Origin of the sequence: Paludibacter sp., from assembly GCF_009712605.1 — a bacterium.
Lineage (GTDB): Bacteria > Bacteroidota > Bacteroidia > Bacteroidales > Paludibacteraceae > Microbacter.
In genome coordinates this window covers 1-57,671 of the sequence record NZ_WASO01000014.1, presented here as the reverse complement: position 1 = coordinate 57,671, position 57,671 = coordinate 1, and the positions used below count along the sequence as shown (strand labels likewise).

Below are 57,671 nucleotides of genomic sequence, written 5' to 3'. Positions count from 1 at the left end.
ATGCCAGATTATTAATGAACGTAGGACTGATTGCTGTTGCTACTTCATTGTATGTAAGACCTTCGATTTTAGCGATTGGATAGTGATTGCTATATCCCCAAAGGTATGTAGTACTAACTCCGGCTCTGTCTTTTATCTCGCAAATATTTCCATATAGGCCATAATTTACAAATTCTAAGTTAGGAGTACCATAATGACTATCCATAGATGATCCGTTATAACTGGAAAAAGAACCAATAGGAGAAGCCGTCTCTACAGAATATTCTTTTTCAGGTAAATAAAGGGTGTCTGGAGCAATAACGACTTGCTTGTGGGTCATTAGTTTGCTTTTAACAAGATTATTATCGTAGTATTGTGTTGTTTCAACAGGATAGTTCAACATATTCTTTTTTGTCATTCCAATAGAAATTGGAGAAGAAAGTTCAAAGGGATAAGAATAATGAGTTGAGATAGCTTTATTGGTACTGGAATAGGTTGTTTCCGAACTTGGCAATAGGAACTGATTGTATGTATGAGAGGTGTTTAATGTTGAAATAATCTTATTCCCGGTAGGATCAAATACTGTTTCATTTTTTGAAACTAAATAGGAAGTCCCAAAATAATTTTTATACCAGCAGTAGTTCCAAGCCCCCTTATAACCGCTATAAGGGGATAAATTATAAATAAGTTGGATTGGCATTACTGCGGAATATAAATTAAATATGGTTGTCGAGTAGTAATTTTCAATAGTTTTGACAATATTGCCATTTGAATTATATGTAGTGGATTTTATCAAGTTTCCTCTTTCATAATCCTTATTACTCCATGGTCCTAAAGCGACATCAACAAAAACGGTACATCCATCAACTTTAGCTACAGCCTCATCTGGGTTAGAATCAAAATTTGAATATTTATTGATTGAATAACCAAGAATATTGCCATTCGCATCTTTGATAATATCTGCGACTTCTGAATAACCAATAGGATTCCCTAATGTAAGTGAAAGTGGATTCTGAGGATTAGAAAAACATTTGCCAGGAGTCCATGTTTTTATATTATAACTTGCAGCATCTAAGACAACCATTATAGGCTTACGACCTAAGATCCCACTTGATACATTAGGACTCTGGTTGGAAAGCGAATAATTGCGTGCATAAATATATTCATGTATATACTCATCACTATTATTATGATAATGAATCCTTTTCACTCTCAAACCAGGCCCTATTGCTTTAGGACTAGGGGCTAACAACCGGTAGTTGATATTGGCAGCGACATTGCTACCTGTTGCCACGTTTGTAAGGGTGGCTATTTGATCAACAGTATAAGAACCTGGAGCAATAAGCATTGACTTGCGAACCCCAGAAGGGCTCATATATATATTTGCATCAGCGTAACTAGTTAACAACAAAGGTTGTGATCCATTGTATAATCCACAATTACGCCAATATGAAGCATTCCATGACCAACGGATCGAATCATATTGAATATTAGTTGCTCCAAAAGTTTGTATACCTGATAGAGAATAATCATTTGGTTCATATTCTAATGAGATTGTTCCTCCGGTAGGATATTTAATTTGTTGCAGTGTTCCAAAAGATATGAATGTTGGATTAGGTTCCCGATTAGGTGAATAATAAAAAACATTACTGTTGTCTGGGAAAATCAAAGAGGCATAACCATCTGAATAAGAGGTACCATTAAAATAGCCCCAATAGTCAGTTTGTGCAGAATTATACGGAGGTAATTGATTTTGATCATAAGTAAATTCGTAAGGAGGTATTGCGTGACCCATATTGTCTTTTTGAGTAATGGAAAGTAAAGATAACCGCTTTGTCGCATCATTGGTGTAAGTAAAACCATATGATCTGTTTTTTGTCCCGGTTAACTTATCTGTTACAACTATTGAATCTAATTTTTGCCAATGATCTAGATCACACCCTCCGCATTTCAATTGATTTGTTGGCGAAATATTAAATGCAACCTTATATGTTGCACTTTCTATTGATTTTAAGTACGCATGATTACTTATGCAAATGTTGATGGCATTTTGACTGGAATATCCATTGGTTACCGTAGTAGAAATATTTCCCGATACAAATTGACTAAGATTCAAATCTGCACCAGATGCCACTTGATCTTGAAATTTATCTGTATAGTAATAGTTTATAACTTCATGGTTTGGATAAATAATTTGAGATAAATACCACGCTGTAGCATATCCATCTGTTTCAGAGGAAGTTCCGCTAAGATATGACGAAGATGTCTCAATAAGTGCTGGAGAATATCCGAATCTGTATTTTGTCCCGTTGTCTGACGTGAGTGTGAACCCTTTAAATGGCTGAAATGCACGATCAACCATCGACATGTTTGGATCATAAGGAGAGGAACCCTCAATTTCTATTTTATAATTAGGATTTGACTGTACTTGAAATTTGCCTGAGGCGTTGATGAAAAATTTACCATTCAATCCATCAACATTAAAATAAAATTCATCTGGAGCACCATCTGCTGTCGTACATAACCCGTTCCAACAGTTACTGCCAGTTCCTGGAGTGTTATCTAGATTAGTTAATGAGTTGCTGTTAGTATATCCGGACGAATAATAAGAACCCACATTTTCTAATTCATCAGGAATGAATTTTAATACACGAGTGATTACGCCCCCAACGTTTAACGTCCAATTTAAACCAACCCATCCTGGATGGGAATCAGGAATCACACCAGAGGTGTTGTAACTTAGGGAAATATTTTGCGCTTTATTATCAATTCCCATAGACAATGGAATGTCAATATTAACTTTCCCTGTATGCAGACTAACAGGGAGATTACCGACTAATCCCAGATTACTTGCTTCAGGACTCAGAAATTCTACAGGAGGATTTTGTGCTACCACTTTAATTCCCATTATGATAAATATCAGGACAAGTACTTTTTGTTTGCTTAAATTTTTGAAATAAATTGGAGTCATAGATTCTAATTTTTTATTAAAACAAATACTTCCGAAATTCATTTGAACTTAAATTCGATGAAAGCTGAGATTACATTTCTTTGATTTACAGCTTTATTTCTTCACCACATGTAGCGTCTTCACCATGCCATTCACTGTTACGTAGAGTGGATATACGCCACGGGAAAAGCCACTCATAGAGATGTTTTCAGTGTAGTGTCCCACCTGCTGTTGCTTTGGTGAGGTGGTAATTTTTGGAACTCCTATGGCATCATGTAGCGAGAAATTGATGGTGGCATTTTGCGCCAGATCGTATTCTATCCGTAATTGGCTCTCTACAGGGTTGGGCAAAAGTTTACAGTTGGTAAATATTCGGTCGATTGCCGGTAAATTACCTAATTCGCTTTCTTTTTCTGCTAATCCTGTAGTGTCCGTTTGTTGTCCCTGTTGCATGGGAGGGTAGAAGAAGGAAGTCACCTTATGTTCGGTTTCTTCCTTGCCTGTCTTGTGTGTAGCCGTTTTTACCGTTTCAAATATGGGATAACGGTTTCCCTTTACATACCACGACCAGGTTTCCAACCGCATGGTAACGCTGTCAACCCCCGTCTCGGAATATTCCCGCAGGTTTTTCACCCGCAATATTTTTTTGTATTCCTTCCCGTCGGGAGTAAAGAGTGTGCCGCTGCCATCTGCCAGTGTGGTGGTGATCCCAGCCACATGTAGTGGTAAACGGTGGCAATACTCACCAGTTCCGGCAAAACGCGAAGAAATAGTATCTCCGTAATGGAATGGAAACTTCATTTTTATTTCGGGTTGCGAGTATTCCATCAGGGTGGTTGCGTTTTCGAAGCCTGTATGCAACAAGATGTCACCTTTTACTTGATACCTGTAAATAGTGCGGTGTTCGATTCCCATCAACTGTAACGTGTCGGATGTGATGGCTTTGTAACGGAGGTTGTACGCGTCGTCAACCGGACGTACGGTGCGGAAGTCCCAGGTAATGTCGCGGCCGGCGGCTCCGGGATCCACATATTCCATCTGTTGTTTGATAATGGAATCGCCTGCATGGGGTAGGTTACGGTACTTGCACAAGAAGACTGTATTGGGAATTTGAGTAAAAGCACTGGCACTTATAGCACAAAAGAATAGCGCGAGTAGATATTTCTTCATAGTATTTAAGATTAAAGTTTTTGTTCCGCGAAAATGGTAATGAAACCTAGACTAATATTAGCCTGAAAAGTTTCAGTTTTATTCTTGCTTAAGGTAAATGGTGGTATTACAAGAGGCACAAATATCCCTTTGTAAATGTCATAAATTCTCTGTCGTTGGTTCCTGAAAGAAACAAAGTGAGATTTTGGTAGGTAACAAGATTGGATTAGAGAGTAGTTAAATCCCAATCCAAGTAAAAATATTTATTTCAATATTTTATTTATAATATTCAATTGTAAAGTAAAACATTAAACAAATTATATCCAAATAAATTAAGTTAATAATATTCATTTATTTGTGTAATAGACCAATAAATTGATGATCTAATCTTGAATCATTAGTGTGCATATGAGATGAATACACTGCATTATATTTATTATTGCTATAAATCAAGAATAAATATAATGTTGTAAAACTGTGATGAATATTGATAAATTAATTAATATATGATAATAATGTAATATGTAAATCATCATTTCAATAATCAAAAGAATATCTACATAAATAAATTCAGATTGAGGATATTTTTAATCTTACATAATCCGAATAAAATCAAAAATATTTCATACAAGAAATTTATAAAAACAGCAACTTATCCCTATCCAAATAAACCTGCAAAAGCCTGATGGGATAAAGGTCTTGAAAACAGCAATAGCATTGCTTACTTAGCCAGTTTTGAGCGAGAAAAGAACGCCTTATTACTTACCTGCTTTGATTAAGCGGGTAAGTGTTTTTCCTCCGGTTTCCTTATAATATTTGTTTTTCAAGGATATAGTATGTATCAAAAAACACATTAAACTATATCGTTATGAAAGGAATGGTTGAACACTTGCTTGCATCAATTGATGAGGTGGAGAAAGAAATTGAAAAGGATGTATTCATGGCTTTAGTGCCTCTTCAAGATGCTGTGAAAAATAGAAAATGTTTACATGTTGATTTGCAGTGATTTATATGTATCGTGTAAAAGTGAGTATAATGAATGAAATGAAAAAAAAATCTATATAATATCTTTTTTATTCTATTATAATAGTCATTTATATAAATGTTTATAAGAATTTTTTTTTCATTTCATTCATTTGTTCATTTTTGATATTAATAGCAGTATAAATATATTCTTCTCAAACAATAAACAAGTTGAAATTTAAACTTCACATCTAATGAAGACGATATTGATCTGTTTGTCTTAATCATAAAAAATTGGTAATAAATGGGTTGTGTTTTATAAAGTTGATGGAAATTTATCATTTGAGTAAATGATTTCTTCTGATTTTAAATTTATCTGTTGTTTATTTTGTGATTTTTGTGGATCTTAGTGGATTGGATTGTTTTTAAAATCAAGGAAGTTAAAACCGGAATGGTTTTTATGATATATACTTTAGTGTTTTCGTTCAAACGTGATATTGTTAAGTTTAAATTGAAGCTACCATGTTCGTTTAGCTAACAAACTAAAAGTTGCAGTTAACTATTCTAAATTTATAAGAGGCATATAAATAATACTTTACACCATGATTAAGGTTGTTGAAATTGAAAATGCTTTAGCACAGATTAATGGGGACATCTTCCAAGAATTCTGTAACCACTTTTTGTATTTAAAACTCAATCCTAACACCATTACTCCAATTGGGAGTGTTATTGGTAAAGAAAAATCAAGAAAAGGAATTCCAGATTCATATTTTACTGTCAATAAGGAATTAATATTCGCTGAATACACGACTCGTGAAAGGACCCAAAAAGGTCAGAGTTTCTATGCCAAATTAAAGTCGGATATTGAAAACTGCTTTGATATGTCCAAAACAGGACTAAAGAAAGAGGAAATAGATAAAGTTATTTTATGCTTTACGGGACGGATTAAGCCGGAGGAAAAGAAAACACTTGAAGAGTTATGCAAACAACACAATCCAAAATGCATTCTTGATTTAAAGGGGATAAGAGATTTGGCATTTGCGGTCCTCGATTATCCTATTTTAGGAACTTACGTTGGAATTAAAGTTGGCACTGGTCAGATACAAGAACCGTCAGCCTTTATTGTTAACTATGAAAAGAGTAAGATTTCAACACCTTTAAGTAATACTTTTTATGGTAGAGAGACGGAAATCGAAGATGGATTAAATTCTTTAAATAACAATGACCTATTATTAATTCATGGAGCTCCGGGTACAGGTAAATCAAAATTTGCAATTGAATTAGCAAAACTATATGCTGATAAAAACGGCTTTTCTTTTTTATGTATAGGCAACCGAGACCTTCCAATTTGGGATGATATTAAAGAGATTATAAGAATAGACAAGAATTATGTATTGTTGGTTGATGATGCAAATAGATTAGCCAAAAACTTTCAATGGATATTAAGTCTGTATGAAGATAGAAAACCTAATAGTTTTAAAGTAGTAGTAACAGTAAGAGATTATGCTTTCAATTTTGTAAAATCTATTGCTTTAAATTATAGCTTCTCAACCATTGAGATAAAGACGTTTTCTGATGATGAATTAAAAAAGATTATTCAATCGGATGATTTTGAAATTACAGAACCCTCATACATAGAGAGAATCCTTAAAATTGCAAAAGGGAATGCACGATTGGCAATTATGAGCGCTAAAGTTGCTCGTACAGCAGCTAATTTATTGGAGCTTTATGATGCATCTCAGATCTATGATGAGTATTTTGAATCGTTGTTTAATGAGATTGAGCTTTTAAAAGAACCTATAACACAAAAGGTTTTGGCCTTGATCTCTTTTTTCTCTCGTATTGATAGGGAAAATCGGAAACTTTGTGATTACATTTTTGAAAGGCTAAACATTGAAGAGGCTAAATTTTGGGAAATATGCTATTCCCTTCATGAAACAGAATTAGTTGACTTGTTCGAGCAGCAGATCGTTAAAATATCAGACCAAATATTTTCAACATATATTTTCTATAAGGCTGTCATTGAAAACAAAGTATTAAGCTTCAGTTTCTTTCTTAACAACTATTTAGATTACAAAAACCGAATTAATGATACTATCATCCCGGTAATAAATACTTTTAATTATAAACACATAGAGACTATCTTGAAACCAGAGATATTAAAGCATTGGTTGGTCATTGAAAAAGAAAGTAATGATCAAGACTTACTCAAATATTTTGATTTGTTCTGGTTTTATTTGGCTCCACAGGTATTTGTTTTTATAAAGAGACAAATTGACAAACAAGATACGACAGAGGTCTCTGAATATAGATTTCGTTACGAACTAAATGAATTCTCATACGGAACAGGGATTGATCTTGAGATTTTATCTCGGTTTAAGAATCACAGCGATGAGTTTTTCAAAGATTCATTGGAGTTGATGTTTTATTACGCAATAAAAGACCCTTCTAAAATGCCTGCCGTTATCTATATTTGTAAAGAACGATTTAATTTTTCCAGATTGGGTTATGAATATGGTGATCGTATTCAGCATCTACTGTTTGATTTTCTAATAACGAATGCTCAAACGAGCCAAAATAAAATCATATACGAGAATGTCTTAGCTGAAATACTCCCTGATTTTCTAAAAATAGAACATCGAGAAGATGAAAGTAATGGTAGAACGTTTACTTTTTACACTTTCCATTTATGGCTTTCAGAATCAGTTAAGGCATTTAGAATTAAATGCTTTGATTATTTATTGCAATGTGGTAACAAATCAATAGTATTACAAACATTGTATCGACTGTCATATTATGAATACCAATATTCTAAAGAAATTTTGGAACATGATTTGAGTTTTATTTACCAGATAATAAGTAAATACTTCGATCCCAACGAATTTAAGGATTGTTTTGTTCTTCAAAATATTATGGAAGGATTGGACTGGCTGAATGTCGATTATAAAAAAGGGATTCAAGATAAGTATAATAGCAAGCTATTTCTACTTGCCGAAATATTAAAAACGGACAAACAAAGGAGAAAAGAGATTGGATGGGAAGAGGAGGATCGGTTACACCAAGTAGAGCTTAAAAAATATTGTGATAAATTTAAAATAGATGATTATCGTTCGCTATTTTATCACGTATCTACAATTTTAGAGCATGTGAAGGAGATTGGTGTTGCTAATAATGTAACACATCAATATGAGAGTTCTCTGAATACAATAATAGGACATCTGGCTCAGTCCGACGTCTGGCTTTTTCTGAAAGTACTAGAATTAAATTTCACCAAATTCAATTTCAATCTTCATTTTGGTTATATTTTTGCTCGTTTTTTTCAAGCAAATCCAGAATCCTATTTAGCTCTCTTTGAGTTAATACAAGATTTAGATGAAAATAAGAAGTTCTACTTTCATCAGGCATTAATTATTGATGAGGTGAAAAGTGAACATCTATCTTTGCTATATGCAGATTTATTAGACACAATTAATTCTTTGAAATCACAATATATATTTTGGGATTTGACTTTCGCAAGTAAATATAAAGAGCTTAAAGAAGAGAGAGATATTTATTCTGAAATTTTAGGTCTCGTTCTTTGGAAAAGGCAAAATGAGCAAATTAACATTGGCGTGGGGCAACTTTTTTTTGAGAAATGTCTTTCATTTAGCGATTTTTCATTTGAGAACCTTATTGAAGTTTATTTATATTCAAATGATATTGAACAACATTTTGATTATGAGAAGAAAATTCTCAGGGCTTTATTAGAGCATGATTCATTGATTATTACGCGCATTCTAAAATTCAATTCTCCAGATAAATATTCTCGATATGATTTTGAACACTATGATTTTGTTTGGGATTTGGATAATTATCTGGAAATTATGAATTCTATCTTTGAATATTTTACGACTAACAACATATATTATTTTTCAGGCGGGATTATTACTGCTTTTTTCCCAAATGTGAAGAATAAATATGCTGGAAGACCAATAGAGTATTTAGAAAGTCTAATTGATAAAAACAATATGAATGAAAGCTATATGTGTATTGTGTTTCGTATTACGTGCTATAAATATCCGGAATTAAAAATGTTGTTTTTGAAGAAATTTCTAACCTTAAATGATAATTTTGAGATATTTAAAAGTCTAGAGGTTGTCAAAAGGAGTAAAAGTTGGTCAGGAAGCTATATTCCAATATTAGAAGGGGAAAAAGATACTTGGAAAAATGTGATTTCAGTGCTTGATAGATTACCAAATAGGCTAAATTATCATGAACACAAAGAATATGTAAGTCGTCAAATTGGATATTGTGATTTGAGAATAAAGGATGAGCTGAAAAGGGAATTCTATGAGGATTTTAATTGATTCGCTCCTTTTTTTCTGATCTCCTTATAATTTCTGTTATTCAAGGATATAGTAAGAGTAATACACTAACACTATATCGTTGTTATGAAAGTAGATTATTTCAAGATACCGGAAATCAAGGTCTCTTATAAAGATAATGTCAGGACTTCGGATCGTTTTCAAATCAAATGCTCCGATGATACAGTTAAACTTCTAAAGATAGCTTTTGAAGATTGTATGCAGCACCATGAGGAAACCTACGTGATTTATATGAACCGGGCCAACCGGGTATTAGGCATATCAAATATCTCAAAATGCGGCATTTCAAGTACATTCGTTGATATTAAAATCATAATGCAAACAGCCTTGAAAGTGCACGCATCATCAATAATTTTTTCTCATAACCATCCATCTTCCTCTATTGGTCCGAGTCCTGAAGACATAAGGCTGACCAAGAAATTGAAAGAGTCTTGCGAATTATTAGACATTACATTCCTGGATCATATCATTATGACCGAAGAAGATCATTATAGCTTTGCAAATGAAGGAATGTTATGAATTTACACAATTTTTGGACTGTGTCGTTAACTCAAACTGGTATTACATATCACTTCCTTTTAAGCTATCTTTAATAGCCACAACTCTCAAATAAACTGAATTATGCATAATCAGTAATACCCTTTGAAGATTTCAACGACATCCTTTATTTCATCTGTGTCTGTTATGTTAATCATGCAATTTTTATTTGGACACAGCGGACCAGCATTATAGTGTAATTCTAATTTGTTGGTGTAGTGGTTTTTATATAACAATAAATTCACCTCTTTTGAAAATGTAATAGTTTCCGGGTCTTTATATCTATCTTCATATTTATATCGAGCAACGTATTGCAGAGTGGTGTCATTTATAAATGTAAGTTTGGCTCCTTGAGGCATAACACCGTTATAATTTTCATAGATAGATTTAATCTTGCCGTTTTCAGCTTTTACTGCAAGATGACCTGTTTCTAAATATTCTCCCGTAAAGAGCTCCAGACTATAATCGGGTTTTGCTTGTTTAACTCCATTTACTTCTACAAGTGTGCCATTGTTATATTTCTCAATATTTTCCGTGTACCCTCCAGTGTCTAACAAAGTTCGATCAATCACATAACCGTCTTTCGCTCCTGTCGCCGTAAAGCTTCTAATGTATTTTGGTGTGCTTGAATTAGGAAAGAAATCGATCATATAAACAATCTCTCCTTTGTATGTATAGGATGCACTTTCTGGATGAATCCCATCGGATTGCATATCAAGTAGAAGCCCATCTCTCTGTCCATATTTATTGAATTCTTCATATCTTTCGAGCCTACCTGTATATCGGTTTCTCCAGAAATTTGTTTTTGCAGGGATAACTGAGAAGTGCAATGGAAATCTTTCCAATTTCCACTGCTTTATAATTTTTGTTCCAAACTTCTTTGTCTGGGGAAGGTGATTTTGTTGCGGTTGAACTGCATAAGCACTAAGTGCAATCATCAAGCCAAGCAGGAGATAAATTTGCTTCATGGTAAGTGTTATTTAAGTCGATCTATTTTATGATTGATTCTATTTTCTCAAAAATCTTTCCTTTGCTTTCATGTTCTGATTGTTCATTGTGCGCCATGATTCCTACAATTGAAAAAAGCACAATGCAGAAAATAGAAATTAATGCAACTTCCGTGTATTTCTTCTTTTTCCTTGTCTTCTGAAAATCAAGGAATTGTTTTTCAAAATAAGCATTTTCAACTTCATTGGGGAATTTAGTCTTTAGTGCGAACAATGCTTGTTCATACTTTACCAATATGGCATCAGAATATTTATTGGTTATCCTAAGTTCATCTTTGACAATAGACCCCCAAGGATTAGCAATTAGCATTGTGGTCAATTCTTCAAGCATTTCTATTATGTGCTCTTTGTCCTGAGGAACTTTCATTGCGATCACCTTCTCGATGCCGCTATCAACAACCGCTTGAGCTTTTTCAATTTTCTGTTCTTGTACTAATTTTTCAAATGCGGCTTCTTCTCTTTCATTGAATTTCTTTGACGAATATCGACTTTGTGCTCTTCTGTATACAGATGCATGCTTATCACCCCAAACATAGTTAGATACTACTTTTCCGGTATCCCTACCAATCTGGCTCTTGAAAGAATTAATAAATCCCATAGCTTAATAAAAATAAATAGAGGTGGTAAAACCACTTCTGATTGGTTATTGTTGTTTATTTGTTTGCCTTTATTCTGGCATCACCATGTAAGATGACTTGCACGAAGATAACCGTTTCTTTTCTCTGTTGAATTCTCAAGACCTTTATTTCAGCATTTATCAGAGATATTTAGCTTTTGCTTGTGTTTTTCTGGTGTAATTTTGAGGCAAAATTACGAAACAGTGTAACACGGCATAAGTTCAATTTGGTTCATTAAAGTTCATATCGGTTCATAACAATGGACATTGTTAAATGGGGATGATTTTTTTACGACTTTTGAAGTAAAAAGCAGAATATGGAGTCTGAATATATCGAGGTATTAAAGGTAGAAGTGGAAAAAAGAGTCGGAAGACCCTTGAAATGCCCGGTTGATTTTGACTTGCTCTCATACAAACTCAATAAAAGTATCCACGAACAGATCAGCATCTCAACCATCAAGCGCCTCTGGGGGTATATTCCTACTTCCCATGCACCTCGTTTTTCAACTCTTTCAGTTTTGGCCAGGTATATCGGATTTACAGACTGGGACAACTTTTGTTTATCGCTTCAACAAGAGAAGGGAAATAATGAATCTGAATTTTTCACAGGTAAATGTATTCTTACCTCAGAATTGACAGTTGGTGATGTCTTAGAGATTGGATGGAATCCGAACCGTTATTGCCAGATAAAGTATATGGGTAATAACCAGTTTGAAGTGATACAGGCAAGGAATGCCAAGATTAAAATCGGAGATACCTTTTGTGCGGATCAGTTTCATCTAAACAGACCCCTTATTATTACCGAATTAAAACAAGCCGCATCATTAAATAAAGATTGCGAACCAATGAACTATATTGCCGGCTATCAAACCGGATTGTCGTTGTTATCTCTGATTGAAACAGATTAATCTTCAATAACGACAAATAGTGCAACCAATCAATCTGAATTCAAATTCGGGGATCATTGATCCTTCCCGAATACATATTTCTAATGAATTTAAGGATATAACCTGTATTCACACCTCAACCGTAGGATACAATTGTTTGTATAAGGCAAAACGGCTTGGCAAGTGGCATGTTCTGAAAACCCTGAAAGAAGAATATCGGGATAATCCTGTTTATTTAGGATTGCTACAAAAAGAATTTGATATAGCCTATCCGTTATCACATCCGAATATTGTACAGACGATTGGAATAGAATATGTCTCAGAATTGGGATTGTGTATTGTAATGGAATTTGTGGAGGGTGTAAGTTGGGGCGAATTTTTCAAAGATGATTCAATAACTACCCCTGCTACAATCAAGATACTGACTGAACTTTGCAACGCTTTGGATTATATTCATGCACGGCAAATTATTCATCGCGACTTAAAACCAGAGAATATTCTTATTACACGCAATGGCAATAACGTAAAGTTGATTGATTTCGGATTGTCCGATACGGATTCCTTTGCCATATTAAAGCAACCTGCGGGCACCTTAAGATATGCCTCACCGGAACAACAGGTAAACAATGAAGGGATAGATAAACGATCGGATATTTATTCCCTTGGTATCATTTTATCGGACTTGAAAACAACCGGCATCAAGTTTCCTCAAAGTAAACGTATTGTTTCAGGTTGTATTGCATCGGAAAGGGAAGATCGATTTTCCTCAGCTTCGGGAATAATTCAACTACTCAGCAGAAAGAGTAGGGCAAATTATTTCCTAATATACGGTTCCTTTGTGGTTATGGTACTAATGTCTTTCTTGATTCATAAGCAGTCAGAAAAACAAAATGAGATGAATCCAGTAAATAAGATCGTCAAAGAGGTTGTCATAAAAAGTTCACCTTTTGAAAAGGTAAATCTTCATCCGGTGATGCAAGCCCCGAATGAACCATTAAGCAAAATTCCAGAATTCATTAATATCTACAATCAACTTGCACAAAAGGCAAAGACGCTGACAACCGAAAGATGCCAGCGCCTTTATGCTGAATTGGATACGTTATCAAGTAGTGCATCCGTTATGAAATGGACTACAAAGTATAACGCTCTGGTCAATGATGTTACCAACCAAATGGAACAATTATTGCAAGAGAGAATTTCCAACACCTCCCCGGAATTTGGCTTATACCAAACATCCCTTCATAGCCTCATCGAGAAAACCTGGTCTGATTATTATTATCAGCATCAGGAGAAGTTTGAGCAACTGACTTATACCTTTAAGTGATTATAACAGATATTCCATTGGAAATATCCCCATTTTTATTAATTCCCAATCGGGATCATCATCCAATAAGGGTTCGATGACAATGTCAGGAGGGGCTACTTTATTTTTATTGTTAGAACTGGCCAATTGAAAGCCGGTTGTCTCGAACCGTCGGGCAATCTTGCTTTTCAATCCGCAATTTTCAATTACCTCAAATTCATATTCGCCAAGATATTTGAGGATGCAATACTTTCGGGGATACCATCCAATAGTAATCAATTGTTCGGTAATTAGGCTGCTAAAAAAATGGCTATCTATAGTTTGGAATCCAGCTTCGTAATTTTCGAGAGCTTTCTTGCAAAAATCATCCCATCCTTTGTAACCTATTGCCCTTGCAATAACGGAACGTGTGGTGGCATTGGGAGGATATGTGCGGGAAATAAAGCCAAATGCCCTCTTTATGGTATCATCACTTAGTTTATCCTCATGCGGATCATCCTTCTGTTTGTCCTTCTGTTTGTTGTCTCTGCTTTGCTTTTTTTGGAAAAGACGTTCTTCCTCCTGTTCTACAGTTTCCTTGTTTATGATCCATTTTATTTTGTCAAAGTCCTTGAAAGTCGAACAATCAACGTATTTGGATTTGAATTCATCTATCATCAGGTTATATAACTCCTTGTTGTATTTGATCTCGCTTTTTTCTATACTCATCAGAGGTAAGATTAATATTTTGTGCAACAAAAGTACAAAGTATTTCATAATTTTTTCTCTGCTACTAGCCTGCCTTCCAACATAGCTGTACCTTTGCATCATATTTAATTGAATATCAGTAATATAAACACTAGTTATTATGCCATCAACATTTGAAAATTTACCTCAACAAGTGGATCACCTGCTTACAGAGGTTTTATTAATCAAGAAAATTCTTCTTGATAAAATTGATGAACCGGAGGAAGTCCCGAAAAAATATCTTTCCTCAAAAGAAGCATTAGCAGAACTAAAAGCTATGGGGTATTCAATTAGCTGGTCAAAATTTACAAAAATGGCAGCATCAAGAACGATTCCATGCCATAAATTGGAAAACAAACTGCTTTTTAATAAGGGGGAACTGATAAAATGGTTTGATGCACAAATTATCAACCCTTCGGAAAACCTCAATTTATCAAATTATTCTATTGTTAAATCATCTCAAAATAAAAAACTCTATGGAAACAAATAATGTTACTAAAGCCAATTGTAATCTATCAAAATCGCCAGAAACCACTAACCCCGTTGAAACTATGAAAAAAGAAGATGAAAACGAGTCGAATACCACAAATACAATGGTGAAAAATTACGTTCCTCTTGTTCAACGTAAATTCATGAACAATAAATCTTTGAAAATCTTAATTGATGCAATTTTACCACTTGATTTTAGGGAAATCAAACATAGTGAAAGCCCCGAAAGAATAGCGCAAATTAGACGTCTTCGAGAAGAATTAGAAACGGTTAAAGATGGAGACTCTTATGGTGCGATTATTAAAGAGCTACAAAGTTATAATCCTTCGATTGAGGATCAAATCCTATTTACAATTGAAAATCTATTGCAGGTTGCTGAAAATTTAGGAATTGGAATTGGAATTGATACGATTACTGGCAGTACGTTTTATTATAGTAAAGACGGATATTGGAAAAAAATTGAAGACAAAGAAATTGATACATTTTTGTCAATCATATCCCAAAAAAGCGGGTTTTCCAGAGAAGCATCAAAACATCCCAAACATTTGAAAGCTATAAGAGAACAATATAATCATCTGGCATTAATACCTCGTCCAGTAAATGACCCAACCACTATAAAAATTAACCTTAAAAACGGAACATTCCACATTAGTAGAGAATGCCAGAAATTGAAAGCTTTTGATAGTGCAGATTTCTTCACCTACGTTTTACCTTTTGAGTATGATGAAACAGCTAAAGCTCCAAAATTCCAAAAATATTTAGATGAGGTGATTCCAGAAATACAAGCGCAAATGGTAATGGCTGAATTTTTGGGCTACGTATTTACTATAGATTTAAAACTTGAACGTTGTTTAGTCCTTGTAGGAGATGGCTGCAATGGGAAAAGTGTTTATTATGATGTTGTTAGAGCTTTGTTGGGTAGTGACAATATTTGTTCTTATCCCCTTGGTTCATTGACAGACGAAACAGGATATTCACGTGCAAAATTAGTAGATAAATTGTTAAATTATTCATCAGAATTAGGAGGTAAATATGTAGACTACGATAAGGCAAAGAAGTTGATTAGTAATGAACCAATTGATGCACGCTTACCTTATAAAGATCCATTTGAGATATACAATTACTCAAAATTTATGTTTAATACCAACCTGTTGCCTAGAAATCAGGAACAAACAAATGGGTATTTTAGGCGATTTATGTTTCTTGAATTTAATGTAACGATACCTGAAGAAAAAAGAGATCCCGACTTGGCGAAAAAAATTGTTGCGGATGAGTTAAGTGGAGTTTTTAATTGGGTCATTGATGGATTGAAACGGTTATTAGCTCAAGGCAACTTTACTAAGTCTCCCAAAATTGAAGCTGTAGGTAAAAGAATTCAGCAAGAGAGTGATAGTGTGATGTCCTTTATGGATTCTGAAGGTTACATACCATCAGTTGAGGATTATGAAACATCTAAGTTCTTATATGAGGAGTATCAGACGTACTGCTTAAATAATGGAAATAATAAAGTTTCGAGTACAGAATTCCTTAGGAGGCTTGACATGCATCATTTTTACATTAAACGTAAATGTACAAATAATGAGACAAGAGTCTTTTGTATTAAAGAGACAGTCTCTAATATTGATCCTAAAACGCAATCTGTAATTGAGATGATGCTTGCAAAAAACGCTACCTGTAACAATTAATTTTAACCAGAGATCAGAATTGTGAAATGTCAATTCTGATCTTCCAAAATTTTACATACATGAAAAAAATTACTGTATCTGTTTTCCAGTCTTATAAAACTACAGTCCCAAGTCGCTCAATTAACATCTGGGAGTGGTTGTTTTTGTCGAATAATAACAATAGTATTGTTGATATGATTCGTTCAACAACTGATGAAAATGAACGAAAACGTCTGAAATCATCATTGCCAGCTATCACGCCAAGCGGCATCTTTTCGGAAAGGAGAGCGAATAAATTGATTGCTCATTCAGGTCTTATTTGCATTGATATTGATGGAAAAGATAATCCAAATATCATGGATATGGGAGCACTCAAGAAAGAGCTTTCCAGTAACGACCATATCTTATATTGTGGGCTTTCTGTGAGTGGCAACGGTCTGTTCTGTCTTGTCCCGATAGCATACCCAGAGCAGCACAAAGGACACTTCTATGCCCTCCAAAAGGATTTTAAGGATATGGGTATAGTAATTGATGGCGGATGTAGTGATGTGAGTCGGTTAAGAGGCTATTCTTATGACGAAAATCCACATGTAAATCCAGAAGCTCTTTTGTATGAAAAAACGATGGAAGGAAGTATTAAAGTCAGCCACATCAATAATTCAGAAAGAACAACTCAAAAACAACAAGCAATGCAACAATCTCAACCAATCCAACCAATCGTACCAAACGATCCTCGTTCACTCAAAATGGCTTTATTTAAGCCGACGAATTTGGATACTATCAAGGTCAAGACAGAAACAATAAGTAAAATCCAGAAAGTAAGGTTACTAATAAATCATGTCATTGAAGGAAAAATTGATATAACAGAGAAATATGGTGATTGGGTCAAGATATGTTGCTATCTAAAGAATCATTTTGAAAAGGAAGAAGGAAGAGCTCTTTTTCATAAGGTCAGCAGCTTTTATTCCCGATATACTTATGAAGAAACTGATGAAAAATTCAGATCAATTCAAAAGGGAACTTATAGGCCAAACTCGGAAACTTTGCTTGAAATTGCCTCAAGATATGGTGTAGAAATAGAATTTGAATGACCCATGGTTTCATCCCTTTTCATCGCGTTGCACGGGCTAAGTGCAATTTTGGTGTTCCATAATAAAAAAGCGCTTGCAGAAAATCTCTGTAAGCGCTTGGTTTTAAGGGGTGGGCCCAACAGGGCTTGAACCTGTGACCCCCTGATTATGAGTCAGGTGCTACTAACCAACTGAGCTATAGGCCCATGTTTTGCGAAAGTTTTGTTACCTTTGCAAAGCGGATGCAAAGATATTCTTTTTCGTGGATTTCCGCAATAGGTTATAGTAAAAATTTTAAGAAATGATCGACTTTTCAAGTATCAAAGCACTCTTTTTTGATTTCGGCGGAGTGCTCATTAATCTGGATAAACAGCTTTGTCTCGACAATTTATATAAAATCACCGGATGCGATTTCTCCGAGATGGTGAGCAACTACCGGCAATCGGGCATCTTTCTGCGTTTTGAAAAAGGACTGGCGACCGAACAGGAATTTTATGAAGAGATACGCTCTGCTTCCAAATATCCGGTTACCGATGAGCAAATTCGTGACGCATGGGCTTCATTCCTGCTGAATGTTCCCGAAGAAAAAAAACATCTGTTACTTGCCTTGCGGAAGCTTTTTAAGGTATTTATGCTGAGTAACACTAATGTCGTTCATGTCAATTACAGCATGAACCGGAACTTTGATATTGACGGGCATTCCAGATATGATTATTTCGACAAGTGTTATTTTTCCAACGAGATTCACATGGCTAAGCCTGATCCTGAAATTTTTGAATATATCCTTAAGGATTCAGGGTTCAAACCGGAAGAATGCCTGTTTCTGGACGATGGAGAGAAGAACATTGAAGTTGCAGCTTCCATGGGTTTTCAAACATATCTGGTACAGCCCCGCGAAGATTTGAGACCGCTCTTCAAAAGCGTATTAAATACTGTTAAGACCATTTAATCGATACTGCATACTGTCGACTGATTACTATTTACTAACAACACCATGGCACAACACAATGAACTTGGCAAGGAAGGCGAAGAAGCTGCGGCCAATTATTTGATTAAACATGGCTATACAATCCGCCATCGCAACTGGTTTGCCGAGAAACTGGAACTGGACATTGTGGCCGAAAAGGATGGCTGGTTGGTGGTTGTTGAAGTCAAATCTCGCTCCACAGAGACATTTGAACATCCGGCTGATGCAATTACTGCCGCCAAAATTCGTCGTATCGTCATGGCTACCGATGCTTATATTCACCAGTATGCAATAGATATGCCGACTCGCTTTGATGTTATAGCCGCACTACCCTCTCCTAACGGCTATCGCATCGAACATATTGAAGATGCTTTTATCGCTCCGGTCAATTAAGAGACTTCGTTTTCTCCTTATCCCATTCGGCAGCAATTTTATCAAACTTATCACTGCATCCGTAGTGTCCCGTCAGAAGCAGTTCCACCCTGCGCAGCAATGTTACGTTGGAGATCGACTTGACGGCCTGATCTGTGTTCATATTGAAGAAGTCGTTGAACGGAACTATTTTCCCATGTTTGAGACCTAAAGCATCGCCGGTAAACAACCATCGGTTATTTACAAGGTAACACATCGAACCGGGGGTATGTCCGGGTGTGAGGATTCCTCTGATGCTGGTTGTGCCAATCATAAATGTTTCGCCGTCATTAATCAGCGTGTACTGGTTTCGGTCAATGCTATTGTGCATTCCTGCCGCTCTGGCAGTCTTACCGTTAATCATCTGTTCTTCCTCTTTCGAAAAACGCAGTTCGGCATTCTTGAAGAGTTTCAACGCGGCTGTATGATCTGCATCCGAGTGAGTAAGCAAAACAGACGTAACCCTGGCCGGATCTATCTTTAGTTGCTTCAGACCTTTTGCGATAGCCATCGCATCATTTCCGGCATCAATGGCAATATAATTGTCTCCATCTTTCACCAGATACATATTGACAAAAGAGTCGTTTATGGAATACAGTCCGTTTGCCAGTTCCTGCGTGGGACAAGGGCTCATCTTTTGGGTTTCCGATCTGAACTTAAAGAAATATATCAACCCAAGTACTATAACAATGAGCAAAACCGCCCCTGTGATGTATGCTAATTTTTTTACCAGTCTGTTCATACTAAATCCTTTCTCCATTTAGTGATAGTTGTACTGTCATTCCACCGACAACAATACAAAGTTCATAAAAATATCGGCAGATTGAACCACAAAAAAACTAAAACCGCGCCTGTTTTTCAACATGACGCGGTTCTTATATATCGGGGCAGTTTAATTGTCAACTGTCCATTATCAATTGTCAATTGCTTTACATTCTTTCCGGCACTTCGATTCCCAACAGACTCATGCCGGTTTTAATGACCTTGGCAATGTTGCGGGAGAGAGTGAGACGGAAGGCACGAAGCTGTTCGTTCTCCTCTTTAAGGATGGAGTGATCGTGATAGAACTGGTTGTATTCCTTTGCCAGATCGTAAACGTAGTTAGCCACCACGGCAGGAGAGTATTCGTCTCCGGCTTCTTTTACGATACTTGGGAAATCGGCCAGCATCTGCACAAGGCTAATCTCTTTTTCCGAAAGGTTCAACGCAGCATCAGCATCTACAGTAGCTACAAGCTGCATGTCGGCTGCCTTGCGGAGTACCGATTTGATACGGGCGTGAGTGTATTGAATGAAAGGGCCTGTATTGCCGTTGAAGTCGATCGATTCCTTCGGATTGAAAGTCATATTTTTGCGCGGATCGACCTTCAGAATAAAGTATTTCAAAGCGCCGAGTCCCACCATGCGGGCTATGTTTTCAGCCTCCTCTTCGGTGCAACCGTCAAGTTTGCCCAACTCCTGCGAAGTTTCGCGGGCGGTACCCACCATCTCTTCAATCAGGTCGTCGGCATCTACCACCGTACCTTCGCGGCTCTTCATCTTACCTTCGGGCAATTCTACCATTCCGTAAGAGAAATGCACGAGGTCTTTTCCCCATTTGAAGCCTAATTTGTCGAGCAAAATAGAGAGCACCTGAAAGTGGTAGTTTTGTTCGTTTCCCACCACATAGACCATTTTGTCTATAGGGAAATCGTCGAAACGCAGCTTGGCGGTACCGATATCCTGTGTCATGTAAACGGAAGTCCCGTCGGCACGGAGCAGCAGCTTTTCGTCCAGACCGTCGTTGGTAAGGTCAGCCCATACGGAACCGTCCTCGCGGCGATAGAACACACCTTTAGCAAGTCCTTCTTCCACCTTCGATTTTCCTTCGAGGTAAGTCTGCGATTCGTAGTATATCTTATCGAAGTCAACGCCCATTTTCTTGTAGGTTTCATCAAAACCGGCGTAAACCCAACCGTTCATCGTTTTCCAGAGATTGCGCACTTCTTCGTCACCGGCTTCCCATTTGCGAAGCATTTCCTGCGCTTCCACAATCATAGGAGCATTGCGTTTGGCATCTTCTTCGCTCTGTCCTTGCGCCATCAGTTCTTTGATCTGCGCTTTGTATTCCTGATCGAATTTCACGTAATAGTCGCCTACCAGGTGATCGCCTTTTTTGCCCGAAGAGGCTGGTGTTTCTCCGTTACCGAATTTTTGCCATGCCAGCATCGACTTGCAGATATGGATTCCGCGGTCATTTACAATATTGGTCTTGACCAATTTTTGTCCGTTTGCCTTTACGATTTCGCCAAGGCTGAAACCGAGCAGGTTATTACGGATATGGCCGAGGTGGAGGGGTTTATTGGTATTTGGCGATGAATATTCGATCATCACCAACGGAGATTCTTCTGTAGCACTTGCCGTACCGAAAGTATCGTTGGCATTGATAGCAGCCAGTGACTGCAACCAGTAATTCTGAGCAATACTAAGATTAAGAAAGCCTTTGATTACATTGAAAGAGGTGATAAGCGGCTCATTAGCTTTGAGGTATTCGCCGATTTCGTTGGCTGCCTGCTCGGGACCTTTACGTGCCGCTTTGGCAAACGGAAACACAACTACCGTGAGGTCGCCCTCAAACTCTTTTTTTGTTTTCTGTAACTGAACCGTTTTTGCATCGGTATCGGCTCCGTACAACTCTTTTACGGCAGTGATAACCGCCTGTGTGATTTTTGCTTCAATGCTCATTTTCGGATATTTTTTCGGGTTGCAAAGGTACGAAAAACAATTAACATTGAGTAATGAATGGCGTTTTTAGAAATGGGAAACGCAATAACTCAGTACTTTTAAGTTCAATCGTTTTCTTTTGAGACAGAACTTTTGATCCCGGAGCATAAACCGTTGACCTTCGAGGTCTGACTTTTGACTACAGAACCTATATCGTTGACCTTTTTGGTCAAACACTCTACCTTTTAGGCAGGAACTTTGACCTCCGAGGTGGATATCTTGACTTCCGGGCACAAAGCATTGACCTTTCAGGTCAAAATATCTACCTCAAACGGTATCTGCCGAACCTACAAGGTAGAAGGTCGAACCTCAGAAGGGATATTTCTACTGTTTTGCCTAATTTCTCTATCTTTGCAGCATGAACAACGGATTTATTATAGCGGGAACCAACAGCGGAAGCGGTAAAACCACCGTTACCATCGGCCTGATGCGGCTGCTCTGCCGACAGGGACTGCGTGTGACACCCTTCAAAACCGGTCCCGACTATATCGATCCGGCTTTTCACACCGTGGCTACGGCTACCGCTTCACACAACTTAGACACTTACCTTCTGGGCGAAGAGACTGCCCGCTACCTTTTTGCCAAATATACCCAAAACAGCGATATTGCGGTAGTGGAAGGAGTGATGGGCATGTTCGACGGTATTGGCGAAGAGGGCGGTGGAAGCACGGCCGAACTGGCACGGGCACTCGGTCTGCCGATAGTTCTGGTGGTGAGTTGCAAGGCGCTTTACCAGAGCGTGGCTGCCATTATAAACGGTTTTGCCCGCTTCGATGAACGGGTGCAGGTGACCGGTGTAATTCTTAACCATGTTTACAGCGACGAACAGTTCTCTTTTTTGCAGCGCTATATCGAGAGTCATTGCGGCGTAGCTTGTCTGGGTTACCTGCCACCCGACGGCAGCATCGGACTCGAAAGTCGTCATCTGGGACTGATACAGGCCGGAGAGGTAGAGACGTTGATCGAGAAAACCGACCGCATTGCCGACCTGATGGCACAACATATAGACATGACCCGTTTACTTGAGGTAACCCGTATTGACAGACAAACGGTTACGGTCTGCAAGCCCGCTGGTTTCGATATTCCCTTGCAGGGGTTAAAACTGGGGGTAGCCTACGATAAAGCCTTCAGCTTTTATTATCGTGCCAACCTCGATCTGCTGGAAGAGAACGGTGCCGAATTGCACTATTTCAGTCCGTTGGCCGATGTCGAATTACCAAAGGAAATCAACGCACTCTATCTGGGCGGCGGGTATCCCGAAGTGTTTGCCCGCGAACTGAGCGAAAACCGCACGATGCTCAAAAGCATCCACGATGCCGCCGAAAGCGGGATGCCGGTCTATGGCGAATGCGGCGGACTGATGTACCTTACCGAAGGTATTAGCCCCTCGAAGGGAGAGTTTTACCCCATGTGCGGAGTGTTCGGTTGTCGTACCGAAATGACTGCCCGTTTGCAGCACTTCGGCTATTGCCGGGTCGGCTGGGGCGATGTGCAGTCGTTGGCTCATGAGTTTCACCACTCGCAACTGATTCCTGCCTCCGAAACGCCCAATTATCACTTCAGTTTCGATATCGAAAAGCCGGAAAATCACCGTCGCTGGCAGGGCGGACTCTCCTACAGGAACGTGCTGGCGGGCTATCCGCATATTCATTTCTATTCCGATGCGGCGTTCTTCAGAAAACTTGCCGGATGGTGGAAGAACTAGTACGCAGTATTCAGTCATCAGTACGCAGTAGGGAAAAATATAAATAACCCGTAGTGCATTTGGGAGCAAATAAGTTTGTTTTGCGTTATAATACTACAACACAATCAAATATGTCATTTCAAAATAAATCCACTTATCAAACCCTACCCCCGTTCCGGGTACTTCCCTTCATCTGAAGGGAAGACGAACCAACGGTCAGCGTAAGCTAATCTGCAATTTTAGCAATGGATCGTAAAACAGTGCTAAAACTTCGCAAAGAGTGTTGTCCTCTTTGGTCCCGATAGCTATCGGGAGGGGACGAGCGAAGCGGAGGGGTTAGATAAGATTAAAATATGAATTATTTAATATACAGCCTATTATGATCTTTATTCCAAATACACTACGAGTATAAATAATTTACGCCGATGAATTTACGACTACAACTTGATACAACAAATATCAACTGGGATTTGGTGGTTCACATCCTTCAGAGTGCAGGTATGGCATATCACACTCCGGAAGTGCATGAGCGGGCATTTAATCGTAGCTATACCGTAGTATTTGTGTTTGATGATGAAAACCTCGTGGGTTTTGGAAGAGCTTTGTCGGACGGCGAATATCAGGCGGCAATTTACGATGTTGCCGTGCTCCCCGATTATCAGGGAAAAGGAATTGGCAAAATGATACTTCAAACCATTTTAGAGCATACCCCCAATTGCAATGTGATTTTATACGCCGCTCCCGGCAAGGAAAAATTCTATGAGAAAGAAAATTTCAGGAGAATGAAGACGGGAATGGCCCTGTTTGTGAATGGAGAAAGCATGAAAACAAAAGGGTTTACAGAATAGAAAGAGTAACGGATTTGAGGGTAATAACTACGCCATCGCTTCTTAATGCCTTAGCTTACAATTATCCTGCTGTAGTGGTGGAATTTTAGATTTTTGAAACCTTGGAATCTTACAATCTTCACTTTCTCAAATCTCCACATTTTCCACAAACGCTTCCAGTTCGGGAAAGAAGCCAGCAAAGCGTTCTTCCAATTCTACGTGATTTTGGCGGAGGAAAGCGATAGTCTCTTCAGGACAAACAGTTTTGCAATAATTGCTAATTTGATTCATTATTAGCGACTTGCATGCAACATTTTTGATATTAAATGCATCTATTTTTCATGATTCTATTTCACAATGAGCATAAAGCAAATTAATCTATGAAAATGAAAAATATAGTGCCATTTTTGATGATTTTATGTGCAATGTTGGTTTCTTGCAGTAAAACTGACGAAGCTAAAAACTTTTATAGCAACGATTATAGAACAGGACTTTGGGTAAACTCTACGCAAGATGATACTTTGCAATTCGTAGATGCTTCGCATATGATTCGAAAAGGCAAATATTTGACTATTCCTCAATCGTATATATACAAAATAGAGGATAACCGGCTAATTTTAGGGATAACAGATTTTTCCAGCTTTTCACAGCATGTCATTCTAAAAGTGGAGGGTAATTGTCTCCAACTTGACAATATGTACCCAGGTCCCGATTATTCAACACCAGAAACTTATTATAAAATGGTTGCAAAATAATTGCATATAATCCTCAAATCTCCACATTATTTACAAACGCTTCCAGTTCGGGAAAGAAGCTGGCGAAGCGTTCTTCCAGTTCTACGTGATTTTGGCGAAGAAAAGCGATAGTTTCTTCAGGACGAAGTGCCGGAATCTTGTAATTAGACATGATCGTAAACGACTCATTCAATCCCTCATAAGTGGCATAACGCATCAGGCGATTGGTAGAGATAAAATGCCAGATAAATCCTTTCACACGCGAGGGCAGATGCGGATAATAGCGAAGCATGGCGTAGTAAAAATTGACCGACACACACCGTAATGACTTTCCGTTCGAGTAGTGACGAAAACCGGAAGCGAGCAGGTGATCAAAGAAAACATCGGCAATAATTCCGGAATAGCGTCCGAATTCGGGTCGAAGCATGGCCACCGTGTCGAGCACCAGCGGATGGCTGTCGGTAAAGCTGTCAATTTGCCGGTGAAGCAGAATTCCCTGACGTATTTTTTCCGGATAATCTTCGTAACGATTCCCTTTTACAAAATCACCAATAAAATTTCCGACCTGACACTGACGATCGTCGCCCGAAAGATAAATATGCGCTAGATAGTTCATTCAATCGTAAATAGTAACCGGCAATGAGACTGACTGCCGGAAAAACAGGTACAAAGATAACGCGCATTTTCCGTAACATGATATAGCCATAGCACTGACACACCTCCGATTTTGCAGAATTAAAGAAACGTTACAAATTAAAAGAACAAGACCTATTTCAGTATCTATTTTCCACCAAAACAACCATCAAAACAAACAAAAACAAACTTTACCGCACAATTGCTATTATTTTGAATATTAAAAACGACAATAATAATCATTTTGTCAGCAAAACACACACCATTCCACCATTATCGTTATCTTTTATTGTAATAACGATACCGCAACCATGCAATAAATATCATTATGACATTTTAAAAGCCTTTTTCTTTCATTATTTCATTATTTGTGGCTTTTTTATATCTTTTTGCTTTCTAATTCGGGAAATATCTTCTATTTTTGCAACGTCTTAGAAAATACTATTGTCTTTTACTTTTTCCCGGTCTGCTACCATACAATACATAGCAGAATTATCGCTCCGGGTAACACAAAGCTCCCTTGTGCCTTAAAAATTTACACGTCTAAGTATGAAGAAAATCGAAGCAATTGTCCGCAAATCCAAATTTGAAGACGTAAAACAAGCCTTGTACGATGCCGGAATCGAATGGTTTTCCTATTGGGATATCACCGGTTTGGGTAAATCCACAGAAGAACAGGTCGTCAGAGGTCAGGTCTTCCAGTCAAAATACATCCAGCGCCGCATGTTGTCGGTCGTTGTCCGCGATGTGAACCTCGAAAAAACAATCAACGCCATCATTAATTCGGCCCGCACCGGTGACGCCGGCGACGGTAAAATCTTCGTTTCCGATATCGAAGGAACCTATCGTATCCGAACAGGTGAAAACGGTCCCGAAGCATTATACAACAAAGAAGAATAATGCTCTCACGGGAAATCTCCCGCACTTTCATCCAATTCCGGTAACGCTGTGTCGTTATTCCCTAAAAAAGTAAATTAGTTTTTATTCAACAATGAAAAAATCAATCCTGATTGCGGTAGGACTCCTTATCGCATGCACTTTCCCTGCACTTGCACAGGCAACAGCAGCCGTTGCCAATGTTCCTGCTCCTAAAGTAGATACGGGTGATACCGCCTGGGTTATCATGTCTGCCGCGCTGATTCTTTTAATGACGATTCCCGGTCTGGCGCTGTTTTACGGAGGCCTTGTTCGTCGTAAAAATATCCTGAACGTGATGATGCAATGTTTTATCATCACCGCCATTGTCAGCATCGAATGGATCGTATGTGGCTACAGCCTTTCTTTCAGCAGTTCTAAAGGCGCATTAGCTCCGTTTATCGGAGGCCTCGACTGGTCGTTCCTCAATGGCATCGGCATTGGCGACCTGAGCCCCTACTTCATCTCACACGCCCAGGCAACCGGAAAAATAGTGAATGGAGTCCCCGAAATGACCGGCACCATTCCTCACATTGTTTACATCATGTATCAGTGCATGTTTGCCGTCATTACTCCGGCCGTTGTCATCGGAGCATTTGCAGAACGCATCAATTTCAAGGGATTTCTCGTATTCACGTTATTGTGGTCTATCTTCGTTTACAATCCTATTGCTCACTGGGCATGGTCGGCTGACGGCTGGCTTGCCAAACTGGGACTGATGGATTTTTCGGGCGGTACCGTTGTTGAAATCAACTCCGGTATCACGGCCATCGTCACCGTTTTATTACTAGGACGTCGCCGCGACTATCAGGGTCACGCCATTCCCCCGCACAACATTCCTTTCGTGGCCATCGGTGCAGCTCTGCTCTGGTTCGGATGGATCGGCTTCAATGCCGGTAGCGGACTGAGCGCCGACTTTCTGGCCGGCAATGCGTTTCTGACCACTCACATGGCTACTGCCGTTGCTGCTTTTGTATGGGCTATCCTTGACTGGATTGTAGGTAAAAAACCGACCGTGGTAGGTATCTGCACCGGCGCCGTTGCCGGTTTGGTAGCCATCACTCCTGCCAATGGCTTTGTAGATGTAAAAGGCGCTATGATCATCGGACTGGTTGCTACCGTAATCTGCTTCATGATGGTTGCGTTTGTAAAGGTGAAACTTGGCTACGACGACTCGCTCGACGTGTTCGGTATCCACGGGATTGCGGGTATTGTCGGGACTCTTTGTACCGGATTGTTTGCCACTCCGGCAGTGACTAAATATTTTGCCACCGCAGGCAGCCACCCCGGCGCCGGACTCTTTTACGACAATGCACATCAATTTCTGGTACAGCTTATGGGCGTAGGCGCCACCATCGCCTTCTCCGCTGCCGGAACCTTCATACTATTCAAGCTGGTACAGCTTACCATCGGCATCCGTGCAACCGATAAGGAAGAAGCACTCGGTCTCGACGAATCGTACCACGCAGAAACAGGGTATACCTACTTCGATTGATACCAGAACCAGTTTTGCTTTTGTTAAAAGCGCTTGTGGCACATGCTGCAGGCGCTTTTTCGTTGCCGGCAAACTTATTTCATGGTCGCTCCTTCCAATTACCAACATACCATTACATCACAGCATCTACCCTCTCCTATTCTATCTTCCGAAACAAAATCAGAATAATCCGTCCGACTCTGGAAATCATCATCCGTAAAAATAAAGATTAACCAAAAACAATGTATATTGAAAACAAATTTGTAGTTTTGAAGCGGAAATAGTTAAACTGCGTTTGCTGCGATTTGTGCAATAAAATGATAGGAATAATGCTCCCGCAACCAACGGTCACGACCAACGGGAGTAAACTACCAATGTCCATAGCCTCGGTCGTTATGGGGTATAATAAAAAAATGAACGGAGATTTTGAAAAACACATAATGCAATTAGTGATTCCTGAAGGAATGATACCTCAAGATGAAACTAAAATCGTATCTGAATTACACGAATATTGTCGTAAACAGACACCTCAAAATCTATTTAGATATAGAACCTGTTCTGACTATCATATTAAAGCATTTGAAAATGATGAGATATGGTTGACAAAACCTACGATGTTTAATGACCCTCACGATTCATATTTATATATAAACAAAAAAGAGATATTAGATTTCTTTGTCAATGGAATGAGTAAAAGCAAAAGCTATACACATATACAAAATCTATTGAACAAGATTGAATATAAAGAAGAAATGATTGAAAAGTGTGGTGCTGAATTTGTCGAACAAAATATTAGGAATGCAACTACTAATGGCAAGCCAATTGAGCTATCCGATTATGAGATTGAATTGCAAAAGAATTTTCATTCTTATAGAATTAATTTAATAACAAAGTTGTGTAAGGAAAGTATAAAAGAATCCGCTCTTGTAGGTTGCTTCAGTGAATCTGTTGAATCAACTTTAATGTGGTCCCATTATGCTGACAACCACAAAGGATTCTCATTAAATTATAATTTTCAAGAGCTCTACTCTGTAGACATTGGTGAGGGAGGGATAAAAGCTAGTTTATTTCTTGACAAAAAATTATTCCCTGTAATTTATTCTAAAAATCGTTATGATGCTACGAAATATTTAGAGTTTCATTTTATGATGGATATTTATAGATTAAGAGGAATTACTTTCAATGACCCTTTTTATGATAAACTTTTTTATTACAAATGGTTACTATTTAAATCATTAGATTGGTCATATGAACGAGAATGGAGAATAATAAAACTGATGGATAACAATATAGACCATAAAAAACCTGACTTTGCTTGCGTCACGCGCATTCCTCCTAAAGAAATATATTTTGGCGCAGAAATTTCCAAAGAAAATCAGCTTAAATTAACCTCTATTGCAAGAAAAAAAGGAATCAGAATTTTTAAAATGGAGATTGCAGATGATGAGAAAGAATTTAAATTAAATAGTATTGAGCTGTAAATAGACAAATTACACCCAATAATACACGCCTATGTCCATTGGCGGGTTGACGTGGTTTGCGGGGTGTTAGCACCAATTATAAAACCGGTATGAAAAACTGTATTGCAATCGTCTTGATATTGTTTCTTGTTTCCTGCAAAAGTGAAGCAAAGAAAAATGAAACCACCACATCTGATATCAATAGGACTATTTCAGCTGATTCATTGAAATCGACACCAGGTCAAGCCTTTGACTGGTCCATGCCTAAAAAATTATTAGATGAATTTAGAAAAGATTTAGTTGATTCTAAAAACCGAAAGGATTTGGCTTTGGTCACATTTCTAAATAGATACAAAGAGCTAACTGTACGATTTTCTGATTCTCTTTATCATCGACCAAATTATGCGGATTTGAATACATTGTCTTATTCCGAAGATGGGAAAATTTCTAAAAATGCGTTAGAATTCAAAAGGAAAGTAATAAATAGTGGCTTCAATTTAACCAGCTCTGAGGGCGATACTTACGTTATTGAGAATACAGGTTTTATAAAGAATGGTACCTTCAAATATCTTGACAAGATTTCCATTGATTTCCTGAATTTGTACTGCAATGAAATTGATACGGTCTGTTGTGATGATGCTGCCATTGTTATTCCACTAGAAATTCTCATAAACCGTGCATATAAATGGGGTGAAATGACGAATAGGGTTTCAAATACTGCATATCAAAAGATTGCTCTTGAAAATTACAAAGATTATTTATTTTTGATTTTCTTCGGAGTTGATAATACTCTTGCATTTGACGGAGAAGTAAATAAGTACAATCAGAAGCTGTTTGATTTAATGATAAGTCAGATTAAAAAACACCCTTTATCAAAGGCTTCAATTGATTTCAAACAATTCACCTCGCTTTTAATAAAGGAGAATTATCAAAAGACAAGTGCGATTGAAAAATTTATAAAATTGAAGACGAAAAAATAACTGGTGCCAACATCATCTATAAGGCAGTACCTGGAACTAAACAACGGTTAAATCTGCAACAAGAGGGGGCACTTAGCCTGCGGAACGTCCACATTAGCCTTGCTGATTTTCAATTCACTTTGTCGCAGAGCGACAGTGAATGCTCCCTCAAACTGCCAATGCCCATAGCCGCGACTGTTAGCGGGCATTATAAAAAAATAAGCAACCATTTAAGACTGAAAAACAATATATAATGAGAAATTTAATATCAATACTTCTTGTTATCTCTCTAACAACCAGCTTCGGTCAGCAACAGAAACAAATAACTTTTAAAAAGAGTGATTATCCAATTTCGAGATTTACTTTGAGGACAATCGCCTCAAACTTTGGGCAAGTGAAAATTATTACCACCACAGTATCACCAAAAGCAAGTTCTGACAGTTTTTTATGTCGCTCTTGGTTGATAATACAAAAGAACGACAAAATATTAACTAGAAAGTTCTATGATATTGATCCGGTAGGTGGTTGTTCCGGACTGTTTTTTCCACCCACTCAACTATTGGACAACTACTTTATATTGTCAAAGTTTGGCGACTATGATGGAGAAACTTTACTCGTTGATAAGACAGGAAAATTAATTGTGTTGGCCGGTGGTTCATTTTCAATCTCAGCAGACAAAAAGTATATTTTTTCAGTTTGGGATAGTGACCTTTCAGGAATTACAATTTTCGACCTTACAAGCGGAAAAACTATTTTGAGTAGAGATATAGAGGGAGACAAACGTTACGGTGACTTCTATTTTCAAGATGGGAAATATTATATAAGCTATGTTGAAGACAATACCGTAGGCGAAATTGATTTACATAACAAGAAAATTATTGCCTCAAAAAAGAAATCAGGCTTTCTAAAGCAGACAAACAAATTAAAAATTTACAATGGTGTCCAGACATTGCCAAAGTGTAACTGTGGAAGTTAGTAAAGTGTTGTTTATTTGGTCTCTTATTTTGAGTAAATTAAAGAAATGACAATGAGAAACAAAAAAAATCTGATGGAGCAAGTATTTCAGATTCTCGTTCAAGCTTAACGAAGTGTAGCTTGGATGTATAATAGAATCAGTTTACAACTGATTAGCTTCTTTGATTTTTAATTCCCTTTGTTGCTGTGCGACAGTGAACGCTCCCGCCACCAACGGTCACGACCAAAGGGAGTAAACCACCAAATGCCCATAGCCTCAGTCGTTATGGCTCATTATAAAAAAAATGAAGCTCGTTCGTGGTGAAAAATGAGCCGTATTTCATATATTTGTGAGCTAAAACATAAAATTATGCCAGAAACGAGACAAATAGAGATTTTAAATTTTATACAGAACCACGCAAACTGTTCTTCAAGCGAAATTCATAAAGAATTTGAAACTTCGATTAGCTATGCGACTGTTAAACGAATTCTATCTCAACTTCTAACCGAGAAATACATAATCTCGGAAGGAAAAGGGAAAGGAACAAGATACTTTATTTCACCGTCTTACGAATTGTTGTATTCGATTGATTTAGACAGTTATTACGAAAAAGAAATTGACGAAAGACAAATTAAGGAAGAGTTCAACTTAGACATTTTTGATTTGCTAGGCAAAACAGCGATTTTGAACGAAACAGAGCTTAAGAAACTATCGGACTTACAACAAAAATACACTGAAAATATTTCGCAACTGTCAGATTTCGAATTTAAAAAGGAACTTGAGCGTCTTGCCATTGATTTAAGTTGGAAGTCGTCTCAAATTGAGGGAAATACCTACTCTTTGCTTGAGACTGAAAGATTACTTAAAGACAAAGAAACAGCTGCCGGCAAAACGAAAGAAGAAGCAATTATGCTTCTGAATCACAAAGATGCAATTGACTTCATTGTCGAAAATCCGGATTATGTAATCCCCTTATCGATTATGAAAATCGAAGACATACACAGCTTACTTATAAAAGATCTCGCTGTTGACAAGCACTTAAGAAAACGTCGAGTTGGTATCTCTGGAACCAATTATCGACCGCTTGACAATGAATTTCAGATACGTGAAGCATTAGAATCTGCTTGTAAGCTGGTGAATATGAAAGAAAATATATTTGAAAAAGCACTCTTGATTTTAGTGTTGATTTCATACATTCAACCATTTATGGACGGAAACAAAAGGACAGCACGAATTGTAAGCAACGCTATTTTGATGAATTACAAACATTGTCCAATTTCATTTAGAACAGTTGACTCCGTAGACTACAAGAAAGCAATGTTACTCTTTTACGAACAAAACAACATATCGAGATTTAAAGAGATATTTATTAACCAGTTTGAATTTGCGGTTAAGACATATTTCTGAAACGATAAATATAAAAATAACGAAGCCATAACACACATCCATGTTAATTGGCTGGCTGCATCGCATTTAGTAATATTTGCACCCGCATTAGCCTACTGATTTTCAATTCACTTTGTCGGCAATTGTCAGTGCGATGATTGAACCGGATTTAGCTGATGACACAGATTTCAATCTGTTTTATCTGTAATTCTGGTATAATCAGTACTTAGACAATGTGAGGTGAATGCTTCCGAAAACCAATAAACACTCAGACCCTGCATCTTCATCAACTGCGCAAAAAGATTTCCTGATGTTTTTGCGCTGTTTGTTGTTAAAATGCTTTGTAGAAAAACGGGAAATTCCAATTAGAATTTGCATTCCAAACAAATGGCTTCTTGTTATTTCTATTTTTTGCATGAATACCACAAAGCTTTAGTCTTCAAACCTGTAACATTTCGGATACTGTACTTACAGAAGAAAAAAGATGTAATTGCTTTTATTTCAAGCAATAACACAGTCCAAAATTTAAACCCTTACGACATAAATGAGTCTTATTAACTAACGTCCGGTTTGCAATGTCAATCCACGTTATGATAACCTTATTTTTAATATGAAGAGACTAACACTATTATCGATTGTCGTAGTATTATTGGCGGCATTTAGCCATTCTTCGGCTCAGGAGTTGAAACTCAACGATCTTGAGTATTTCGAAAAGCAGGGCGTTAATGTTCTTGTGTACAGCAATCTTTTTACCGGAGGGTTTAACGATGAGAAGAACGCCGGTATCGAATTGATCCACCATGGTGTCAGAACTGCACAAGGCGGTGCCGTTCGGCTTTCTAATACTCCCGAGCAGTGGGATCTTGTACCTTCGGTGACCGACCGAAAAGTAGATCGTGCTACCAATACCATTGAGGTCTCTTTGCACTATAAAGATTTCGATTTCGACTCGCGCGTGGTTGCCACAGCGAAAGGCAACAGCGTTGAAATATCCGTTTACCTCGACAAACCAGTTCCGAAATTTCTCGAAGGCAAAGCCGGGTTTAATCTGGAATTTCTTCCCTCTCAATACTGGTCGAAGGCCTATCTGATGGATGGCCGCTTTAACCGTTTCCCCCGCTATGCAGTGAGCAACACCGTTGCGAAACCCAACAGCGAAAAAATCAAGCAATACAAAGGATATGTAACTGCCGACGACAGAGGTACCGGTAAATTTGTAGATCCGCTCCCTCTCGAAACCGGTCACACCCTACTGCTTGCGCCCGATGAGCCGAGTCGCCTGATGAAAATCACCTCTCCGGATGCCAATCTGATGCTCTTCGACGGACGTATGCTGGCGCAAAACGGTTGGTTTGTAGTTCGCAGCCTTCTTCCGGCAGGCAAAACAGGCAAGGTGCTGACCTGGACTGTCGAGCCTAATGCCATTAAAGGTTGGATACGCGAACCAAACATCGGGATATCTCAGGTGGGTTACACTCCTTCGCAACCGAAAGTCTCGGTGATCGAACTCGACAAGAATGACAAACCGCTTGTAAAAGCGTCGTTGTATAAAATAGACGAAACCGGTAATGCTTCCGAGGTATTTAGCGACAATGTGGTATCGTGGGGCGATTATTATAAATATCACTATGCGAAATTCGATTTCTCTTCGGTTAAAACACCCGGAATCTACTACATTCAGTACGGTAACACCAAAACCAATAATTTCTTAATAGACAACAGTGTTTACGACAAGATAACCGATGCAACCAGCGATGTGTGGATTCCGATCCATATGGATCATATGTATGTAAAAGAGGGTTACAGGGTATGGCATGGTGAACCCTTCAAAGATGGTTATCTGCAGGCTCCGCCCAATACTGATCACTTCGACCTGCACTCTCAGGGACCGACAACCGACACAAAATACAAAGCGCTGGAGCTGATTCCCGGATTAAACGTTGGCGGTTTTTTCGATGCAGGCGATTTTGATATAGAGACAGAATCGAACATTAACGTCGTGGAAAACTTTGTGCAGACATGGGACTATTTCAAACCCTCGCGCGATGAAACCTTCGTTGACGAAAAGCATCGTTATGTCGACCTTCACCGTCCGGATGGAACGCCCGACGTGTTGCAGTTTATCGAGCACGGCACACTGAACCTGGTAGCTCAGGCCGAAAAAATCGGACACATGGCACAAACGCTTTCGAATTCAGTGCTGGATAATTACCATCACCTTGGCGATGCCGCATCTATCACCGACGGCCTTCCCTATAATCCGAAACTCGGTCCTTACGAAATAGCTCCTGACGGGCGCTCAAGTGGAGTAAAGGATGATATGTGGGCCTTTACAAGCCGTAATCCGCGTCTCGACCTTCAGGCAGCCACTATGTTTGCTGCGGCAAGCCGGGCTTTGAAGGGATATAACGATGATCTTGCTGCAAGAGCATTGCAACAGTCGAAACGATTACAACAAGAGGCAACGGAACTGCTTGCCAAACAGCCCAAAGATAATATGCGCAGAGGTTTCGGAACGGCGGATGCAGCCACAAATCTCCAACTCTATATTGCTACAGGAGAAAAACAATACATCGATAAATTTCAGGAACTTTTGTGGCCGGCTCTTGATCGCAACGTAACGTTCGGTCTGCTCACGGCATTGGACGCCATTCCCCACATGGACGCATCCTACAAAGAAAAGCTCCGCCCCTATGTGGTGAAATACAACGACTATATCAAAGGACTTGAAAAGCAAAATCCTTACGGAGTGCCTATCGGTTTGGGTAACTGGGCTGGAAACGGACTCTTGTTGAATTTTGGCACCACCGTTTGCTTTGCCAACAAATATTTCCCCGACATTGTGGATGTCAGCAATATTTACAAGGTGTCCAACTGGTTATTCGGTTGCCATCCATACCACAACTATTCGTTTGTGGCCACCGTGGGTGCCACGCGACCCAAAGCCGTTTTTTATGGCAATAACCGCGCCGACTTCTCAGCTATTCCTGGCAATGTAGCTCCGGGTGTATTATTCAGAAATCCCGACCACTTTGAAAACTACGACGACTGGCCATTTTTGTGGGGAGAAAACGAGGGTACCATTGCCGGAAATACCAGTTACTTGATTTTTGGATCAGTATTTAAGAATCTGGCGAAATAAGCCGTCGCTTTTTGGTCTCGCTACAATAGACATTATCCGTTTAGTTCATTTCTTAATTTTAGCATTTGACCTCTCCCCTAACCCCTCTCCCGAAGAGAGGGGAAAAATCTGCAAAATGAATTGAATTCTATATATTTCACAGCCTTGCTCCTCCTCCCCTTGGGGGAGGAGGTTGGGAGGAGAGGTCTGCAATTGAAATTTGTCCACTATTATTTAATGATCGCGACAAAAGAGCAAAAACACATTTTCTCTGGAAAACGCGGCTGTTTTTGACGATACTTTTCAGAGGAAAAACAGCAAAACAGGAAACGAAAAAGAACATCTTATATAAAAATTCAACCAAACAGACCATGAACAGACAACTCAGATCCCCCACTCGAAGAAGCACGTCCTTGACAATTTGAAAAAATCAACAACTGTTATTCTGAAAGGGAAGATATCCGATAGGTTTGTATAATCCATGACAACGACAGGGCACAAATGCCAAACATCAAAACATTATCATACAAATTATTACAAAAATATATTTCGCTTAACTTTTTGTACAAATTAACGATAGCGAAAATTTAATATATCAAGGTATATTCCATCTGAAAACAGTGTGTCAATTTTACAATATGTCGACACACATATCGCTACTAATCAAAATTTTTACTGCTTCAAAAGAAAAAATCCATGATTTTCAAAGCAAAAATTTTTGTAGTTTTGTGATGTAAGTAAATTAATATTTTTAAGAACACCAAATGTAAAACTGTAAAGATCTACCATGAACATTAAACGAAAAACATTATTATTAGCTGTAAGCTCAGTAATTCTGGCAGGGTTAGGATTACAAGGAAGTTACGCTCAGTCAACGGCTGCAAAAAGCAATACCGCGCCAAGCGATACAGCACGAAGCATCTCAGGGTACTTCACTCCGGCTACAACCGCAAAAAAGACTCCTGATGCTAAAGGATTCATTCAACGTTGGTTACTTTTAGACCCAATCAACAAACCCAACCGCGGTAACACTGTATTTACCGACAGTTACCTCCGAAAAGCTTTCTCTACCGAGTATTTCCCCAACCAGTTTACAATGCTTCCCAAAGATGGAGAGACAGTGAAAGCTGGCGAACAGGAGTTGAAATGGCATGCTTTGGATAGCAAAAACTACAACGTCAAATTGTTCCGTTTTGCCTATGGTTTAAGAAAACAAATTTACGGAGTTCTGTTCTGGACGGTAACCGTGGTTAATTGCCCCCGCGAAATGAAAAACGTAAGAATGGCCGTGGGATCCAATTCGGCATCGATGTGGTGGCTCAACGGCAAAGAAGCCCTGTTGCTTTCGGGTGACAGACGTATGGTTGTGGACGATTGCGTTTCGACCCGCCTAACTCTGAACAAAGGAAAGAATATCATCCGCGGAGCAGTAATCAATGGCCCCGGAATGAGCGATTTCTGCGTACGCTTCCTGGATGAAAAAGGAGCACCGATCAAAGACTTAACCATTAGTTGCGAATAAAAACGACCTTAAAACAATCATATACACATGAACTTTAGAACAAAATTAATGGGCGTAGCAGCCCTGTTATCGGTAATGCTAGCCGGAACAGCGAAAGCACAAATCGGGAAACCATTTATACATGACCCCTCCACAATTGCGGAGTGCGACGGAAAATATTATACTTTTGGTACAGGTGGCGGCGGATTAATCTCCGAAGACGGCTGGACATGGAACGGTGGTGCCGTACGCCCCGGCGGCGGTGCAGCTCCCGATGTAATCAAAATCGGCGATCGTTACCTCGTTGTGTATGGCTCTACTGGTGGCGGACTGGGTGGCGGACACGATGGTAGAATTAATACCATGTGGAATAAAACGCTTGACCCAAAATCTCCTGATTTTAAGTTTACCGACCCCATCGTTGTCGCTTCGTCCGAGAACATGGAAGATTGTGACGCTATCGACCCGGGATTACTGCTTGATCCTACCGATGGTCGTTTGTGGATGTCATACGGCACCTATTTCGGGTTTATTCGCCTTGTGGAACTCGACCCGAAAACCGGGAAACGTGTAGAAGGCAACAAAGCCATCAATATCGCCATTGACTGCGAAGCTACCGATTTGATGTATCGCGATGGCTGGTATTACCTGTTGGGTACCCATGGAACCTGCTGCGACGGTGCTAACTCAACCTACAATATCGTTGTCGGCCGTTCCAGAAAAGTTACAGGTCCTTACCTCGACAATATGGGACGCGACATGCTTGAAGGTGGCGGTAAAATGGTCGTTGCTGCCGGTGGACGCGTTACTGGTCCCGGTCACTTCGGCCGTTGGATTTTGGGTGACGGTGTAGAAAAAATGTCGTGCCACTACGAAGCTGATTTGGATCAAGGCGGCCGTAGCGTATTAGGCATTCGCCCTCTGTTGTGGAAAAACGGATGGCCAGTTGCCGGAGAGAACTTCAAAGAAGGTACTTACGAAATTGAATCGGAACGCAGAGGATATGCTTTGGAACTGGTGGTTGACTTCACAAGAATGCCGGGTGGCATGCGTGGATTCGGACGTAACAACGACGAACCGATTAAACCGGTTGCTTCACAGCAATTATCTGATGTTATCAACACATGGCCGACAGGAAACATTGATGTAAGAATCGGCGATTACATGTTCCGTCCTCATCAAAAATGGACAATCACAGCAGTTCCCGATGGTGGAGGAAACCCCGGAGGCCCTTACTACAAAATCGTAATTGAAGGAACTGAACGTGCTTTGGCTGCAACTGTCGATGCTGAATTAGTAACAGTACCGACATTTACGGGAGCTCCCGAACAATTGTGGCGTATCGACCAACTGACCGATGGCACCTACAGAATCATGCCAAAAATTGTTCCTAATTCCAAAGAACAATTGGCTCTGATATCTTCTGGCGACAGCACACCCACACTTGGCAAATTTGACATGAATAGTGACAATTCCAAATGGAACTTTAAAGCTCACTAAACAGACGATTTATCAACGAACACATTTGAAAGACGCAGGTTTAATGATCTGCGTCTTTTTTTTCTATCTCTTACAGGTTTCGCACTGCATCCCTGAATTTTTCATTCTTCCAGTATTTCCGAAACAGTTCATCCTTTTTTGGGTCAGGAAACTCATTTCCCTGCGCCATATTCTTCTTATTCTGAAATGCCTGAAACAGGTAATAAATTGTTTCTGTGAGATCATCCGCCATAGCATATACACCCGCAAGATTGTAGTAAAACATCGGAAAATAAGGATCTGTCCGGATACCATAATTAAGCGTGGAGACGGCTTTACCCAATTGTTTGGAAAAACCGTATGCCAGTCCCAGATTGGAAATCAACCAATACAATTGATCTTTGCTCAATAGTTGATCGCTTTTATTTTCATCCAGAGCCTTCTGAAGAATTTTTGCGGCAAGTTGATAATTTCCATTATTGAAATAAGCAACACCATCTATAAAATTTTCGAGAGAGACATGCGTGTAAGGAGCTATCAATTTAATGCTGCGCAGAACTTTATTAAGATTCTCGACGTCAGCATCTTTATAATTTGATTTTATCACCTGAACGGTAACACAAACGTTGTTATAAAACAGATAAACAATGATATTACGCTGATTTACAACATTTCCATAGATAGAAGAAACAAAAAAATCAGAGAAAGCACAATCGCCCGACTCATACCTGACAGAATCCGGCACAACTGCCTGTTTTGCATCAAAGAGTCTCCTGAGTTGAATCCAGCTGCTATCTCTCAAAGCCTTCGAGCTATTCAGTTGCAGCACATTTTCCTCTATTCCAACCGATACATCCATGGCCAACGAATCATTGTATGCAGAAATATAACGGCCTTCTATCTTTGCATTCACATCCGAACTTTGCAGCTCGAATCCGGGAAGGTTCAACTGCAAAGCCCAATGAAGGCTGGGCAATGACACCTTCAACGTATCCAATCCGGCAGCAAAAGCAGAAACGGAAACCGACCAAACCAACACTATGAGAATCATGCACTTTTTCATACACAATGCTTAAAATGAAATTTTTCCAAATATAACCATTTTTGCGGTTATCTACAGAATGTACTCACCTTGACTTTTTATAATTACACTCCTAACGGAGCATTTTTTCTGCTGTTGAAAAAACTACCGTATCTTTGCATCCCAATTCTGAAGTCCTGTTTATGAAGAGATCTATCGAACTACTATCGCCTTCAAAAAACGCCGAAACCGGCATTGAAGCTATCAATCACGGTGCTGATGCCGTTTATATCGGTGCTCCGAAATTCGGTGCCCGTTCCGCCGCCGGTAACTCCATTGCCGATATTGAGTCGCTTACTACCTATGCCCATCGCTTCGGAGCAAAGGTATATGTGGCGCTCAACACCATTTTGCATGATGAAGAACTGGCCGAAGCAGAACAGATGGTCTGGCAGCTTTATCGGGCAGGTGCCGATGCATTGATCGTGCAGGATATGGGACTTTTGGGAATGAATCTGCCTCCGATCGAACTACATGCCAGCACACAGACTAACAACCGCTCCGTGGAGAAAGTAAAGTTTCTGGAAGAGGCTGGCTTTGCTCAAATCGTTCTGGCACGTGAACTATCACTGGATCAGATACGGAATATCACCACAAACACCAAAGCCCGCATTGAATGCTTCGTGCATGGCGCTCTTTGCGTAAGCTACAGCGGGCAGTGCTATGCAAGTCAGGCCACGCGAGGTCGTAGCGCCAACCGTGGCGAATGCGCACAGCTCTGTCGCCTGCCCTACTCCATTGTCGACGCTACAGGCAACCGGCTTTCTCCCGAAGGTCACCTGCTATCGCTCAAAGACCTCGATCTGTCGGCTCACCTCGGTGCCATGATGGATGCGGGAGTTTCTTCGTTCAAAATCGAAGGCCGCCTCAAAGAAACTGACTATGTAAAAAACATTACGGCTTACTACCGTCAACGATTGGATGCTCTGCTCGAAGGGTCGGACAAATACACCAGAGCTTCGTTGGGTAAGACGACGCATTTCTTTACGCCCGATCCGCAACGGACATTTCAACGCAGTGCCACCACCTATTTTTTGAATGAGCGCAACACAGGACTGGTACAAACTACTACCCCAAAATCAATAGGACAACCCATCGGCATTGTAAAAAGAGTGGAGAGAAATTCGTTCACCGTAAAAAGCCTTGTGCCGCTGGCAAATGGCGACGGACTCTGCTTTCTCTCTCCCGACGGACTTTTTACCGGCATTCGGGTAAACCGCGTGGAAGGCGACAAAGTAACGCCGCTCAAAATGCCGTTTTTGAAAACCGGCACCATGCTCTACCGCAATTTTGATCAGGAATTCGACAAAATGCTGGCAAAGAAATCGGCAGAACGGAAAATACAGGTCGACCTTACTCTCAGAGACACTACCAACGGCATTTCCATCGAAGCCGATGCTGAAGGAAACCGTATACTATTCTACATAGATTGCGACAAAGAACTGTCCACCAAAGGATTTTCAGAGGTAAAGGAAAATATCCGTGTTCTGTTTGCCAAGCTGGGCAATACCGACTTTGAACTGCAAAGCATCCACACCGGATTTTCATCGCCATGGTTTTTTCCGGCATCAAAAGTAAGCGAATGGCGCAGACAGATGGTCGCCAAACTGGAACAGATCATCCGCATCAATCAACGCCCCACGCTTCGTCAGGCGAGAAAGAAAACGCCTGTGTATCCCGAAAAGCAGCTCACTTATCTGGGCAATGTTGCCAATGCCAAAGCACGCTCGTTTCACCTCGACCATGGAGTAGAAAAGATAGACGCCGCACTCGAAACTGGAGGCAAATTGCAATCCGGCCAGCCGGTGATGATTACGAAGTATTGCCTGAAATACGAAATGGGCTGGTGTCCGTCGAAACAACATCCGAAGCAGGCTCCCCGCGAACCATTCTATCTGCAAGGTAAAAACGACCGCTTTTTACTAAAGTTCGATTGCAAAAATTGCGAAATGCAATTACTGATTCCGTAATGTAATTGTCCAATATTGTCATATCTATGTCGCCTGATACTTTCAATACAAGTAAAGAAATTCTCAGCTATAAGGATAAAATTATTCCTATGCTGAAGAACCTGCTGGAGACCGAGATGAAAGAATATATCCAGCTGATTTCGCTCAAGAAAAATGATTTTTTGGTCAGGGAAGGTGAAGTATGCCATTATTACTACTTCGTACTGGAAGGTATTCTGCGCAATTACTACATCAAAGACGGGACTGAGATTACTACCAATTTTGATTTTCCGAACGACATTGCTGCTAATTTTACCAGTCTGGTATTGCAGCAAAAAAGCATCGGCTACATACAGGCTATGACCCCTTGCAAAATATACAGGATGAAAGCATCCGATTTCGACGAGATAAAGGCACAAAATCCACTTATGCAGCAAATCAAAGAGATACTGGTGTCGGGTTATGTTATCCTGCTCGAAGAACGGCTCTATTCCATGCAGTTTCGTACCGCTGCCGAACGTTATCATTTCATGCTGGAAAGATACCCTCATTTTCTGCAGCAAATACCCTTAACTTACATTGCCTCCTATCTTGGTATCAGTCTTGAAACGCTTAGCCGTATTCGCGCAAAATAGCACTATTCCGTTTTTATTTGACATATGTCAAATGTGCCCTAGCAGCAACAGCCTACTTTTGCAACGAAACTAAAGGCAAAAGTAGAAATTATGAACTTAAAGATTGAAAATTCCGATTTACGACTGGCAACCCGCCGGGACAAACCTACCATCAAAAAAGTATTGACCGAATCATTCAGAAATGATCCTTGCATTCAATGGCTCACAGCACAGTCGAGGCACAAGAACAAACTGGATGTGATTATGGATTATACGATCGACGAAACTCTGGAGAACGGATATATTTACGTCACCGAGGATAATTCGGCCGTTGCCATGTGGAAGAACGAAGCAAAAGAACGGTTCACATGGAACTTTATCAAACGCAATCTGTTTTTTCTCTTCAAAATGGGCATTCCATGCGTGATCCGGAACCTGCAGAGCAAGGCCGATTCGTACCGCCAGTTTCCAAAGCGACAAAAATACTGGTATCTCTACACCATCGGCGTACTGCCCGAAGCTCAGGGCAAAGGACTGGCTAGTAAACTAATGAACCCCGTTATTGAAAAATGCAAACACCTGCATCTTCCTCTCTTTCTGGAAACTGCAAATACCCGCAATGTTGAAATATATCGTAAAAAAGGATTTGTTGTGACCGAAACATTGGCTCACGGTTCAACGACGCTTTTCTATATGAAACATCTGCTGACCTGATCCAAATCATTGCAATTCTAAACAAAGAATCATTTTTTGTCTTCTCTATTTCTCCCGCATAGGATGCTGATTTCAGTGAATATCAACTATCTGTTTCGCTCACATCTCTATCCGGGAGCTTTTTTACATTCCCGTTTCGTCGATAGAATTCCAGTTTGTATCGGTAAAAACGAGCCCTTTCTATAATATAATTGTAGCTGGCATATGTCGTGTCGTAGTTTTGTTGTCGAAAACTATAAACCACGACATTATGTTTCCAACAAAAATTATTCTGGGCTTGTTGATCGGTATCGGCTGTTCGCTACAGCTTTCTGCTCAACAAAAACCCGCTCAGTGGGATCTGAAAAGTTGCATTGACTATGCACTGAAAAACAACATTCAGATTCAGAAATCGAAAATCGGGGTTTCGGATGCCAAAGTGGATCTACTTACCGCCAAGGCAGCGCAACTTCCTTCGCTCGATGCTTCCGTTTCTCAAACGTTCACCAATAGCCGAATAGCCGGTCTCAGCGGTTCATACCACAATAACAGTAACGTTGCCGGCCGATACTCCGTCAGTTCATCCATGACACTGTGGAACGGAGGCAGAATCTCCAAAAATATCGAACAACAGGGCTTGCAGGTACAATTGCAGGAACTCTCGTCGTCATCTACTCAAAACGACATTACAACGGCCATCACACAGGCTTACCTCAACGTGTTGTATGCCAACGAAGCCGTGAAAATTGGTAAGCAAACCGTTGAATCGTCGGAAGCTCAGCTCAAACGCGCCAAACAGTTGCTGGATGCCGGCTCTACCGCCATGAACGATTATGCTCAGGTGGAAACACAGTTGAGTAGTGACAAATATTCGTTCACCTCGGCACAGAACACCCTCGATCAGGCTAAACTGACGTTGAAACAATTGTTGGAACTGGATATAAATGAGGAATTGAATATTGCCTTCCCCGACATCAAAGACGAAGACGTCTTGCAGCCTGTTGCCGACAAAAGCCAGATTTACAATACAGCCCTCTCAAGCCGTCCCGAAATTAAAAGCGGACAGATGAATATCAAAGTAGCTGAACTATCGCTCGACAAAAGCAAAGCTGCTTATTATCCCACGGTCTCTCTTTCGGGAAGTATCGGTACCGGAAACCTGTACAACAGCAATGAGAAATTCACCAGTCAACTTTACAACAGCCTTGCACAGAGTCTCGGCGTAACGGTAAGCATTCCCATTTTCACCAATCGCCAAAACAAGTCTGCTGTCGAAAAAGCCGAATATGCCATCAAGAACGCGCAGCTTGACTATACGGCAGCGCAGAAAACATTGCTAAAAAACATCGAAACCACCTATCAGGATGTCGTGTCGTCGCAAAGCCGTTATATGTCGGCCAAAGACAAGGTGAAATCGTCAGAAATCAGCTACTCGCTTATTAACGATCAGTTCAATCTGGGAATGAAAAATACGGTGGAACTATTGAATGCCAAAAACACCTATCTGTCGGCTCAAATGGAGTTGTTACAGGCAAAATATTCGGCAGTACTCAATCTTAAATTATTGAACTTCTACCAAAACATTCCTATTCAATAAACGGCAAACTAATTTCAAAAACATACTTTTATGAACAAGAGAACAAAAATATGGATTGGCATCGCAGCCATACTTGTGCTGATCCTGATCGGATTTTTTACCTGTAAGAAGGAGAAACAACAGCCGTCGGTTCCGGAGACAGCCAAAGTTGCCATGGGAACTATATCGGCATCGGTAACCGCTACCGGAACTGTTTCCCCAATCAAGACCATCACAGTAGGTACGCAGGTGTCGGGAACCATCTCCAAAATTTACGTCGACTACAACTCTGTTGTAAAACGGGGACAGGTACTGGCTGAAATTGACAAAACCGTTCTTAATTCGACTTACGAGAGTGCTCTTACCGACTTGAATGTCAACAAAACGCAGATGGATTATCAGGAAAAGAACTTCAACCGGATAAAAGATCTTTATGCCAAACAGGCAGTCAGCAAAACCGATTACGAAACGGCTGAGTACAATTACAACACGGCAAAACTGAACTTCAAAAAATCTCAATCGGATGTGATCAAGGCCAAAACAAACCTCAACTATGCCACTATCGTATCGCCGATCGACGGAATCGTGCTGTCCCGTGCTGTAGATGAAGGCCAGACGGTTGCAGCCAGCTTCAGCACTCCGACGCTGTTCACCATTACCAACAACCTGAACGAGATACAGGTATTGGCTAACGTTGACGAAGCTGATATCGGACAGGTAAAAGAGGGTCAAAAAGTATCATTTACCGTTGATGCGTTCCCCAATGATGTCTTTTCGGGTGTAGTGACTCAGGTACGTCTCGAAGCCACCACAACCTCTAATGTGGTAACCTACAAAGTAGTAATCAAAGCCGCCAATCCTGAACTGAAACTCAAACCGGGTCTGACCGCCAGTGTAAACATCTACACAATGGAGAAAAACGACGTACTTGTTATTCCGAATAAAGCGCTCAATTACAGTCCGACCGGAAAGAGAGTCAACAAAACAGGCGGTAGCGAAAAACAGGTATGGATTAAACAGCCTAACGGATCGCAAGCCGTTAAGATTATGATCGGTTCTACAGATGCCACTCACACCGAAGTCCTCAGCGGACTGAAAGCCGGTGACGAAGTAATTGTTGGCGAAAAAACAGCAATAACAATGCCCGGGGCAGGGGTAAAATCGGAAGGTGCAAGTCCGTTTATGCCCAAACGTCCGGGTAGCGATAACAGAAGACCCAAAACAGCAAATTAATCATGGCAAAAAATATCATTGAAGTAATCAACCTGAAACGCAATTTCATTGTCGGTAGCGAGACAGTACATGCCCTGCGGGGAGTCTCCTTCTCTATATCGGCGGGGGAATTCGTCACCATCATGGGGACTAGCGGTTCGGGGAAATCTACGCTACTGAATCTTATCGGATGTCTCGATACTCCGTCCGAAGGCGATTACAAGCTCGACGGAATTTCGATCAAGCAGATGAATAAAGATGAACGGGCCATGCTTCGCAACCGAAAGATCGGTTTTGTTTTTCAGTCGTACAATCTGCTACCTAAAACCACAGCTGTAGAAAACGTGGAGCTCCCGTTGATCTACAACAACGAAGTATCGGCACGAGAACGAAAACGCAAAGCCATCGAATCGCTGAAAGCGGTTGGGCTGGCCGACAGGCTCTATCACAAGTCGAACCAAATGTCGGGTGGACAGCAGCAACGTGTAGCCATTGCCCGTGCTTTGGTCAACGAACCGGTGATTGTTCTGGCCGACGAGGCAACCGGAAATCTCGATACACGCACCTCTTTTGAGATTCTTTCGCTCTTTCAGGAGTTGAACCAAAAAGAAGGACGTACTATAATTTTCGTTACGCACAATCCGGAACTGGCATCTTTCAGCAGCCGTAACATCGTGTTGCGCGACGGTCTGGTTCTCGAAGATACTGTAAACAAAAACATTGCTTCGGCTCACGAGGCATTGCAAAAACTTCCGAAACTCGATGATTAAACGATATGTCAACTTCAGCAATTTGTTCAAGATCGCATTGCGGGCTTTGAGCAATAATAAATTCAGGGGATTCCTGACCATGCTCGGCATCATCATCGGTGTTGCTTCGGTTATCACCATGCTGGCTATCGGACAAGGATCGAAACGAAGCATTCAGAGTTCGTTGTCAGAAATGGGATCGAACATGATATTCGTAGAACCGGGACAGGGCATGATGGGAGGCGTTCGTCAGGATGCCAGCAGCATGCAAACCCTGAAACAGGCCGATTATCAGGCATTACTCGACCAAAGCGAATACCTGTCGGACATCACTCCGATAGTGAGCGCTGCCGGTCAGGCTATATACGGCACCAACAACACACCGACTTCCATGTCAGGCGTGAATGCCAGTTATCTCAATATCCGTAAATACACCATTGCCGACGGCGATATGTTTACCGATCAGGACATTAAAGCGGCGGCCAAAGTGTGTGTGATAGGAAAAACCGTTGTGACCAACCTCTTTACCAACGGAGAAGATCCTGTAGGAAAAGTGATCCGTTTCAAAAACATTCCAATGCGTGTGGTGGGCGTTTTGACCGAAAAAGGAAACAACTCCATGGGACAAGATCAGGATGACGTGATACTTGCTCCTTACACCACAGTGATGAAGCGTATTTCAGCGATTAATTATTTCAACAATATCTCGGCTTCGGCGCGTAGCGAAGCGGTTTCGGACAGTGCTCAGGATGAGATGGAAACCATATTGCGGAAATCCCATAAACTGGCAGACGATGCTGACAACGACTTCCGTATCCGTTCGCAAAAAGAGCTGCTCACCATGATGACCTCTACCAGCGACATGATGACCGTGCTGCTGGCTGCGATTGCCGCCATTTCGCTTCTGGTGGGTGGTATCGGTATTATGAACATCATGTATGTTTCCGTAACCGAACGAACCCGCGAAATCGGCCTGCGCATGTCGATCGGAGCGCGAGGAATCGACATCCTGTTGCAGTTCCTTATAGAAGCTATTCTGATTAGTGTTACCGGAGGCGTGATCGGCGTCATATTTGGAGTCGGAGTTTCGTTGCTCGTAAAATTTGCTGCCGGATGGCCCATTTTCATTCAGGTGTATACCGTCTTTCTGGCATTCGCAGTATGTACGGCAACCGGTATCTTTTTCGGATGGTATCCTGCCCGGAAAGCATCTAATCTTGACCCGATAGAAGCATTAAGATATGAATAACAAAAACCGGCTTGTTTTATAATTTTTATTCAATAAATATTTTGTATTTTTATAAGCAATCGTATCTTTGCACACCAGTATGATAATCAATACACAAAGACACCGCAACAAAATTCAGGTCTGTATCCATCTCCTTGTATGGACATTACTCTTCTGCTTTCCCTTCATTTTCATGAATGACAGCCGTCATTTCAGAGTGGACATGTATTTTGGGTATTTTGTTTATATAGGCGCGTTTTTTATCGTGTTCTACCTGAATTATTTATACATGATAAACAAATTCCTGTTTGATCGGAATACCTTTCGGTTCATTATTGTAAACACGCTTTTAATCGTTGTTTGCTCTTTACTGCTGTACTGGTATCGTACCGTTGAATTTGCCCATATCTGGCATGGTCCGATGCACGATAGAATGCACATACCACGTCCTCCCGATCCGTTTTTGTTCAGAGACATTACCTCTCTGGTACTTTCTGTGGGGCTTAGCGTGGCAATTCGGGTTACCGGCAAATGGTACAAAACCGAAACAGAGCGGAAAGAGATGGAAAAAGACCGCTTCGAGACGGAACTCAAGAACCTGAAAAACCAGCTGAATCCACATTTTCTGTTCAATACGCTCAACAACATCTATTCACTCATACCGGTTCATCCGGAACAGGCACAGGATACGGTTCACCGTTTAAGCCGCTTGCTCCGTTATGTTTTGTACGAAAACAACGACAATTTCGTGCCAATCGGGAAAGAGATCGATTTTTTGAAAAGCTATATCGAACTCATGTCGTTACGCCTGTCGGATCAGGTAAAACTGACAACGGAGTTTAACATCGCATCGGACAACGACCGGATTGCGCCTATGCTCTTTATCTCGTTGGTTGAAAATGCATTCAAACATGGTGTCAGCCCTGTAAATCCGTCTTTTGTACATATAAACATTACATCCAAAGAAGGTCAGGAAGTGGTTTGCACCGTAGAAAACAGCTTCTTTCCTAAAAATACGCAGGATAAAAGCGGTTCGGGTATAGGACAGGAGAATCTCAGTAAACGACTTGAGTTGCTTTATCCTAACCATCACACTCTTTGCCTCGAGAACAGAGGCGACACATACTTTGCGCAACTACAAATTAAATTTTAATATTGTAAGTATTTTTAATTACCCTTTTTATTAACAACAAAAACTATTTTGAACTATGAAAACACTAGCTTCTGTAGCATTTATGCTGCTTTTTGCATTACAGGCTTATGCCGGTAAAGTTGACGGAACATGGAAAGCCACCTTTGGTGCACCGGATGGCGGACAAGGTATGGAAATGACCTTCAAATTCGCAACCGATGGTGACAAAGTAACCGGTTCCATTGCCACTCCTCAGGGTGACATGCCGATTTCAAACGGTAAGATCACAGAAACAGGCTTAACATTCGAAATCGACTTCAACGGCATGACAATAAAAAACACAGGTACATTCAAAGATGACGATACTATCACTTTGAAAGCAGAAGGAATGCCTGCTCCCGACGGTCAGGAAAATCCAGGATTGGTTTTGAAACGTCAAAAATAAATTCACAGAAAAAGCCGTTCATCCGAGCGGCTTTTTCTCTCTTTCTGCTATCTTTGATTTCCATAAAATCAACCTTTTTCAACCCTGTACAACAATGATTAACTGCCTGATAGTTGACGACGAACCGCTCGCGCTGGATTTGATAGAGAGCTACGTACGCAAAACGCCGTTTCTCAATCTTGTAGGTCGTTGCAACAATGCCATTGCAGCGATGGAAGCTATCCATGGCGGCGGTATTGATTTGTTGTTTTTGGACATTCAAATGCCGGAACTCAACGGACTGGAGCTCTCAAAAATGATCAGCGACAAAACCAAGGTGATTTTCACTACCGCCTTTCAGCAATATGCACTGGACGGCTATAAGGTCAATGCGCTCGATTACCTGCTAAAGCCTATCAGTTATCAGGAGTTTCTGCAAGCCGCCAACAAAGCAGCGAAATTGTTCAATCTGCTTCACAACCAATCCAACGGTGAATCGGCCAACGCTTCCATCTTCGTCAAAACGGAATACAAGCTGGTACAGATATTCCTCAACGACATTCTTTACGTTGAAGGATTGAAAGATTACGTGAAGATTTATCTCGAAAACTCGGCCGAACCTGTATTATCGTTAATGAGTATGAAATCGGTTGAAGAGCGCCTTCCGCCCGATAAATTCATGCGGGTTCACCGGTCGTTTATCGTTCAGCTCGACAAGATAAAAACCATCGAACGCAACCGCATTGTCTTCGGGAAAGTCCATATTCCCATCTCCGATTCTTACAAGGACCATTTCATGGAATTTCTCAACAAACGGTTTTTCGCTTAAAGGAACAATCGGAGGGGACACGTATAACGGGCCAACAGGACGCAGGAATTTCGCATTTAAAAAATTAATAAGGGGCTTCCGCCCCTGTGACCCCGACTTCCTTTTTGCCTTGAAGCCAAAAGGAAGCAAAAAATTCAAGGCTATGCCCGCTTCGCTAAAAAAACTAGCGCTCGCCAAGCTAAATCGCCCAAACTCACTCCTTCCTTGCGTCAGGAGTTTCAAACAGTGGCCGATTTTTCGCTTCACTCGCTTGTTTTTTTGCTCACCGGACAAGGCTGTTCCTAATCTGACTTAGCAGCATTTGAAATTAAAAAACAGTCCTGCGCTAAACTTCTATATGAAGATGCTACCGTAATACTATTCCTATCGGAGCATTTTTTAGCTTCGGAGAAGCGATATTATGGTAGAAATATTGATTAAGATGCACTAAAGAGCTCCGATAGGAGCGAAATTATAATCTAACAAAGAGTAGAGACAACTTCTATCTGCGTAATCTCTCAACACGGCATCTTATTCTTTGCGTTTCAGCAAATTTAACGTCCATCAATTATTTCTGACTATTTCAATCCCGAATATTACCTATTTTTGCCATCGTAACAATCAACCATACTATAAGATATGACTAACCTCAAAAAAGCGATCCTTCTCCTTATCGGAGCTCTGTTTGTATTCGGTGGAAAAGACGCAATGGCTCAAGCCAATAAAAGCAACACAGGCACCTCCGGCGATCAGTCAAAACAAGAAAAAGCCACTTCTTCCAAAGCTAAGGCGAAGGACAAGAAAGCTGCTGAAACCACAACAAATACAAACCGTAAAGCTAAAAGCACAACAACTGTTGACAAAGCAGGAAACAAAAGCCACACTCAGGCATGGGATTCAAAAACAAAAATCGAAAAAGATAAGCCCGAAAAAGCTTCTTCTACAAAATAATGGCGTCATCGCTGCTCTATAAAGCCCAAACACGCTGGCTGTTTCATGCTCACATAAAATTGAAACTGTCAGCATTTTGGGACGAATCGGTTTTTGATGAGTTGTTTGCAGTGATGGAAACCATCAACGAGCGCTACAACTCATATTCCAAAGGCTCATTTATAGACCAGATCAACCGGCAGGCCGGATCGTTTGTCAATACCGACGCCACCACAGCAACATTACTAAAGCGTTTGAACGATCTGTCTGATGATCTGGCAGGCGAATACGACATCACCGTGATGCCGCTGATTCGCTTGTGGGGCTTCTACAAAACATCCGCCTGGCGCATTCCTTCCGACGACGAGATTCGGACTGCACTGTTGCAGGTCGGTTACCGGCGCATCCAAATCGAAGGTACAAAGGTCGCCATTGAAAAAGATCAGGAAATCATTACCGGATCGTTTGTCAAAGCTTTTGCCGTCGACGAGGTGGCAAAACTGATGCGCGCTGCCGGAATAACCGACGCCATCATCAATGCCGGCGGAAGCAGCATCTGCGCCCTCAACAACGACTCGCATCCATACTGGCAAGTGGAAGTAAACGATACAGAAGATGAGGATCACACTCTCTTTTTGCTACAGCTTGCCAATCAATGCTACTCTACTTCTTCGAACGAAAACACTTTTCTTGAGATAGAAGGAAAACGCTACGGGCATATTATCAGTCCGAAAACCGGCTATCCTTCTGAAAACCGTCAGGTAGGTATCATCAGTCAGGATGCACTTACCGGCGACGTTCTTTCCACCGGCCTTTTCAATTGCAACAAAGCAACATTTCTCCGAAGAATGGAATTCCTTTCCAACAAATACGGTGTGGAAGGTTTTCTGATAGACAAAAGCGGTGATATTGTCTTTTCCCGTAATTTCAAAAAATATATTATCCGCTAGAGATTATTCTGACTTTCTCATTTGCTGCGCTACTCTCCTTACCGGCTTAAATCAAGCCGTACCAAAAACACGCAAACAATTCCAAAATGATTATCTGAAATGTCACCTAATTGCGTTTTATATAGTCTGAATTGGAAATCGACGTAGTCAAAGACGTCATTTGCATAAGAGGTTGTCTAAAAAGTCAATATCGCTATTGATAAACTTATAAACAGAAAGACAATCTCATTTTTATACCCCTAAATCCCCTAAAGGGGACTTTTACGCCAATAAAAATAGCAGATTTATAGCCCCTTCAGGCTTATAGTAGTGACATCGTAGATCGTCAGTGGGTTTGGGGTAAAAAATAAACAATGATCTACTTTCGGATCGTAAGTTATTTCAAAATCAATTTCTATTTTGAAACAGCCTCATTGTCAATGCCCCGCTCTTCTATGCCTGAATTGCAAATCGACGTAGTCAAAAGAATTACTTTTAGTATAGTCCGACCTTTCAGGTCATGTAGGTAGAAGCTCTGCCAACACGCAGGTAACAGACCTGCTGTTATGAAAATGGGGCTTTTCAAGCCATTAGGCAAAATATCAGATACTCATTATTCTAATTAGCACCGATCAAATACGCCTACAAAAAATCACAAAAAATTTACATTTAGCCGATTATAACCGGTTTAGATTTGTGCCATTTGCGTAGTTTGCGTTCCTCATCCAGTTTCCCAACTAGCCTGAAATTGTATAAAACATCGGTCCATCATTCCACTTTGGCAAACTACCACCTTATATTTGCAACATAAATACAATAATCGCACCATTGCCTTTGAGCAAAAAACCAACGCTATGGATACAAAAAACATTGTCAAAGAATATAGTAACGGAGAGATCACCATCGTTTGGAAACCCGGTTTGTGTATTCATTCCACTGTTTGCTGGTGTGATGAAGAGGGTTTACCCGCTGTGTTCAATCCTCAGAAACGTCCATGGATAAATCCGAACGGAGCATCTACCGGACAAATTATAGCGCAAATAGAAAAGTGCCCGAGCGGGGCATTAAGCTATTACAGAAACAACAATACCGATACTAAAACCTAACTATTATGCAACCTATTACATACAACCGACTGGCTCATGCAGCCAGTCCATACCTTCGCCAACATGCGGCCAACCCTGTCGATTGGTTCGAATGGGGAGAGGAGGCTTTAGACAAAGCAAAAGCAGAGAACAAACCCCTTTTGATCAGCATCGGTTACGCCTCGTGCCACTGGTGCCATGTGATGGCACAGGAATCTTTCTCTAACACAGCCATTGCCGGACTGATGAACAGGCACTTTGTCTGCATCAAAATAGACCGGGAGGAACGCCCCGACATTGATCAGATTTATATGGAAGCTGCCCAGCTTATCAACGGACGGGGAGGCTGGCCGCTCAATGCCTTCGCCCTACCCGACGGACGTCCGTTTTATGCGGCCACCTATTTTCAGCCTCATCAATGGAAAGAGCTGTTGCAACAACTGGCCGACTTGTATGAAACCGATTTTCCAAAAGTGGAAGAAGCCGCAAGTTCCTTAACCAAGGGATTGCAAACAAATCCGTTGTCCGTAACTTTTGACGAAGAGACGGAATCGGATATTATTCTGCAATCCGACTATCACGAAGCATTTGAAAGCCTTCTTTCTCAGGTGGATTTATTGTCCGGGGGCTTTAAGGGCACTCCTAAATTCATGCTGCCGGTGGGATGGGAAGCCCTGTTACAATATTATTCTCTTACCGGTAAAAAAAACGTTCTGTCGGCGGTTACCTATACCCTCGACTCAATGGCCCGGGGCGGCATTTACGACCAGATAGGCGGCGGTTTTGCACGTTATTCTACAGACGGGCAATGGAAAGTACCCCATTTCGAGAAAATGCTGTACGACAACGCTCAGTTGATTACGCTTTACGCGCATGCCTGGCAGGTAACACGCAAACCTGAATATCAAACCATTGCAGAACAAACCATTGCATTTGCTGAAAGAGAACTCCGGAATCCGGAAGGTGGATTCTACTCTTCTATCGATGCCGACAGTGAACACGAAGAGGGAAAGTTTTATGTGTGGACAAAAGAGGAATTTGAACATTCGCTGGAATCAACCGACACAGGATTACTTTCTCATTTTTATCACATTAGCACAAACGGCAATTGGGAGAAAGGGAAAAACATACTGCATTACACGGTGGACAAAGAGGAATTTGCTCTTAAAAACGGAGTAGATCCCGGTGATTTTGACAACATTTTGCAAGAGGCGAACAAACTTCTGTTCAACGCTCGGAGCAAACGGGTTCGTCCGTCAACCGATGAAAAGATTATTACACCATGGAACGCACTGATGATTTCGGCCTACGTTTCGGCATACAAAGCATTCGGCAATCCGGCTTACCTGCAACGCGCAACAGAACTGGTCGGTTTCGTGAAGAAATACCTGCTTCACGATGATATTCTGTACCGAACCTGCATGGATGGCAAAGTTTCCACCGAAGCGTTTCTGGACGATTATGCTTTTCTGGCTGACGCGATGCTGTCGTTATACGAAGTGACGTTTGACATCCACCACGTGCAACTCGCCGATCGGCTGACCAATTACGTGCTTCATCATTTTACGGACGAAGAACACCAGCTTTTCTATTACACGTCTGACAAATCGGAACCTCTTATTGCCCGAAAATACGATTATACTGATAACGTGATGCCTTCGTCGAACTCCAGGATGGCGCATGTGCTGTTAAAGCTGGGTCGGCTTACCGACAACCTCATTTACCAACAGCGGGCAGAAGTGATGCTGAAAACTATCGGACAGCGCTACATACAAGGTGGCGCCTATTTTGCAAACTGGACGATATTGGCCGGTAAAATCACCCATCCGTCGATTGAGATTGTAGTTACAGGCGAAAATGCGCTGTCGGAAGCTTTGCGCTTACAGCAACATTATTTGCCGCTTACTGTGATAGCAGGAGGAGATGATGCAACATTACCGCTATTGAAAGAACGTGCAAACGATAAAGATTTAAGCTTTTACATTTGTCGGAACAATACCTGCGGTTTGCCGGTTCATTCGATGGAAGAAGCCCTGCAATTGCTCAGAACCTGACCAACCGTAAAATCAGCTTTTACATCCGGAATATTAAGGTCGCCTTTTGCACATCTTATATTCCGGATTATTTTTTTCATCGTTTTAATCATCATTTACGGCTCAACTTAACATTAGGTTGCAATAAACAACTATTTTTACCTCTAGCCTTGCTTCGGGCACAAAAAATATAAATGACTTTTTGTAACTTTGAAGCCTATTTAAAGAACAAACGTTTGCACAAACGACTTAAATCTATCTAAACAAACTGTATATGAGCAAAGTAATTATCAGCAGTCATCAGGATTTCGAACCATACTTAGGAAAAGAGCTGGGTGTATCCGACTATTTACAAATTACACAGGAACAAATCAATCTTTTTGCCGACGCCACACTCGACCATCAGTGGATTCATGTGGACGAGAAAAGAGCGCAAACAGAAAGCCCTTATAAAGCAACTATTGCTCACGGTTATCTTACCGTATCGCTGCTTCCTGTTTTATGGGCACAAATCGTTGAAGTGCAAAACACGAAACTGCTGGTGAACTACGGTATTGAAAAACTCAAATTCAATCAGGCCGTTACCGTAAACAGCGAAGTAAGAGTAAGAGCCACACTGGTATCGGCCGTCAACCTGCGCGGTATTACCAAAGCCGAAATCGGCGTTACAATGGAAATTAAAGACAGCAACAAACCAGCCTTTCAGGGTTCGGTAGTATTCCTTTACCATTTCAACTAAGCAGACAAACACTATTAGACATTAATACCGTTTAGTTCATTTCTTAATTTTCGCATTTGACCTCTCCCCTAGCCCCTCTCCCGAAGAGAGGGGGAAAATCTGCAAAATGAATTGAATTCTAAATATTTCACGGTCTTGCTCCTCCTCTCCTTGGGTTGAAAATACAGACACACAGTCGTCTGTAGGAGGAGGTTGGGTCAGACGATAAATGTCTGACTCTGACACGCAGTCGTCGAGAGGAGAGGTCTGCAATTGAGATTTGTATACACTTAATCAATATAATCTCATTGTCTATGACACAAAATAACCCGGTAACTATCGGGATTGTGGGTGGCATCGGCCCCGAATCAACCGTTGAATATTACAAAGGCATTATCAACGGTTACCGTTCCGCATCAAAGGACGATAACTATCCACGCATTATCATCAACAGCATCAACATGACTAAAATGTTGTCGCTGATTGATAACAAAGACTATTCAGGAGTGACCGACCTTTTACTCAGGTCGATCATTTCTTTGAAAAACGCCGGAGCAACGGTGGCTGCCATTGCTTCGAATACTCCGCATGTCGTTTTCGACAGGCTTCAGTCACACTCCCCTATTCCGCTCATCAGCATTGTTGAAGCTACCTGCAATCGTGCCGTGCAATTGCAATTGAAAAACGTCCTGCTGACAGGCACACGGTTCACCATGCAACACTCTTTTTATCAGGAGGTGTTTGCGCAACACGGCATCAACGTTATTGTGCCTCCCGCAAAAGAACAGGAAACGATTCATAACATTATTTTCCCCGAACTGGAAGACGGTATTGTTATTCCCGAAAAGAAGGCAGAAATGATTGCACTCTGTAATCACCTTATCGAAAATGAATCCTGCGATGGTATCATCCTCGGCTGCACAGAGCTTCCTCTGATGCTTAGCAGCAAAGACTTTCGCATTCCGGTGCTGGACACTGCTCAAATTCACATACAATCGCTGGTAGAAAGATTATCCGACAAGTGACTTTTCCGCATTCTGTCTTATCTTTGTATGTTTGTTCTCAAAAATATTTATTGCAGGTAAGAAGTGTCTCGCAAGAGAACACTGGGCTTGACGTTATGTCTTGTCCAACCTTTCAGGTCGCATGGTATAGGATTACTGTCTTCCTCAGGTCACAGACCTGAGGTTATGAAATTATGGCTTTTCAAGCCATCTGGTAAATAACAAATAATCGTTGTTATGGAGTATAAATATCCCCCTATCTCCCGATTGTCTCTCATTTTGCCTGAAAGGCAGAATTTTCATAACCGTATGCCAATGGCGTACGGGTCTAATGACTCATACAGCAATGCCTGAAAGGCATGATTTTGAGTTTTGTTCGACCTTTCTGGTCGCCATAACATAGGAATCATCATCCTCAGAGCTGAAGTTATGAAATTGAGGCTTTTCAAGCCACCATGTAAAACACTAATAATCAATACAAAAAAAAAAAAAAAAAAAAAAAAAAAAAAAAAAAAAAAAAAAAAAAAAAAAAAA

General features: G+C 40.4%; 49 protein-coding genes and 1 tRNA gene (1 of these 50 running past the window's edge). 39 read left to right on the top strand and 11 right to left on the bottom strand.

What is annotated here, in order from left to right:
• Nucleotides 1-2,950 carry the 5' portion of a hypothetical protein gene (locus F8N35_RS10570; protein ID WP_293052494.1) on the bottom strand. The gene continues 851 nt to the left of window position 1, outside the view, so 2,950 of the gene's 3,801 nt are visible here — the first part of the coding sequence; its start codon is at nt 2,948-2,950; its stop codon lies beyond the left edge, outside the window.
• A 93-nt stretch (nt 2,951-3,043) separates the two neighbouring features.
• Nucleotides 3,044-4,099, bottom strand: a complete 1,056-nt coding sequence (locus tag F8N35_RS10565; protein WP_293052492.1) for a T9SS type A sorting domain-containing protein — start codon at nt 4,097-4,099, stop codon at nt 3,044-3,046.
• A gap of 847 nt (nt 4,100-4,946) precedes the next feature.
• Here F8N35_RS10565 and F8N35_RS10560 point away from each other — a divergent pair.
• From F8N35_RS10560 to F8N35_RS10550, 3 genes are all read left to right on the top strand, one after another.
• Nucleotides 4,947-5,084, top strand: a complete 138-nt coding sequence (locus F8N35_RS10560; RefSeq protein WP_293052488.1) for a hypothetical protein — start codon at nt 4,947-4,949, stop codon at nt 5,082-5,084.
• Between the two features lie 559 nt (nt 5,085-5,643).
• Entirely contained in the window at nt 5,644-9,387 is a 3,744-nt protein-coding gene (locus tag F8N35_RS10555; RefSeq protein ID WP_293052485.1) for a hypothetical protein, read from the top strand.
• An 84-nt stretch (nt 9,388-9,471) separates the two neighbouring features.
• The gene (locus tag F8N35_RS10550; protein WP_293052482.1) at nt 9,472-9,924 is read left to right on the top strand and encodes a JAB domain-containing protein; all 453 of its coding nucleotides are present in this window, start codon (nt 9,472-9,474) and stop codon (nt 9,922-9,924) included.
• A gap of 110 nt (nt 9,925-10,034) precedes the next feature.
• On the opposite strand, the gene F8N35_RS10545 is transcribed toward F8N35_RS10550, so the two are convergent.
• Both F8N35_RS10545 and F8N35_RS10540 read right to left on the bottom strand, forming a co-directional pair.
• Nucleotides 10,035-10,910 (bottom strand): hypothetical protein, encoded by an 876-nt coding sequence (locus tag F8N35_RS10545; RefSeq protein WP_293052479.1) that lies wholly within the window; start codon nt 10,908-10,910, stop codon nt 10,035-10,037.
• 22 nt (nt 10,911-10,932) lie between these two features.
• Nucleotides 10,933-11,547: a hypothetical protein gene (locus F8N35_RS10540; RefSeq protein WP_293052476.1), complete on the bottom strand. Its 615-nt coding sequence runs from the start codon at nt 11,545-11,547 to the stop codon at nt 10,933-10,935.
• A gap of 335 nt (nt 11,548-11,882) precedes the next feature.
• Between F8N35_RS10540 and F8N35_RS10535 the strand changes: the two genes are divergently transcribed.
• Together F8N35_RS10535 and F8N35_RS10530 are read left to right on the top strand one after the other, a co-directional pair.
• The gene (locus F8N35_RS10535; protein WP_293052474.1) at nt 11,883-12,473 is read left to right on the top strand and encodes a hypothetical protein; all 591 of its coding nucleotides are present in this window, start codon (nt 11,883-11,885) and stop codon (nt 12,471-12,473) included.
• Between the two features lie 136 nt (nt 12,474-12,609).
• On the top strand, nt 12,610-13,776 hold the full coding sequence (locus F8N35_RS10530) for a serine/threonine-protein kinase (protein WP_293052471.1): 1,167 nt from the start codon (nt 12,610-12,612) through the stop codon (nt 13,774-13,776).
• On the opposite strand, the gene F8N35_RS10525 is transcribed toward F8N35_RS10530, so the two are convergent.
• Nucleotides 13,777-14,463 (bottom strand): hypothetical protein, encoded by a 687-nt coding sequence (locus F8N35_RS10525; protein WP_293052468.1) that lies wholly within the window; start codon nt 14,461-14,463, stop codon nt 13,777-13,779.
• Between the two features lie 139 nt (nt 14,464-14,602).
• Between F8N35_RS10525 and F8N35_RS10520 the strand changes: the two genes are divergently transcribed.
• The 3 genes from F8N35_RS10520 to F8N35_RS10510 are packed head-to-tail and all read left to right on the top strand — an operon-like array spanning nt 14,603 to nt 17,725.
• Nucleotides 14,603-14,971 carry a hypothetical protein gene (locus F8N35_RS10520; RefSeq protein WP_293052465.1) on the top strand — a complete coding sequence of 123 codons (369 nt, stop codon included), beginning with the start codon at nt 14,603-14,605 and terminating at the stop codon, nt 14,969-14,971.
• On the top strand, nt 14,958-16,655 hold the full coding sequence (locus F8N35_RS10515) for a phage/plasmid primase, P4 family (RefSeq protein ID WP_293052462.1): 1,698 nt from the start codon (nt 14,958-14,960) through the stop codon (nt 16,653-16,655). The genes F8N35_RS10520 and F8N35_RS10515 overlap by 14 nt, the downstream gene beginning before the upstream one ends.
• Nucleotides 16,656-16,714: 59 nt before the next feature.
• Nucleotides 16,715-17,725 (top strand): BT4734/BF3469 family protein, encoded by a 1,011-nt coding sequence (locus tag F8N35_RS10510; protein ID WP_293052459.1) that lies wholly within the window; start codon nt 16,715-16,717, stop codon nt 17,723-17,725.
• A 110-nt stretch (nt 17,726-17,835) separates the two neighbouring features.
• Here the strand turns inward: F8N35_RS10510 and F8N35_RS10505 are convergent.
• A tRNA-Ile gene (locus F8N35_RS10505) sits at nt 17,836-17,910 on the bottom strand.
• A gap of 95 nt (nt 17,911-18,005) precedes the next feature.
• Here F8N35_RS10505 and F8N35_RS10500 point away from each other — a divergent pair.
• Entirely contained in the window at nt 18,006-18,653 is a 648-nt protein-coding gene (locus F8N35_RS10500; RefSeq protein ID WP_293052456.1) for an HAD family phosphatase, read from the top strand.
• Nucleotides 18,654-18,698: 45 nt separating this feature from the next.
• Nucleotides 18,699-19,064: a YraN family protein gene (locus tag F8N35_RS10495; protein WP_293052453.1), complete on the top strand. Its 366-nt coding sequence runs from the start codon at nt 18,699-18,701 to the stop codon at nt 19,062-19,064.
• Here the strand turns inward: F8N35_RS10495 and F8N35_RS10490 are convergent.
• Together F8N35_RS10490 and argS are read right to left on the bottom strand one after the other, a co-directional pair.
• Nucleotides 19,057-19,842, bottom strand: coding sequence for an MBL fold metallo-hydrolase (locus tag F8N35_RS10490; RefSeq protein WP_293052450.1), 786 nt, complete (start codon nt 19,840-19,842; stop codon nt 19,057-19,059). The two genes, F8N35_RS10495 and F8N35_RS10490, sit on opposite strands and share 8 nt — an antisense overlap.
• Before the next feature lie 169 nt (nt 19,843-20,011).
• Nucleotides 20,012-21,805: an arginine--tRNA ligase gene (gene argS / locus F8N35_RS10485; RefSeq protein WP_293052448.1), complete on the bottom strand. Its 1,794-nt coding sequence runs from the start codon at nt 21,803-21,805 to the stop codon at nt 20,012-20,014.
• A 397-nt stretch (nt 21,806-22,202) separates the two neighbouring features.
• Between argS and F8N35_RS10480 the strand changes: the two genes are divergently transcribed.
• Together F8N35_RS10480 and F8N35_RS10475 are read left to right on the top strand one after the other, a co-directional pair.
• Complete coding sequence (locus F8N35_RS10480; RefSeq protein WP_293052445.1) at nt 22,203-23,549, top strand: cobyrinate a,c-diamide synthase; 1,347 nt, start codon at nt 22,203-22,205, stop codon at nt 23,547-23,549.
• A 404-nt stretch (nt 23,550-23,953) separates the two neighbouring features.
• On the top strand, nt 23,954-24,376 hold the full coding sequence (locus tag F8N35_RS10475; protein WP_293052442.1) for a GNAT family N-acetyltransferase: 423 nt from the start codon (nt 23,954-23,956) through the stop codon (nt 24,374-24,376).
• Between the two features lie 126 nt (nt 24,377-24,502).
• Here F8N35_RS10475 and F8N35_RS10470 read toward each other — a convergent pair whose 3' ends face one another.
• Nucleotides 24,503-24,646, bottom strand: coding sequence for a hypothetical protein (locus F8N35_RS10470; RefSeq protein ID WP_293052439.1), 144 nt, complete (start codon nt 24,644-24,646; stop codon nt 24,503-24,505).
• A gap of 95 nt (nt 24,647-24,741) precedes the next feature.
• Here F8N35_RS10470 and F8N35_RS10465 point away from each other — a divergent pair, with 95 nt between their 5' ends.
• Entirely contained in the window at nt 24,742-25,110 is a 369-nt protein-coding gene (locus tag F8N35_RS10465; protein ID WP_293052436.1) for a hypothetical protein, read from the top strand.
• Between the two features lie 13 nt (nt 25,111-25,123).
• Here the strand turns inward: F8N35_RS10465 and F8N35_RS10460 are convergent, their stop codons facing one another.
• On the bottom strand, nt 25,124-25,705 hold the full coding sequence (locus F8N35_RS10460) for an ACP phosphodiesterase (protein ID WP_293052433.1): 582 nt from the start codon (nt 25,703-25,705) through the stop codon (nt 25,124-25,126).
• A 566-nt stretch (nt 25,706-26,271) separates the two neighbouring features.
• Here F8N35_RS10460 and F8N35_RS10455 point away from each other — a divergent pair.
• The 10 genes from F8N35_RS10455 to F8N35_RS10410 all read left to right on the top strand — a co-directional run bounded on the left by F8N35_RS10455 (nt 26,272) and on the right by F8N35_RS10410 (nt 38,993).
• Complete coding sequence (locus F8N35_RS10455; protein WP_068704862.1) at nt 26,272-26,622, top strand: P-II family nitrogen regulator; 351 nt, start codon at nt 26,272-26,274, stop codon at nt 26,620-26,622.
• 91 nt (nt 26,623-26,713) lie between these two features.
• Nucleotides 26,714-28,132: an ammonium transporter gene (locus F8N35_RS10450; RefSeq protein ID WP_293052427.1), complete on the top strand. Its 1,419-nt coding sequence runs from the start codon at nt 26,714-26,716 to the stop codon at nt 28,130-28,132.
• Nucleotides 28,129-28,344: a hypothetical protein gene (locus F8N35_RS10445; RefSeq protein WP_293052425.1), complete on the top strand. Its 216-nt coding sequence runs from the start codon at nt 28,129-28,131 to the stop codon at nt 28,342-28,344. The genes F8N35_RS10450 and F8N35_RS10445 overlap by 4 nt, the downstream gene beginning before the upstream one ends.
• A 180-nt stretch (nt 28,345-28,524) precedes the next feature.
• The gene (locus tag F8N35_RS10440; RefSeq protein WP_293052423.1) at nt 28,525-29,592 is read left to right on the top strand and encodes a DUF2971 domain-containing protein; all 1,068 of its coding nucleotides are present in this window, start codon (nt 28,525-28,527) and stop codon (nt 29,590-29,592) included.
• An 89-nt stretch (nt 29,593-29,681) separates the two neighbouring features.
• The gene (locus F8N35_RS10435; protein WP_293052421.1) at nt 29,682-30,551 is read left to right on the top strand and encodes a hypothetical protein; all 870 of its coding nucleotides are present in this window, start codon (nt 29,682-29,684) and stop codon (nt 30,549-30,551) included.
• A gap of 232 nt (nt 30,552-30,783) precedes the next feature.
• Nucleotides 30,784-31,506: a hypothetical protein gene (locus F8N35_RS10430; RefSeq protein ID WP_293052418.1), complete on the top strand. Its 723-nt coding sequence runs from the start codon at nt 30,784-30,786 to the stop codon at nt 31,504-31,506.
• Between the two features lie 348 nt (nt 31,507-31,854).
• Entirely contained in the window at nt 31,855-32,892 is a 1,038-nt protein-coding gene (locus F8N35_RS10425) for a Fic family protein (RefSeq protein ID WP_293052415.1), read from the top strand.
• Between the two features lie 589 nt (nt 32,893-33,481).
• On the top strand, nt 33,482-36,013 hold the full coding sequence (locus F8N35_RS10420) for a glycoside hydrolase family 9 protein (RefSeq protein ID WP_293052412.1): 2,532 nt from the start codon (nt 33,482-33,484) through the stop codon (nt 36,011-36,013).
• Nucleotides 36,014-36,779: 766 nt separating this feature from the next.
• Nucleotides 36,780-37,514, top strand: a complete 735-nt coding sequence (locus tag F8N35_RS10415) for an acetylxylan esterase (protein WP_293052409.1) — start codon at nt 36,780-36,782, stop codon at nt 37,512-37,514.
• 27 nt (nt 37,515-37,541) lie between these two features.
• Nucleotides 37,542-38,993: a family 43 glycosylhydrolase gene (locus tag F8N35_RS10410; RefSeq protein ID WP_293052406.1), complete on the top strand. Its 1,452-nt coding sequence runs from the start codon at nt 37,542-37,544 to the stop codon at nt 38,991-38,993.
• A 70-nt stretch (nt 38,994-39,063) separates the two neighbouring features.
• Here the strand turns inward: F8N35_RS10410 and F8N35_RS10405 are convergent, their stop codons facing one another.
• Nucleotides 39,064-40,035, bottom strand: coding sequence for a hypothetical protein (locus F8N35_RS10405; RefSeq protein ID WP_293052403.1), 972 nt, complete (start codon nt 40,033-40,035; stop codon nt 39,064-39,066).
• A 161-nt stretch (nt 40,036-40,196) separates the two neighbouring features.
• Between F8N35_RS10405 and F8N35_RS10400 the strand changes: the two genes are divergently transcribed.
• The 16 genes from F8N35_RS10400 (at nt 40,197) to F8N35_RS10325 (ending at nt 57,158) form a co-directional block, all read left to right on the top strand.
• Nucleotides 40,197-42,023 carry a U32 family peptidase gene (locus F8N35_RS10400; RefSeq protein WP_293052400.1) on the top strand — a complete coding sequence of 609 codons (1,827 nt, stop codon included), beginning with the start codon at nt 40,197-40,199 and terminating at the stop codon, nt 42,021-42,023.
• 26 nt (nt 42,024-42,049) lie between these two features.
• Nucleotides 42,050-42,637, top strand: a complete 588-nt coding sequence (locus F8N35_RS10395) for a Crp/Fnr family transcriptional regulator (protein ID WP_293052397.1) — start codon at nt 42,050-42,052, stop codon at nt 42,635-42,637.
• 90 nt (nt 42,638-42,727) lie between these two features.
• Nucleotides 42,728-43,330: a GNAT family N-acetyltransferase gene (locus F8N35_RS10390; protein ID WP_293052394.1), complete on the top strand. Its 603-nt coding sequence runs from the start codon at nt 42,728-42,730 to the stop codon at nt 43,328-43,330.
• A gap of 250 nt (nt 43,331-43,580) precedes the next feature.
• Nucleotides 43,581-44,906: a TolC family protein gene (locus tag F8N35_RS10385; RefSeq protein WP_293052391.1), complete on the top strand. Its 1,326-nt coding sequence runs from the start codon at nt 43,581-43,583 to the stop codon at nt 44,904-44,906.
• Nucleotides 44,907-44,936: 30 nt separating this feature from the next.
• The gene (locus tag F8N35_RS10380) at nt 44,937-46,118 is read left to right on the top strand and encodes an efflux RND transporter periplasmic adaptor subunit (RefSeq protein WP_293052389.1); all 1,182 of its coding nucleotides are present in this window, start codon (nt 44,937-44,939) and stop codon (nt 46,116-46,118) included.
• A 2-nt stretch (nt 46,119-46,120) separates the two neighbouring features.
• Nucleotides 46,121-46,867: an ABC transporter ATP-binding protein gene (locus F8N35_RS10375; RefSeq protein WP_293052386.1), complete on the top strand. Its 747-nt coding sequence runs from the start codon at nt 46,121-46,123 to the stop codon at nt 46,865-46,867.
• Nucleotides 46,860-48,095 (top strand): ABC transporter permease, encoded by a 1,236-nt coding sequence (locus F8N35_RS10370; protein WP_293052383.1) that lies wholly within the window; start codon nt 46,860-46,862, stop codon nt 48,093-48,095. Before F8N35_RS10375 ends, F8N35_RS10370 begins: the two co-directional genes overlap by 8 nt.
• Nucleotides 48,096-48,363: 268 nt before the next feature.
• Complete coding sequence (locus F8N35_RS10365) at nt 48,364-49,227, top strand: histidine kinase (RefSeq protein WP_293052380.1); 864 nt, start codon at nt 48,364-48,366, stop codon at nt 49,225-49,227.
• Nucleotides 49,228-49,282: 55 nt separating this feature from the next.
• Nucleotides 49,283-49,651 carry a hypothetical protein gene (locus F8N35_RS10360; RefSeq protein WP_293052377.1) on the top strand — a complete coding sequence of 123 codons (369 nt, stop codon included), beginning with the start codon at nt 49,283-49,285 and terminating at the stop codon, nt 49,649-49,651.
• Nucleotides 49,652-49,745: 94 nt separating this feature from the next.
• Nucleotides 49,746-50,459 (top strand): LytTR family DNA-binding domain-containing protein, encoded by a 714-nt coding sequence (locus F8N35_RS10355; RefSeq protein ID WP_293052374.1) that lies wholly within the window; start codon nt 49,746-49,748, stop codon nt 50,457-50,459.
• 618 nt (nt 50,460-51,077) lie between these two features.
• A complete protein-coding gene (locus F8N35_RS10350) occupies nt 51,078-51,389 on the top strand; it encodes a hypothetical protein (RefSeq protein WP_293052371.1) in 312 nt (103 codons plus the stop codon).
• On the top strand, nt 51,389-52,318 hold the full coding sequence (locus F8N35_RS10345; RefSeq protein ID WP_293052369.1) for an FAD:protein FMN transferase: 930 nt from the start codon (nt 51,389-51,391) through the stop codon (nt 52,316-52,318). The genes F8N35_RS10350 and F8N35_RS10345 overlap by 1 nt, the downstream gene beginning before the upstream one ends.
• Nucleotides 52,319-53,151: 833 nt before the next feature.
• Entirely contained in the window at nt 53,152-53,403 is a 252-nt protein-coding gene (locus F8N35_RS10340; RefSeq protein ID WP_293052366.1) for a (4Fe-4S)-binding protein, read from the top strand.
• 5 nt (nt 53,404-53,408) lie between these two features.
• Complete coding sequence (locus tag F8N35_RS10335; RefSeq protein ID WP_293052363.1) at nt 53,409-55,436, top strand: thioredoxin domain-containing protein; 2,028 nt, start codon at nt 53,409-53,411, stop codon at nt 55,434-55,436.
• Between the two features lie 253 nt (nt 55,437-55,689).
• Nucleotides 55,690-56,154: a MaoC family dehydratase gene (locus F8N35_RS10330; protein WP_293052360.1), complete on the top strand. Its 465-nt coding sequence runs from the start codon at nt 55,690-55,692 to the stop codon at nt 56,152-56,154.
• 293 nt (nt 56,155-56,447) lie between these two features.
• Complete coding sequence (locus F8N35_RS10325) at nt 56,448-57,158, top strand: amino acid racemase (protein ID WP_293052357.1); 711 nt, start codon at nt 56,448-56,450, stop codon at nt 57,156-57,158.
• Nucleotides 57,159-57,671 lie beyond the last annotated feature (513 nt).

Excerpts from the sequence above, each read along its gene's own strand:
- F8N35_RS10415 (WP_293052409.1), top strand. The coding sequence starts at position 36,780 with ATGAACATTAAACGAAAAACATTATTATTAGCTGTAAGCTCAGTAATT.
- F8N35_RS10355 (WP_293052374.1), top strand. The coding sequence starts at position 49,746 with ATGATTAACTGCCTGATAGTTGACGACGAACCGCTCGCGCTGGATTTG.
- F8N35_RS10430 (WP_293052418.1), top strand. The coding sequence starts at position 30,784 with ATGAGAAATTTAATATCAATACTTCTTGTTATCTCTCTAACAACCAGC.
- F8N35_RS10535 (WP_293052474.1), top strand. The coding sequence starts at position 11,883 with ATGGAGTCTGAATATATCGAGGTATTAAAGGTAGAAGTGGAAAAAAGA.
- F8N35_RS10510 (WP_293052459.1), top strand. The coding sequence starts at position 16,715 with ATGAAAAAAATTACTGTATCTGTTTTCCAGTCTTATAAAACTACAGTC.
- F8N35_RS10555 (WP_293052485.1), top strand. The coding sequence starts at position 5,644 with ATGATTAAGGTTGTTGAAATTGAAAATGCTTTAGCACAGATTAATGGG.
- F8N35_RS10495 (WP_293052453.1), top strand. The coding sequence starts at position 18,699 with ATGGCACAACACAATGAACTTGGCAAGGAAGGCGAAGAAGCTGCGGCC.
- F8N35_RS10440 (WP_293052423.1), top strand. The coding sequence starts at position 28,525 with ATGAACGGAGATTTTGAAAAACACATAATGCAATTAGTGATTCCTGAA.
- F8N35_RS10525 (WP_293052468.1), bottom strand. The coding sequence starts at position 14,463 with ATGAGTATAGAAAAAAGCGAGATCAAATACAACAAGGAGTTATATAAC.
- F8N35_RS10435 (WP_293052421.1), top strand. The coding sequence starts at position 29,682 with ATGAAAAACTGTATTGCAATCGTCTTGATATTGTTTCTTGTTTCCTGC.
- F8N35_RS10385 (WP_293052391.1), top strand. The coding sequence starts at position 43,581 with ATGTTTCCAACAAAAATTATTCTGGGCTTGTTGATCGGTATCGGCTGT.
- F8N35_RS10545 (WP_293052479.1), bottom strand. The coding sequence starts at position 10,910 with ATGAAGCAAATTTATCTCCTGCTTGGCTTGATGATTGCACTTAGTGCT.
- F8N35_RS10405 (WP_293052403.1), bottom strand. The coding sequence starts at position 40,035 with ATGAAAAAGTGCATGATTCTCATAGTGTTGGTTTGGTCGGTTTCCGTT.
- F8N35_RS10350 (WP_293052371.1), top strand. The coding sequence starts at position 51,078 with ATGACTAACCTCAAAAAAGCGATCCTTCTCCTTATCGGAGCTCTGTTT.
- F8N35_RS10500 (WP_293052456.1), top strand. The coding sequence starts at position 18,006 with ATGATCGACTTTTCAAGTATCAAAGCACTCTTTTTTGATTTCGGCGGA.
- F8N35_RS10455 (WP_068704862.1), top strand. The coding sequence starts at position 26,272 with ATGAAGAAAATCGAAGCAATTGTCCGCAAATCCAAATTTGAAGACGTA.
- F8N35_RS10340 (WP_293052366.1), top strand. The coding sequence starts at position 53,152 with ATGGATACAAAAAACATTGTCAAAGAATATAGTAACGGAGAGATCACC.
- F8N35_RS10345 (WP_293052369.1), top strand. The coding sequence starts at position 51,389 with ATGGCGTCATCGCTGCTCTATAAAGCCCAAACACGCTGGCTGTTTCAT.
- F8N35_RS10465 (WP_293052436.1), top strand. The coding sequence starts at position 24,742 with ATGAAAAATATAGTGCCATTTTTGATGATTTTATGTGCAATGTTGGTT.
- F8N35_RS10490 (WP_293052450.1), bottom strand. The coding sequence starts at position 19,842 with ATGGAGAAAGGATTTAGTATGAACAGACTGGTAAAAAAATTAGCATAC.
- F8N35_RS10375 (WP_293052386.1), top strand. The coding sequence starts at position 46,121 with ATGGCAAAAAATATCATTGAAGTAATCAACCTGAAACGCAATTTCATT.
- F8N35_RS10480 (WP_293052445.1), top strand. The coding sequence starts at position 22,203 with ATGAACAACGGATTTATTATAGCGGGAACCAACAGCGGAAGCGGTAAA.
- F8N35_RS10425 (WP_293052415.1), top strand. The coding sequence starts at position 31,855 with ATGCCAGAAACGAGACAAATAGAGATTTTAAATTTTATACAGAACCAC.
- F8N35_RS10370 (WP_293052383.1), top strand. The coding sequence starts at position 46,860 with ATGATTAAACGATATGTCAACTTCAGCAATTTGTTCAAGATCGCATTG.
- F8N35_RS10460 (WP_293052433.1), bottom strand. The coding sequence starts at position 25,705 with ATGAACTATCTAGCGCATATTTATCTTTCGGGCGACGATCGTCAGTGT.
- F8N35_RS10520 (WP_293052465.1), top strand. The coding sequence starts at position 14,603 with ATGCCATCAACATTTGAAAATTTACCTCAACAAGTGGATCACCTGCTT.
- F8N35_RS10380 (WP_293052389.1), top strand. The coding sequence starts at position 44,937 with ATGAACAAGAGAACAAAAATATGGATTGGCATCGCAGCCATACTTGTG.
- F8N35_RS10335 (WP_293052363.1), top strand. The coding sequence starts at position 53,409 with ATGCAACCTATTACATACAACCGACTGGCTCATGCAGCCAGTCCATAC.
- F8N35_RS10475 (WP_293052442.1), top strand. The coding sequence starts at position 23,954 with ATGAATTTACGACTACAACTTGATACAACAAATATCAACTGGGATTTG.
- F8N35_RS10515 (WP_293052462.1), top strand. The coding sequence starts at position 14,958 with ATGGAAACAAATAATGTTACTAAAGCCAATTGTAATCTATCAAAATCG.
- F8N35_RS10420 (WP_293052412.1), top strand. The coding sequence starts at position 33,482 with ATGAAGAGACTAACACTATTATCGATTGTCGTAGTATTATTGGCGGCA.
- F8N35_RS10325 (WP_293052357.1), top strand. The coding sequence starts at position 56,448 with ATGACACAAAATAACCCGGTAACTATCGGGATTGTGGGTGGCATCGGC.
- F8N35_RS10550 (WP_293052482.1), top strand. The coding sequence starts at position 9,472 with ATGAAAGTAGATTATTTCAAGATACCGGAAATCAAGGTCTCTTATAAA.
- F8N35_RS10410 (WP_293052406.1), top strand. The coding sequence starts at position 37,542 with ATGAACTTTAGAACAAAATTAATGGGCGTAGCAGCCCTGTTATCGGTA.
- F8N35_RS10470 (WP_293052439.1), bottom strand. The coding sequence starts at position 24,646 with ATGAATCAAATTAGCAATTATTGCAAAACTGTTTGTCCTGAAGAGACT.
- F8N35_RS10360 (WP_293052377.1), top strand. The coding sequence starts at position 49,283 with ATGAAAACACTAGCTTCTGTAGCATTTATGCTGCTTTTTGCATTACAG.
- F8N35_RS10395 (WP_293052397.1), top strand. The coding sequence starts at position 42,050 with ATGTCGCCTGATACTTTCAATACAAGTAAAGAAATTCTCAGCTATAAG.
- F8N35_RS10560 (WP_293052488.1), top strand. The coding sequence starts at position 4,947 with ATGAAAGGAATGGTTGAACACTTGCTTGCATCAATTGATGAGGTGGAG.
- argS (WP_293052448.1), bottom strand. The coding sequence starts at position 21,805 with ATGAGCATTGAAGCAAAAATCACACAGGCGGTTATCACTGCCGTAAAA.
- F8N35_RS10540 (WP_293052476.1), bottom strand. The coding sequence starts at position 11,547 with ATGGGATTTATTAATTCTTTCAAGAGCCAGATTGGTAGGGATACCGGA.
- F8N35_RS10565 (WP_293052492.1), bottom strand. The coding sequence starts at position 4,099 with ATGAAGAAATATCTACTCGCGCTATTCTTTTGTGCTATAAGTGCCAGT.
- F8N35_RS10450 (WP_293052427.1), top strand. The coding sequence starts at position 26,714 with ATGAAAAAATCAATCCTGATTGCGGTAGGACTCCTTATCGCATGCACT.
- F8N35_RS10390 (WP_293052394.1), top strand. The coding sequence starts at position 42,728 with ATGAACTTAAAGATTGAAAATTCCGATTTACGACTGGCAACCCGCCGG.
- F8N35_RS10400 (WP_293052400.1), top strand. The coding sequence starts at position 40,197 with ATGAAGAGATCTATCGAACTACTATCGCCTTCAAAAAACGCCGAAACC.
- F8N35_RS10365 (WP_293052380.1), top strand. The coding sequence starts at position 48,364 with ATGATAAACAAATTCCTGTTTGATCGGAATACCTTTCGGTTCATTATT.
- F8N35_RS10330 (WP_293052360.1), top strand. The coding sequence starts at position 55,690 with ATGAGCAAAGTAATTATCAGCAGTCATCAGGATTTCGAACCATACTTA.